The organism is Serratia sp. DFXYC6 (assembly GCF_057196085.1).
Genome location: NZ_JBXUNV010000001.1, coordinates 2,303,753 through 2,358,493, shown reverse-complemented (window position 1 = coordinate 2,358,493; position 54,741 = coordinate 2,303,753). Strand labels below are relative to the sequence as shown.

At 59.6% G+C, this 54,741-nt stretch carries 58 protein-coding genes (2 of these 58 only partly in view); 29 read left to right on the top strand and 29 right to left on the bottom strand.

Annotated features, from left to right (window positions below):
* A protein-coding gene (locus tag AC2CGQ_RS11585; RefSeq protein ID WP_004938759.1) for an HAD family hydrolase crosses the window boundary here: on the bottom strand, positions 1-217 show its start. It extends 440 nt beyond the left edge of the window; 217 of the gene's 657 nt are visible here — the first part of the coding sequence; it begins with the start codon at positions 215-217; the stop codon falls past the left edge of the window.
* 107 nt (positions 218-324) lie between these two features.
* On the opposite strand from AC2CGQ_RS11585, the gene AC2CGQ_RS11580 reads away from it, so the two are divergent.
* Positions 325-561 (top strand): hypothetical protein, encoded by a 237-nt coding sequence (locus AC2CGQ_RS11580; RefSeq protein WP_099982696.1) that lies wholly within the window; start codon positions 325-327, stop codon positions 559-561.
* Complete coding sequence (locus AC2CGQ_RS11575; RefSeq protein ID WP_166445521.1) at positions 506-1,528, top strand: isopenicillin N synthase family dioxygenase; 1,023 nt, start codon at positions 506-508, stop codon at positions 1,526-1,528. Before AC2CGQ_RS11580 ends, AC2CGQ_RS11575 begins: the two co-directional genes overlap by 56 nt.
* Before the next feature lie 59 nt (positions 1,529-1,587).
* Here the strand turns inward: AC2CGQ_RS11575 and AC2CGQ_RS11570 are convergent, their stop codons facing one another.
* Both AC2CGQ_RS11570 and AC2CGQ_RS11565 read right to left on the bottom strand, forming a co-directional pair.
* Positions 1,588-2,733: a trans-sulfuration enzyme family protein gene (locus AC2CGQ_RS11570; protein ID WP_015377268.1), complete on the bottom strand. Its 1,146-nt coding sequence runs from the start codon at positions 2,731-2,733 to the stop codon at positions 1,588-1,590.
* Positions 2,734-2,745: 12 nt separating this feature from the next.
* The gene (locus tag AC2CGQ_RS11565) at positions 2,746-4,113 is read right to left on the bottom strand and encodes a pyridoxal-phosphate dependent enzyme (protein WP_075684362.1); all 1,368 of its coding nucleotides are present in this window, start codon (positions 4,111-4,113) and stop codon (positions 2,746-2,748) included.
* Positions 4,114-4,580: 467 nt separating this feature from the next.
* Between AC2CGQ_RS11565 and AC2CGQ_RS11560 the strand changes: the two genes are divergently transcribed.
* Positions 4,581-5,786, top strand: a complete 1,206-nt coding sequence (locus AC2CGQ_RS11560) for a serine hydrolase (protein ID WP_015377270.1) — start codon at positions 4,581-4,583, stop codon at positions 5,784-5,786.
* 94 nt (positions 5,787-5,880) lie between these two features.
* Here AC2CGQ_RS11560 and AC2CGQ_RS11555 read toward each other — a convergent pair whose 3' ends face one another.
* The 3 genes from AC2CGQ_RS11555 to AC2CGQ_RS11545 all read right to left on the bottom strand — a co-directional run bounded on the left by AC2CGQ_RS11555 (position 5,881) and on the right by AC2CGQ_RS11545 (position 7,771).
* Positions 5,881-6,372 carry a fimbrial protein gene (locus AC2CGQ_RS11555; RefSeq protein ID WP_226882947.1) on the bottom strand — a complete coding sequence of 164 codons (492 nt, stop codon included), beginning with the start codon at positions 6,370-6,372 and terminating at the stop codon, positions 5,881-5,883.
* 19 nt (positions 6,373-6,391) lie between these two features.
* On the bottom strand, positions 6,392-7,198 hold the full coding sequence (locus tag AC2CGQ_RS11550; protein WP_021504374.1) for a fimbrial protein: 807 nt from the start codon (positions 7,196-7,198) through the stop codon (positions 6,392-6,394).
* Positions 7,199-7,441: 243 nt separating this feature from the next.
* Positions 7,442-7,771, bottom strand: a complete 330-nt coding sequence (locus AC2CGQ_RS11545) for a hypothetical protein (protein WP_075684364.1) — start codon at positions 7,769-7,771, stop codon at positions 7,442-7,444.
* A gap of 663 nt (positions 7,772-8,434) precedes the next feature.
* On the opposite strand from AC2CGQ_RS11545, the gene AC2CGQ_RS11540 reads away from it, so the two are divergent.
* From AC2CGQ_RS11540 to AC2CGQ_RS11500, 9 genes are all read left to right on the top strand, one after another.
* Complete coding sequence (locus tag AC2CGQ_RS11540) at positions 8,435-8,956, top strand: fimbrial protein (RefSeq protein ID WP_004938731.1); 522 nt, start codon at positions 8,435-8,437, stop codon at positions 8,954-8,956.
* A gap of 78 nt (positions 8,957-9,034) precedes the next feature.
* A complete protein-coding gene (locus AC2CGQ_RS11535) occupies positions 9,035-9,571 on the top strand; it encodes a fimbrial protein (RefSeq protein ID WP_015377273.1) in 537 nt (178 codons plus the stop codon).
* 46 nt (positions 9,572-9,617) lie between these two features.
* On the top strand, positions 9,618-12,152 hold the full coding sequence (locus AC2CGQ_RS11530) for an outer membrane usher protein (RefSeq protein WP_484593675.1): 2,535 nt from the start codon (positions 9,618-9,620) through the stop codon (positions 12,150-12,152).
* A gap of 81 nt (positions 12,153-12,233) precedes the next feature.
* Positions 12,234-12,998 carry a fimbria/pilus periplasmic chaperone gene (locus AC2CGQ_RS11525; protein ID WP_015377275.1) on the top strand — a complete coding sequence of 255 codons (765 nt, stop codon included), beginning with the start codon at positions 12,234-12,236 and terminating at the stop codon, positions 12,996-12,998.
* 74 nt (positions 12,999-13,072) lie between these two features.
* The gene (locus AC2CGQ_RS11520) at positions 13,073-13,711 is read left to right on the top strand and encodes a fimbrial protein (RefSeq protein ID WP_076740409.1); all 639 of its coding nucleotides are present in this window, start codon (positions 13,073-13,075) and stop codon (positions 13,709-13,711) included.
* 50 nt (positions 13,712-13,761) lie between these two features.
* Positions 13,762-14,316 carry a fimbrial protein gene (locus tag AC2CGQ_RS11515; protein ID WP_004938719.1) on the top strand — a complete coding sequence of 185 codons (555 nt, stop codon included), beginning with the start codon at positions 13,762-13,764 and terminating at the stop codon, positions 14,314-14,316.
* A gap of 24 nt (positions 14,317-14,340) precedes the next feature.
* Positions 14,341-14,763, top strand: a complete 423-nt coding sequence (locus AC2CGQ_RS11510; protein WP_033645816.1) for a hypothetical protein — start codon at positions 14,341-14,343, stop codon at positions 14,761-14,763.
* Positions 14,760-16,148: an FKBP-type peptidyl-prolyl cis-trans isomerase N-terminal domain-containing protein gene (locus tag AC2CGQ_RS11505; RefSeq protein WP_099982698.1), complete on the top strand. Its 1,389-nt coding sequence runs from the start codon at positions 14,760-14,762 to the stop codon at positions 16,146-16,148. Before AC2CGQ_RS11510 ends, AC2CGQ_RS11505 begins: the two co-directional genes overlap by 4 nt.
* Entirely contained in the window at positions 16,145-16,810 is a 666-nt protein-coding gene (locus tag AC2CGQ_RS11500; RefSeq protein WP_103085744.1) for a helix-turn-helix domain-containing protein, read from the top strand. The genes AC2CGQ_RS11505 and AC2CGQ_RS11500 overlap by 4 nt, the downstream gene beginning before the upstream one ends.
* Before the next feature lie 54 nt (positions 16,811-16,864).
* Here the strand turns inward: AC2CGQ_RS11500 and AC2CGQ_RS11495 are convergent, their stop codons facing one another.
* From AC2CGQ_RS11495 to deoC, 4 genes are all read right to left on the bottom strand, one after another.
* Positions 16,865-18,232, bottom strand: a complete 1,368-nt coding sequence (locus tag AC2CGQ_RS11495; protein WP_004938700.1) for an L-serine ammonia-lyase — start codon at positions 18,230-18,232, stop codon at positions 16,865-16,867.
* 93 nt (positions 18,233-18,325) lie between these two features.
* Positions 18,326-19,624 (bottom strand): HAAAP family serine/threonine permease, encoded by a 1,299-nt coding sequence (locus tag AC2CGQ_RS11490; protein ID WP_004938697.1) that lies wholly within the window; start codon positions 19,622-19,624, stop codon positions 18,326-18,328.
* Positions 19,625-20,603: 979 nt separating this feature from the next.
* Complete coding sequence (deoR, locus tag AC2CGQ_RS11485; protein WP_015377282.1) at positions 20,604-21,368, bottom strand: DNA-binding transcriptional repressor DeoR; 765 nt, start codon at positions 21,366-21,368, stop codon at positions 20,604-20,606.
* 152 nt (positions 21,369-21,520) lie between these two features.
* Positions 21,521-22,201 (bottom strand): deoxyribose-phosphate aldolase, encoded by a 681-nt coding sequence (gene deoC, locus AC2CGQ_RS11480; protein ID WP_004938693.1) that lies wholly within the window; start codon positions 22,199-22,201, stop codon positions 21,521-21,523.
* Between the two features lie 218 nt (positions 22,202-22,419).
* Here deoC and AC2CGQ_RS11475 point away from each other — a divergent pair, with 218 nt between their 5' ends.
* Positions 22,420-23,256: an aldose epimerase family protein gene (locus tag AC2CGQ_RS11475; protein ID WP_033633477.1), complete on the top strand. Its 837-nt coding sequence runs from the start codon at positions 22,420-22,422 to the stop codon at positions 23,254-23,256.
* A gap of 36 nt (positions 23,257-23,292) precedes the next feature.
* On the opposite strand, the gene ybjG is transcribed toward AC2CGQ_RS11475, so the two are convergent.
* Both ybjG and AC2CGQ_RS11465 read right to left on the bottom strand, forming a co-directional pair.
* Positions 23,293-23,898 carry an undecaprenyl-diphosphate phosphatase gene (gene ybjG / locus AC2CGQ_RS11470; RefSeq protein WP_015377285.1) on the bottom strand — a complete coding sequence of 202 codons (606 nt, stop codon included), beginning with the start codon at positions 23,896-23,898 and terminating at the stop codon, positions 23,293-23,295.
* Positions 23,899-23,903: 5 nt separating this feature from the next.
* Complete coding sequence (locus AC2CGQ_RS11465) at positions 23,904-24,638, bottom strand: phosphatase PAP2 family protein (protein WP_033633475.1); 735 nt, start codon at positions 24,636-24,638, stop codon at positions 23,904-23,906.
* Between the two features lie 293 nt (positions 24,639-24,931).
* Between AC2CGQ_RS11465 and eco the strand changes: the two genes are divergently transcribed.
* Together eco and AC2CGQ_RS11455 are read left to right on the top strand one after the other, a co-directional pair.
* Positions 24,932-25,444, top strand: coding sequence for a serine protease inhibitor ecotin (gene eco, locus AC2CGQ_RS11460; protein ID WP_015377287.1), 513 nt, complete (start codon positions 24,932-24,934; stop codon positions 25,442-25,444).
* A gap of 472 nt (positions 25,445-25,916) precedes the next feature.
* The gene (locus AC2CGQ_RS11455; RefSeq protein WP_071824279.1) at positions 25,917-26,285 is read left to right on the top strand and encodes a hypothetical protein; all 369 of its coding nucleotides are present in this window, start codon (positions 25,917-25,919) and stop codon (positions 26,283-26,285) included.
* A gap of 458 nt (positions 26,286-26,743) precedes the next feature.
* Here AC2CGQ_RS11455 and AC2CGQ_RS11450 read toward each other — a convergent pair whose 3' ends face one another.
* Positions 26,744-28,432 (bottom strand): aspartate:alanine antiporter, encoded by a 1,689-nt coding sequence (locus tag AC2CGQ_RS11450; RefSeq protein ID WP_004938680.1) that lies wholly within the window; start codon positions 28,430-28,432, stop codon positions 26,744-26,746.
* Positions 28,433-28,726: 294 nt separating this feature from the next.
* Between AC2CGQ_RS11450 and AC2CGQ_RS11445 the strand changes: the two genes are divergently transcribed.
* Positions 28,727-29,116, top strand: a complete 390-nt coding sequence (locus AC2CGQ_RS11445; protein ID WP_015377289.1) for an inner membrane protein YbjM — start codon at positions 28,727-28,729, stop codon at positions 29,114-29,116.
* 38 nt (positions 29,117-29,154) lie between these two features.
* Here the strand turns inward: AC2CGQ_RS11445 and AC2CGQ_RS11440 are convergent, their stop codons facing one another.
* Positions 29,155-29,418 (bottom strand): GrxA family glutaredoxin, encoded by a 264-nt coding sequence (locus tag AC2CGQ_RS11440; RefSeq protein WP_004938676.1) that lies wholly within the window; start codon positions 29,416-29,418, stop codon positions 29,155-29,157.
* A 230-nt stretch (positions 29,419-29,648) separates the two neighbouring features.
* Between AC2CGQ_RS11440 and AC2CGQ_RS11435 the strand changes: the two genes are divergently transcribed.
* The 9 genes from AC2CGQ_RS11435 to rlmC all read left to right on the top strand — a co-directional run bounded on the left by AC2CGQ_RS11435 (position 29,649) and on the right by rlmC (position 37,918).
* Complete coding sequence (locus AC2CGQ_RS11435; protein WP_015377290.1) at positions 29,649-29,963, top strand: YbjC family protein; 315 nt, start codon at positions 29,649-29,651, stop codon at positions 29,961-29,963.
* A gap of 54 nt (positions 29,964-30,017) precedes the next feature.
* Positions 30,018-30,920, top strand: a complete 903-nt coding sequence (rimK, locus tag AC2CGQ_RS11430; RefSeq protein ID WP_041922205.1) for a 30S ribosomal protein S6--L-glutamate ligase — start codon at positions 30,018-30,020, stop codon at positions 30,918-30,920.
* 136 nt (positions 30,921-31,056) lie between these two features.
* Positions 31,057-31,536: a type III secretion system chaperone family protein gene (locus tag AC2CGQ_RS11425; RefSeq protein ID WP_004938666.1), complete on the top strand. Its 480-nt coding sequence runs from the start codon at positions 31,057-31,059 to the stop codon at positions 31,534-31,536.
* 405 nt (positions 31,537-31,941) lie between these two features.
* A complete protein-coding gene (gene potF, locus AC2CGQ_RS11420; RefSeq protein ID WP_044031559.1) occupies positions 31,942-33,051 on the top strand; it encodes a spermidine/putrescine ABC transporter substrate-binding protein PotF in 1,110 nt (369 codons plus the stop codon).
* 123 nt (positions 33,052-33,174) lie between these two features.
* On the top strand, positions 33,175-34,308 hold the full coding sequence (potG, locus tag AC2CGQ_RS11415) for a putrescine ABC transporter ATP-binding subunit PotG (RefSeq protein ID WP_049187444.1): 1,134 nt from the start codon (positions 33,175-33,177) through the stop codon (positions 34,306-34,308).
* Between the two features lie 24 nt (positions 34,309-34,332).
* Positions 34,333-35,295: a putrescine ABC transporter permease PotH gene (gene potH / locus AC2CGQ_RS11410; protein WP_021504359.1), complete on the top strand. Its 963-nt coding sequence runs from the start codon at positions 34,333-34,335 to the stop codon at positions 35,293-35,295.
* Positions 35,292-36,137 carry a putrescine ABC transporter permease PotI gene (gene potI / locus AC2CGQ_RS11405; protein ID WP_004938644.1) on the top strand — a complete coding sequence of 282 codons (846 nt, stop codon included), beginning with the start codon at positions 35,292-35,294 and terminating at the stop codon, positions 36,135-36,137. The genes potH and potI overlap by 4 nt, the downstream gene beginning before the upstream one ends.
* A 104-nt stretch (positions 36,138-36,241) precedes the next feature.
* Complete coding sequence (locus AC2CGQ_RS11400) at positions 36,242-36,721, top strand: YbjO family protein (RefSeq protein ID WP_015377294.1); 480 nt, start codon at positions 36,242-36,244, stop codon at positions 36,719-36,721.
* A 69-nt stretch (positions 36,722-36,790) separates the two neighbouring features.
* Positions 36,791-37,918 carry a 23S rRNA (uracil(747)-C(5))-methyltransferase RlmC gene (rlmC, locus tag AC2CGQ_RS11395; protein WP_484593674.1) on the top strand — a complete coding sequence of 376 codons (1,128 nt, stop codon included), beginning with the start codon at positions 36,791-36,793 and terminating at the stop codon, positions 37,916-37,918.
* Here rlmC and AC2CGQ_RS11390 read toward each other — a convergent pair.
* The 8 genes from AC2CGQ_RS11390 to AC2CGQ_RS11355 all read right to left on the bottom strand — a co-directional run bounded on the left by AC2CGQ_RS11390 (position 37,915) and on the right by AC2CGQ_RS11355 (position 43,167).
* Complete coding sequence (locus tag AC2CGQ_RS11390; protein ID WP_015377296.1) at positions 37,915-38,199, bottom strand: type II toxin-antitoxin system RelE family toxin; 285 nt, start codon at positions 38,197-38,199, stop codon at positions 37,915-37,917. The two genes, rlmC and AC2CGQ_RS11390, sit on opposite strands and share 4 nt — an antisense overlap.
* Positions 38,189-38,440 carry a type II toxin-antitoxin system Phd/YefM family antitoxin gene (locus AC2CGQ_RS11385; protein ID WP_004928423.1) on the bottom strand — a complete coding sequence of 84 codons (252 nt, stop codon included), beginning with the start codon at positions 38,438-38,440 and terminating at the stop codon, positions 38,189-38,191. Before AC2CGQ_RS11385 ends, AC2CGQ_RS11390 begins: the two co-directional genes overlap by 11 nt.
* A gap of 101 nt (positions 38,441-38,541) precedes the next feature.
* Positions 38,542-39,276, bottom strand: coding sequence for an arginine ABC transporter substrate-binding protein (artJ, locus tag AC2CGQ_RS11380; RefSeq protein WP_015377297.1), 735 nt, complete (start codon positions 39,274-39,276; stop codon positions 38,542-38,544).
* Between the two features lie 199 nt (positions 39,277-39,475).
* Positions 39,476-40,144 (bottom strand): arginine ABC transporter permease ArtM, encoded by a 669-nt coding sequence (gene artM / locus AC2CGQ_RS11375; protein WP_004928418.1) that lies wholly within the window; start codon positions 40,142-40,144, stop codon positions 39,476-39,478.
* The gene (gene artQ / locus AC2CGQ_RS11370; RefSeq protein WP_325962063.1) at positions 40,144-40,860 is read right to left on the bottom strand and encodes an arginine ABC transporter permease ArtQ; all 717 of its coding nucleotides are present in this window, start codon (positions 40,858-40,860) and stop codon (positions 40,144-40,146) included. Before artQ ends, artM begins: the two co-directional genes overlap by 1 nt.
* A gap of 9 nt (positions 40,861-40,869) precedes the next feature.
* The gene (gene artJ, locus AC2CGQ_RS11365) at positions 40,870-41,601 is read right to left on the bottom strand and encodes an arginine ABC transporter substrate-binding protein (protein ID WP_004928409.1); all 732 of its coding nucleotides are present in this window, start codon (positions 41,599-41,601) and stop codon (positions 40,870-40,872) included.
* A gap of 32 nt (positions 41,602-41,633) precedes the next feature.
* The gene (gene artP / locus AC2CGQ_RS11360) at positions 41,634-42,362 is read right to left on the bottom strand and encodes an arginine ABC transporter ATP-binding protein ArtP (protein ID WP_004928406.1); all 729 of its coding nucleotides are present in this window, start codon (positions 42,360-42,362) and stop codon (positions 41,634-41,636) included.
* Between the two features lie 262 nt (positions 42,363-42,624).
* A complete protein-coding gene (locus AC2CGQ_RS11355) occupies positions 42,625-43,167 on the bottom strand; it encodes a lipoprotein (protein ID WP_015377301.1) in 543 nt (180 codons plus the stop codon).
* Positions 43,168-43,326: 159 nt separating this feature from the next.
* On the opposite strand from AC2CGQ_RS11355, the gene AC2CGQ_RS11350 reads away from it, so the two are divergent.
* Together AC2CGQ_RS11350 and AC2CGQ_RS11345 are read left to right on the top strand one after the other, a co-directional pair.
* On the top strand, positions 43,327-43,650 hold the full coding sequence (locus tag AC2CGQ_RS11350) for a heavy metal-binding domain-containing protein (protein ID WP_004928400.1): 324 nt from the start codon (positions 43,327-43,329) through the stop codon (positions 43,648-43,650).
* 121 nt (positions 43,651-43,771) lie between these two features.
* Positions 43,772-44,608, top strand: a complete 837-nt coding sequence (locus AC2CGQ_RS11345; RefSeq protein ID WP_484593673.1) for an N-acetylmuramoyl-L-alanine amidase — start codon at positions 43,772-43,774, stop codon at positions 44,606-44,608.
* On the opposite strand, the gene AC2CGQ_RS11340 is transcribed toward AC2CGQ_RS11345, so the two are convergent.
* Positions 44,609-45,619, bottom strand: a complete 1,011-nt coding sequence (locus AC2CGQ_RS11340; RefSeq protein ID WP_004928393.1) for an NAD-dependent epimerase/dehydratase family protein — start codon at positions 45,617-45,619, stop codon at positions 44,609-44,611.
* 158 nt (positions 45,620-45,777) lie between these two features.
* On the bottom strand, positions 45,778-47,217 hold the full coding sequence (locus AC2CGQ_RS11335) for a DUF2867 domain-containing protein (protein WP_099982703.1): 1,440 nt from the start codon (positions 47,215-47,217) through the stop codon (positions 45,778-45,780).
* Between the two features lie 149 nt (positions 47,218-47,366).
* On the opposite strand from AC2CGQ_RS11335, the gene AC2CGQ_RS11330 reads away from it, so the two are divergent.
* Positions 47,367-47,714, top strand: a complete 348-nt coding sequence (locus tag AC2CGQ_RS11330; RefSeq protein WP_484593672.1) for a DUF1294 domain-containing protein — start codon at positions 47,367-47,369, stop codon at positions 47,712-47,714.
* Positions 47,715-47,743: 29 nt separating this feature from the next.
* On the opposite strand, the gene ltaE is transcribed toward AC2CGQ_RS11330, so the two are convergent.
* The 5 genes from ltaE to AC2CGQ_RS11305 form a co-directional block, all read right to left on the bottom strand.
* Complete coding sequence (gene ltaE / locus AC2CGQ_RS11325) at positions 47,744-48,760, bottom strand: low-specificity L-threonine aldolase (protein ID WP_414945860.1); 1,017 nt, start codon at positions 48,758-48,760, stop codon at positions 47,744-47,746.
* A gap of 75 nt (positions 48,761-48,835) precedes the next feature.
* Positions 48,836-50,557: a ubiquinone-dependent pyruvate dehydrogenase gene (gene poxB / locus AC2CGQ_RS11320; RefSeq protein ID WP_484593671.1), complete on the bottom strand. Its 1,722-nt coding sequence runs from the start codon at positions 50,555-50,557 to the stop codon at positions 48,836-48,838.
* A gap of 198 nt (positions 50,558-50,755) precedes the next feature.
* On the bottom strand, positions 50,756-51,757 hold the full coding sequence (gene hcr, locus AC2CGQ_RS11315) for an NADH oxidoreductase (protein WP_166444995.1): 1,002 nt from the start codon (positions 51,755-51,757) through the stop codon (positions 50,756-50,758).
* 56 nt (positions 51,758-51,813) lie between these two features.
* The gene (hcp, locus tag AC2CGQ_RS11310) at positions 51,814-53,463 is read right to left on the bottom strand and encodes a hydroxylamine reductase (RefSeq protein WP_484593670.1); all 1,650 of its coding nucleotides are present in this window, start codon (positions 53,461-53,463) and stop codon (positions 51,814-51,816) included.
* Positions 53,464-53,644: 181 nt separating this feature from the next.
* A complete protein-coding gene (locus tag AC2CGQ_RS11305) occupies positions 53,645-54,541 on the bottom strand; it encodes a LysO family transporter (RefSeq protein WP_031299866.1) in 897 nt (298 codons plus the stop codon).
* Between the two features lie 187 nt (positions 54,542-54,728).
* Here AC2CGQ_RS11305 and AC2CGQ_RS11300 point away from each other — a divergent pair, with 187 nt between their 5' ends.
* Positions 54,729-54,741: the 5' portion of an ATP-dependent endonuclease gene (locus tag AC2CGQ_RS11300; protein ID WP_004928362.1), read on the top strand. The gene runs 1,646 nt beyond the window's last position; only the first 13 of its 1,659 coding nucleotides appear in the window; its start codon is at positions 54,729-54,731; its stop codon lies beyond the right edge, outside the window.

Below are 54,741 nucleotides of genomic sequence, written 5' to 3'. Positions count from 1 at the left end.
CCACGGTTTGCACGCTCAGGCCGGTCAGCGGCGCCAGCGTGGCCTGCATGTAGTCCTCCATCGACAGCTTGCCCTGATAATAGAGCTGCATCAGTTGCTGCTCCTGCAGTTCCAGCTCCGCCGGCGCGAACCCCTGGCCGACCAGCCAGCGGATCCACAGGCTGGCGCTGTCATCGTCAATCAGGGTTTCATCCAGGTCGAATAAGGCTAAATCCATCAGTATTTCTCCGGCAGGCAGGGTATGAGGTCGTTTACAGGATAGCGGATAGCGCACGTCGCCAGCCAGCGGCGTCGGCGAAATTGCGCAGAGCATAAGAAACATTGATGACGGTTTTGCGACAGTTTGTTGAACGTTTGCATATCTTAGAACGCAACAATATTGGCCGCCCCGGCGAGCGCGGTGGTAACTATGGGGCAAATGCAGCCACCCGCTGGGGAGGGTTAATGTTGATTATTCGCCTGTACGGCAGCCCGATCGTAATCGGGGAAGAAGAGGAACCGCATGATGACGCACCTGACGACGCTGAAGACGTTGCCGCTGCTGGATCTTTCGCAGCTTGACGGTGATGCGCACCGGCGGCGCGCTTTTCTTGACGATTTGCGCGCGGCGGCGCGCGACGTCGGTTTCTTCTATCTGCGCGGTCACGGCGTGGACGGCGCGTTGAATGCGCGGTTGCAGCACGCCGCGCGACAATTTTTCGCCCTGCCGGAAGCCGACAAGCTGGCGGTGCAGATGGTGCATTCGCCGCACTTTCGCGGTTACAACCGGGCGGCGGCGGAACTCACGCGCGGGCAGCCTGACTGGCGCGAGCAGTTCGATATCGGCGCTGAACGCCCGGCGCTGACGCTGGCTGACGACACGCCGCGCTGGGCGCGTCTGCAGGGGCCAAACCAGTGGCCGGCGGCGCTGCCGGCGCTGAAACCGCTGCTGCTGGAGTGGCAACAGGCGATGACCGCCATGTCGCTGCGGCTGCTGCGCGCTTTCGCGTTGGCACTTTCGCTGCCGGAGCAGGCTTTCGATCGCTTATACGGCGAGAAGCCCAACGAGCACATCAAACTGATCCGCTACCCGGGGCGGGACGCCACCGCCAGCGCACAGGGCGTCGGCGCGCACAAGGACTCCGGTTTTCTCAGCTTCCTGCTGCAGGACGCGCAAAAAGGGCTGCAGGTGGAGGTCAGCGAGGGGCAATGGATAGACGCGCAGCCGCGTGAAGATACCTTCGTAGTGAACATCGGCGAGCTGCTGGAGCTGGCGACCAACGGCTATCTGCGCGCCACGGTGCACCGGGTGGAAACGCCGCCGGCGGGGAGTGACAGATTATCGATTGCGTTCTTCCTCGGCGCGCGTCTGGACGCGGTGGTGCCGCTGTACCAACTGCCGCCGCAGCTGGCGGCGCAGGCGCGCGGCCCGGCCAGCGATCCGCTCAATCCGCTGCTGCGCGATGTGGGGTATAACTACCTGAAAGGCCGCATCCGCTCTCACCCCGATGTGGCACACCGTTTTTATCAGGACGTCATCGGCCTCTGAACGCCGGGCGTAAAAAAGCCCGGCGCGTCGGCCGGGCTGATCGAGCGCTGATGCGGCGATTATTCCGCCAGCGCCTGCTGCAGATCGGCGATCAGATCTTCCACATCCTCAATCCCCACCGACAGGCGCACCAGCTGCGGCGTGATGCCGGTTGCCAGGCGCTGTTCCAGCGGAATGGAGGCGTGCGTCATGCTGAACGGCTGGCTGATCAGGCTTTCCACGCCGCCCAGGCTTTCCGCCAGGGTGAACAGGCGCGAACGCTGGATGACCCGGCGCGCATAGGCGTCGTCGCCTTTCAGCCGTACCGAGATCATGCCGCCGAAGCGCGTCATCTGGCGCGCCGCCAGCTCGTGCTGCGGGTGGCTCGGCAGGCCGGGATAGTAGACGTTTTCCACCTGCGGCTGGCTCTCCAGCCACTGGGCGATGCGCAGCGCGCTGTCGCTGTGGCGCTGCATGCGCAGCGCCAGGGTGCGGACGCCGCGCAGCGTCAGGAAGCTGCTGAACGGATCGAGAATGCCGCCGACCGCGTTTTGCAGGAAACCGAGCTGTTCCGCCAGCGCCGGGTTATCGCCCACCGCCGCGACGCCGGCCACCACGTCGGAGTGGCCGTTGAGGTATTTGGTGGCGGAGTGCACCACCACGTCAAAGCCCAGATCCAGCGGGCGTTGCAGATACGGCGAGGCGAAGGTGTTGTCCGCCACGCTGATGAGCTGGTGCTTTTTGGCGATCGCGGCGATGGCGCTCAGATCCGCCAGCTTGAGCAGCGGGTTGGTCGGCGTTTCGACCCAGATCATTTTAGTGTCCGGCTCGATCGCCTGTTCCAGCCCGGCGAGATCCGCCGGCGCCACGTAGGTGACGCGCAGGCCGGCGGTGCGGCTGCGCACTTTTTCCAGCAGGCGATAGGTGCCGCCGTACAGGTCGTCCACCGCGATCAGGTGGCTGTCTTTATCGAGCAGCTCCAGCACCGTGGAGCAGGCCGCCAGGCCGGAGGCGAAGGCGTAACCGCGGCTGCCGCCTTCCAGTTCGGCGATGGCGCTTTCCAGCGCGGTGCGCGTCGGGTTGGCGCTGCGGGAATACTCATAGCCGGTATGCTCGCCCGGCGCCGGTTGGGCGTAGGTAGAGGTGGCGTAAATCGCCGGCATCACTGCGCCGGTCGCATCCGGGGTGTAACCGGCGTGAACGGTCAACGTATCAAACTTGGCCATAATGGGTCCTTATTAACGTAATTTTTGGCGCCAGGCGTTAAGCACGTCTGTGCGGGTAATCAGGCCGAGGAAGCGCTCGCCGTCGAGCACCACCGCGACGTGGCCATGGTTGAAGGTGGCCTGTAATTCCTCGTAGCCGGCTTCCTTTTGCAGCGTATGAACCTGTTTGGTCATCGCGCTGCCGGCCGGCAGGCTGAAGTGGGCGGCGTCGGCCTGGACGGCGTTCAGCAGATCCCACTCATCGATCAAACCGACCACCCGATCGCCTTCCAGCACCGGCAGCTGCGAGATGTCGTACAGCCGCATGCGGGCGTGCACGATCGCCAACGTGTCGTCCGGCGCGGCGGAAACGGCGGCGCCCTCGTCGTGGCGGTAGGCGATCAGATCGCGCAGATCGCCGTGCTGTGGCTTGCTCAGCAGGCCCTGTTCCAGCATCCAGTGATCGTTATACATTTTAGACAGGTATTTGTTGCCGCTGTCGCAGACGAAGGTCACTACCCGCTTGGGTTCGGTCTGTGCGCGGCAGTAACGCAATGCGGCGGCCAGCAGGGTGCCGGTGGACGATCCCGCCAGCACGCCTTCCTTGCGCAGCAGCTCGCGCGCGGTGGTGAAGGCTTCGGCGTCGCCGATGCGGTAAGCGTTGCGCACCTGGTCAAAGTCGCTGAGCGGCGGGACGAAGTCTTCGCCGATGCCTTCCACCAGCCAACTGCCGGCTTCGCCGATTTGGCCGTGGTCGAGATAGTCCGCCAGAATAGAGCCGGCAGGGTCAGCCAGCACGAATTCCGTCTGCGGCGAAACCTCGGCGAAATAGCGGCTCAGCCCGCCCAGCGTGCCGCCGGAACCGACGCCGACCACGATGGCGTCCACGTCATGCTCCATCTGCCGCCACAGTTCGGGCGCCGTGGTGGTGGTATGGGCCGCCGGGTTGGCGGGGTTGTTGAACTGATCGATATAAAAGGCGCCGGGGATCTCTTCCGCCAGGCGTTTGGCGTAATCCTGGTAGTAAGCCGGGTGCCCCTTGCCGACGTCCGAACGGGTCAGCAGCACCTCTACCCCCAGCGCGCGCAGGTGGAAGATCTTCTCGCGGCTCATTTTGTCCGGCACCACCAGCAGCAGCTTATAGCCTTTCAGCGCCGCCACCAGCGCCAACCCCAGGCCGGTATTGCCGGCGGTGGCTTCGATGATGGTGCCTCCTGGCTGCAGTTTGCCGTCGCGCTCGGCCTGCTCGATCATCGACAGTGCCACGCGGTCTTTGATCGAACCGCCGGGGTTTTGGTTCTCCAGCTTGACGAACAGCCGGCACGGGCCGATATCAAACTGGGTCAGTTCCAACATCGGGGTATTGCCAATCATCTCGATGACGGAATGGGGGATCGCCATGACTCATCTCCAGGATTATTCGGTATAAAAGTCGTTGTGCGGATGATAGCGCTGAGGATAAGCGCTTTAAAAAGAACAAATAGCGGTTCTATATGCCATTATGGAATATATTAATCTTTTTTAGACGTATGGAAGCGCAGATGTTTAGCGGTGCAGATGCTTGGCCGTGTAGCCGTGGGTAGATGCGAAAATGCGCGTCGCGATGCTTTTTTGAACGATAAGTGCGTGCCTGCGTACAGTTATGTAAAAATGCTGAAAATTCACGCTAAACCCTGCAAAAATAAGATAAATCACATAAACTCACAGCAAGGGCATTTTCGGTGCGTTGCGTTACCCATTACGGGCGCCGCAGGGGGTTGCAGCCGGCACGCGCGCACCGGGCCACTCTCGCTGGTTGGCTTAAAACGTGAACATGTTTGAAAGTTAACGCTATTTCAATGGTTTTGAATGGACACTCTGGCGACGTCATGATGAAAAAAAACTTATCCACTTCCCTGAAAAAACTGACCTTCAGCGTAGGCATCCTGTTGCTGGCCGCCCCGGCCGTGCACGCGGCCGAGCCGCCGGCGCCGCCGCAGGTAGACGCCAAGGCCTTCATTCTGATGGATTACAACAGCGGTAAAGTGCTGACCGAAGGCAATGCCGATACGCGTCTCGATCCCGCCAGCCTGACCAAGATCATGTCCAGCTACGTGATCGGCCAGGCGATCAAGGCCGGCAAGATCAAGCCGGAAGACATGGTCACCGTCGGCAAAGACGCCTGGGCGCCCGGTAACCCGGCGCTGCGCGGCTCTTCGCTGATGTTCATCAAGCCGGGCGATCAGGTGCCGGTGCTGGAACTGAATAAGGGCATCGTGATCCAGTCCGGCAACGACGCCAGCATCGCGCTGGCGGACTACGTGGCGGGCAGCCAGGATTCGTTCGTCGGCCTGATGAACAACTACGCCAAGTCTCTGGGGCTGCAGAATACCCACTTCCTGACGGTGCACGGTCTGGATGCGGAAGGGCAGTACAGCACCGCGCGCGACATGGCGCTGCTGAGCCAGGCGCTGATCCGCGACGTGCCGGACGAATACGCGCTGCATAAAGAGAAAGAGTTCACCTTTAACAAGATCCGCCAGATTAACCGCAACCGTCTGCTGTGGAGCAGCAACCTGAACGTCGACGGCATCAAGACCGGTTACACCAGCGGCGCCGGCCACAACCTGGTGGCGTCCGCCACCGACGGCCCGATGCGTCTGATCTCGGTGGTTTTAGGCGCGCCGAGCGATCGCGTGCGCTTTAGCGAAAGCGAAAAGCTGCTGACCTGGGGCTTCCGTTTCTATGAAACCGCGACGCCGATCAAGGCCGATAAGCCGTTCGTCACCCAGAAAGTGTGGTTCGGCGACGTCAGCGAAGTGCCGCTCGGCGTGGCGAAAGACGCCTCGGTCACCATTCCGAAAGGGCAGATGAAAAACCTGAAGGCCAGCTACAAGCTGACCCAACCGACGCTGGAAGCGCCGCTGGCGAAAAACCAGGTGGTCGGCACCATCGATTTCCAGCTGGACGGCAAAACCATCGAGCAGCACCCGCTGGTGGCGATGCAAGAGGTGAAAGAGGGCAACTTCTTCAGCCGCATCTGGGATATGGTGATGATGAAGCTGAGCCAGTGGTTCGGCGGGATCTTCGGCTGAATGCCCTGACACCGCTGCCGCATCGTCGCGTGCGGTTCCTGAAAAAGCCGCAACCTTCCGTTGCGGCTTTTTCATTTTCAGCATCCGTGGCGTTTCAGAAATAGTCCACCAGCATGGTGGCTCCGCTGGAGAAGTCACCTTCCGCCAGGGTGACGGCGCTGTTTTTCACCGGCACCGCATCAAGCGTCGGCGGATTGGCGTAATCGATGTTCAGCGGCGTATTGATGGCGAAAGCCTTGCCGTTGGCCAGCAGTTTGATGCCCAGCCCATTGACGCTGCTGTTCAACACGCTGCTGTCAAAGGCCGCCGCGCTGCCCATGATCTTCATTTTCAGCTGGCGGCTGTTATCCAGAAACTCACACTTGATGCTGTAATCGATGCGTTGCATATAGCGATTACCGTCGATACGTTTGATGCCGACCTTGCCAAAGTCGATATCGATGGTGCGCCCGTCGTTGATCACGCAAGGCGGAGGCGCCACCACGGTGGCGGTGATACTGACCTTGGTGCCCTGGTCGGCGGCCTGGGGGGCGGCGCTGATCACACCCAGCGTAAACAGCAGAGCGCAACGCGTTTTCCTCGTCATGTTCATTCTGGCTCCCGTCTCAAGGTGCGCTGAAGATCAGCGTGGCCGAGCCTGACATCGGACCGGTGGCGATGCTGGTGTAAGGCACATTGTTCTTCACTGGCACAAAGGTGACGGTGTCGTTGCCCAGCCCGTTGACGATGCGCGTTCTGAACGTATTGTTGGGTTTCACCACCGCGCCATTGTGCACCATGGCTACGCCGACATTAGGATTGGAGGTCTTGATGAAATCGCTGGAGAAGCCGCTGGCATCGCTGACCATGCGAACCAAAATGTCTTGTGTCGCGCTCTGATCGTCACACCGGTAGCTGAGCGCCTTGTCCTGTTTGATTTGGGCGTCGATGGCGCTCTGCGTGAGAAAGTCCTGGCGGATCTGACCGAAGTCGACGTTAATCTGCTGGCCGTTGTTGATAGTGCAACTGGTGGTGACGAAGTAGGCGTCGTTGTCGGCGATCAGGCGCCACCGATAAGGCCCACATTTTGGGCAACCTGACTGGTCATTTTTTTGTTCAAAGTTGATTTGGCCGATGACGTCGCCCTTGTTCACCTTGATATCCTGCGTCGGCGAACGGTTGAGCACGATGTAAACCCTGATGGAAATGCTGGCACTGTTTAGGCCGGTAATCGTCATCACCTGGATACCTGATTGGATCGGGGATAAGTAGTCGGTGCCGTTGATTGTCATACCGTTGGCAAGCGTACCGAAAATGGCGGTGTTCATCGTCAACGCCGGGCTGCCGGTGAGTAAAATATCTTTCCAGTTGGCGACGTCGTTTTTACAGGTCACCTGGCTGACGTTGACGATTTCATTTTTCCCGATGGACAATTCAGGGCCTATCTTTACCCTGACGTCGACCGGCGTCATTGAACCACCCTGACCAATGTTCCCGCCGTCGGAGGTTTTACAGGTAAATGCATTGGCGTTACCAATGAGGACGAAAAAAGATAATGCCAGGCAGTGTTGTAAAAATAGGATGGTTGTTTTTCTCACAATAATATCCCGATTATATAGTGTCATTTGGCTAGGTGCCGCCACGAAATAAGGCTAATTAGGCTGACTGTGCCGGCGTTATTCCGTTAAATGAGAATAAGGCGCATCTATTCCTGATATTTCCTTGTTGTCAGCTGGCAGTAGGGCGGTGGGGTACCACCTCAACGAGTTGTTGATGGAGCCGTCCGTTACGAGCACTTCTTGTTTGGCGACGAGTTCCAACAGCAGTAGCCGGGCGCGGTAAACGCCGACGTTGACGGCGTTGGCCAGTTGCCGGGTAGACAACCACAGATGCTGAGGTGGCAGTCCGGTGTCGGGACATTGACGGGGCGACTGCGCGAATAATGTTTGCAGCAGATCGTGCTGCAATTGCCGTATTTCCTTTTGTTTTGGAGATAACGCTTCCATAGCACTTCCTCTGTATTTCGATTGCTGTATTCCTAAGAAAAAACAAAGTTTCACTGCCTACCAATAACGAGGTAAATCGCGAATCAAGAAAAATCCTATCTATTTATCAGGATTGAAAAAAAGGGGTTTCCCACTCCGTTTCTACCTGTTTGCAGGCTGGGGGAGTGTCACGCAGAAACCTAAAGTTTTGGTTTATTATATTCACAAATGGCGGCTTTGCGATCTGATTAATTGTGAAACAGAGAAAAACAGGATATTGCACTATAAAAGTATTTTTTACGATCTATGAGCCTAAAAATAACACTAAATTAACTTTAATTAGGAAATAAATTGCGAATGTTCGTCTTGATCAAAAAAAGACTTTTTTTGCTGGTGGGCATTTGCCAGAATATTCACCGCCAGACAAGAAGGGCGGATTAGAAAGTATTGGTCTCTGCTTGTTGTGATTTCGTTTATTTTTATATGACGGATTCATTAATGGGTAGACCGCTGCAGACTTGCCGTTATCGACGTATCTATTGTCGGTTTCTTTGGTTTTGGCAGTTAACCAACCAGCAAGATGCTAAAGAATCAGGGCTGCGCATATATAAGCGCGAGCAGATTTCCTGTTGCTCTTTTTCTTGATTGGAATATGCATTTTTTCTTATAAGGAATATAGGTTCTATGAAACTTAACAAAATCATGATGGCTGCAGTGATTGCATTTGGCGCAAGTTCTTTTGCACAGGCAGCCGATCAGGGACACGGTAAAGTGACCTTCACGGGTTCTATTATTGATGCGCCATGCTCTATTGCACCCGAGTCGATCGATCAGACCGTAGATCTGGGCCAGGTTTCTAACGTGGCGTTGAAAAACGGCGGCAAATCCAACCCGCGTCCGTTTGAAATCAAGCTGGAGCAGTGTGATACCACTACGCTGAAAACCGTTAAAACCACCTTCAGCGGCATTGCGTCGTCAACCAACAAAGATCTGTTGGGTATCGCGGGGACCGCCAGCGGCGCCGGCGTAGCAATCACTTATGGCGGCCAGCCGATCAAACTGGGTCAGGCGACTGCAGCACAGACGCTGAATACTGGCAACAACAGCCTGAACTTCGCCGCTTACCTGCAGGGTGAAGGCGCTTCCGCAGCCATCGTTCCGGGCGATTTCACCGCCGTAGCCGACTTCACTCTGGCTTATCAGTAAGTGAGACCGCAGGCCTAATCAACCAGGCATGGGGCACGCCGCATGCCTGGTGACTCTCTGTGTCAAAGGAATGTCGCGATGTTTTTTTCAAGGAATCGGGCGAGTGCCGTTCTTTTGGCGTCGTTGGCGTTTGCGCCCGGCAGTGCAATTTCCGCCGCACAGGGGTGGGGCAAAGTCAGTATGCACGGCGCCATTATCGACACTGCCTGCGCCATTGCCGCCGGCAGCCGCGATCAGACAATCGATATGGACACGCTTCCTATCGGACAGATCATTCGTGACGGCCAGGGAATGACTAAACCTTTCAGTATTGAATTGGTTAATTGCATTTTGGAACGTCCGGAAAACAAGCCTGATTGGAAATTCTTTCAGGTCACGTTTGATGGTTTGGCGGAAGGCGCTTTGTTTGGCGTACAGGGCGATGCGCGCGGCATCGCATTGAAGATAAAAGACAGCCGCGGCAGGCCGGTTATTCCAGGGGAGCCGTTGCCGATGGAGGGAATAATACCGGGCAACCGAGTGCTGAATTATTCCATGACGTTAATGCCGAATCACCAGCCGTTGAAGGTGGGAGCGTATTTTTCCACAGTGCGTTTTAAGCTGGATTATTTTTGATTTTTTTTCGTACTGACGGTTAATTCGTTATTGAAAGGACTTTATTATGCTTTCACCGGCAGGGAAGTTATTTCGTCTTCAGGCCTTGGGGCTTTGTGTCGCCCTTTCTCTGGGAAATCCGATCGCGTTGGTTTATGCCGCCGACGTTATTCAATTCAATACTGACGTCTTGGACATCAACGATCGTAAAAATATCGATCTGAGCCAATTTACGCGCAGCGGCTACATCATGCCGGGCGTTTATACCATGGTGGTGCACGTCAATAAGAACGATCTGGCGGAACAGCCGGTGACGTTTATGGCGCCCGAGAACGATCCTAAAGGCAGCGAAGCCTGTCTTTCGCCGGAGTTGGTCAACCAACTGGGGCTGAAAGAAAAACTGTTAAGTACGCTGAACTGGACGCACGGCGGCCGTTGCCTTGACGCCTCCAGCCTGGCAGGGATGGAAGCCCGCGGCGATCTTGCCAGCTCCTCGCTGTACCTCAACATTCCTCAGGCCTATCTGGAATACAGCTCGGAAAACTGGGACCCGCCTTCGCGCTGGGATGACGGTATTCCCGGGCTGCTGTTTGACTATAACGTCAATGCTCAAACACAAAAACATCAGAAAGGCGGCAGCAGTTACAGCCTGAGCGGCAACGGCACCGGCGGCGCCAATCTGGGCGCCTGGCGTCTACGCGCCGACTGGCAGGCTAATCTCAGCCATCAGACCGGTTCTTCTCAGTCGACCGACAAACAGTTCGACTGGAGCCGCTATTACGCCTACCGGGCTATTCCGGCGCTGCGCTCGCGGCTGACGATGGGGGAGGATTATCTGAACTCCGACATTTTCGACAGCCTGCGCTTTACCGGCGTCAGTCTGCGATCCGACGACAGCATGTTGCCGCCCAACCTGCGCGGCTATGCGCCGGAAGTGACGGGCGTGGCGAAAACCAACGCCAAGGTGGTGGTCAGCCAACAGGGGCGCGTGCTGTATGAGACGCAGGTGGCGGCGGGGCCATTCCGCATTCAGGACATCAACGACGCGGTTTCCGGCGATCTGGACGTACGCGTCGAAGAGCAAGACGGCAGCGTGCAGGCGTTCAAGATGAATACCGCCAACATCCCTTATCTGACGCGACCGGGTACGGTGCGTTACAAGCTGGCGACGGGCAAGCCGTCGGAGTGGGGGCATCACCTGCGCGGGCCGATGTTCGGCACCGGTGAGTTCTCCTGGGGCATCAGCAACGGCTGGTCGCTGTACGGCGGGGGCATCGCCGGTGGCGATTACAACGCGCTGTCGCTGGGGATCGGGCGCGATCTGATGGCGCTGGGGGCGTTGTCGTTCGATGCCACGCAGTCGCGTGCGCGCTTGCCGCAGGAGGGCGCTCTGACCGGTGGTTCGTACCGGTTGAGCTATTCGAAGAACTTCGACCAGTACGACAGCCAGATCACCTTCGCCGGCTACCGCTTCTCCCAGGAGGACTTCATGAGCATGGGGGACTACCTCGATGCGCGTTACGAAGGGGGACGCAGCGGCAAGAGCAAGGAGATGTACACCATCACCTTCAACAAACAGTTCCGCGATCTGGGGCTCAGCACCTATCTCAACTACAGCCACCAAACCTACTGGGATCGGGCGCCGAACGATCGTTACAACCTGATGGTATCGCGCTACTTCGATATCGGCGATTTCAAGAACGTCAGCGTATCGCTGTCGGCCTATCGCAACCGTTACAACGAGCGCAATGACGACGGGATGTACCTGTCGCTGTCGCTGCCCTGGGGCAGCGCCGGGACGCTCAGTTACAACATGACGCTCGATCGCGAAGAGAACGCCCATCGGGTCGGTTACTACAACCGGGTCGATGAACACAACAACTATCAGATCAGCGCCGGCGCAGCGCGCAGCGGGGCGACGGCCAGCGGCTATTACAGCCATCAGGGCGATATGGCGCAGATCAACGCCAACGCCAGCTACCAGGCCGGCCGTTACAGCGCTGTCGGCATCGGCGCGCAGGGCGGCCTGACGATGGCGGCGGAAGGGGCGGTGCTGCACCGGGTCAATACGCCGGGCGGCACGCGCTTGCTGCTGGATACCGAAGGCGTCGCCGGCGTGCCGGTGCGCGGCTACGGCAGTACGGTGCTGACCAACCGTTACGGCAAAGCGGTGGTGGCGGATGTAAACAGCTACTACCGCAACAAGGCCAGCATCGATCTCAACAGCCTGAGCGACAACGTCGAGGCGACGCGTTCCGTGGTGCAGGCCACGTTGACCGAGGGGGCCATCGGCTACCGCAAGTTTGAGGTGATAGCCGGCGAGAAGGCGATGGCGATCGTCAAACTGGCGGACGGCAGCGAGCCGCCGTTCGGCGCCACGGTGCTGAATGCCCGCAAACAGGAGACCGGCATCATCAATGACGGCGGCAGCGTTTACCTGTCCGGCCTCAACCCCGGCGAGCGCATGCGCGTGCATTGGAACGGCGCGGCGCAGTGTGAAATCCAGTTGCCGGCGCCGCTGCCGGCCGAATTGCTGATGAACACGCTGCTGCTGCCTTGCCGTCCTCTTGCCGGCAACAAGCCGGCGGCTGACGCCAACTGACTTACACCCGGCGGAGTGCGCTCCGCCGCTAAACCGCCGGGGCGGGATTGCCCGCCTTCGGCCGACTGGAACCGTGAAGACATGATGAATCTGACTATGACCAGAAAGACCGTTTCCCTTGTGGGCCCGCTCGCCGCCGCATTGACGCTCGGCGCGGTCGGCCTGCCCGCTCATGCGGCTATCGCGCTGGATCGCACGCGCGTGATTTTCGACGGCGACCTGAAAACGGTCAGTCTCAACATCAGTAACCAGAACAAACAGTTGCCGTATCTGGCGCAGGGATGGATAGAAGACGATCGCGGCAACAAGATCCAAAGCCCCTTCACCGTGCTGCCGCCGGTGCAGCGGGTGGAGCCGGGCAAACCGAGCCAGGTGAAGATCCAGTCGCTGCCGGCGGCGCGTCAGCTGCCGCAGGACCGGGAGACGCTGTATTACTTCAACCTGCGGGAAATCCCGCCGCGCAGCAATAAGCCGAACACGCTGCAGATAGCGTTGCAGACCCGCATCAAAATGTTTTATCGCCCGGCGGCGCTCGCCCCGAAGAAGAACGCGGCGCCGTGGCAGGAGCAGCTGACGCTGACCCGGCAGGGTGACAAGTATGTGGTGAACAACCCGACCCCGTATTACGTGACGATCGTTGAGGCGAGCGCCGGCAAGGGCGGCAAAGGGGCGGCCGGCTTTGAACCGTTGATGGTGGCGCCGAAGGCCAGCGCCCCGCTGAACGTGCCCGCCGCGAGCCTCGGCAACGGTCCGTCGCTGGCGTACATCAACGATTACGGCGGGCGGCCGCAGTTGAACTTCCGCTGCGCCGGCAGTGCCTGCCAGGTCGTGCCGGTCGCCAAATGACGAGCCGCGCGCAAGCAGGGAAGACCGAGTCATGAACACAGCGGAGTGAACGAATCATGCAACGAAAGATCCCCATGCTGTTGGGAAAGGCCTATGAACGTCATCAGCGACGCACTATCGGCCTGACGGTGTTGGCCGCGCTGATGGTGCCGCTGACGGCGGGCACGATGCTGATGCTGATGCCGCCGGCCCGCGCGGTGGACAACTGGGACGTGGAGGGGGCGAACGGCACGCTCCACGTCTACGGCGCGTTGACGGAAAGCGCCTGCAGCCTGGAAATGACCACCGCTCGTCAGGAAGTGTGGTTGGGTGAGACGGGAACGGCGCACTTCCAGCGCCCGGGCGATCGCGGCACGCCGGTGGCGTTCGAGCTGACGCTGAAAGACTGTCTGCGGGCGCCGGCGAGCAGCCGCGACGCCTGGACCGGGGTGCTGGCCTGGAGCGGCAGCCAGCCTGCGGTGTCCGTGGCGTTTGCCGCGCCGACGGATGACGACGCGCCGGGGTTGGTCAGGGTTGCCGGCGTCACCGGGTTGGGGTTGCAGCTGACGGATGCCAGCGGCCTGTCTGTGCGCCTCGGCGCGCGTAACAAACCGGTATTGCTGACGCCGGGACAAAACACCCTGACGTATACGGTGACGCCGGTGCGCACCCCGGCGACGCTGAGCGCCGGCGCTTACCGTGCGGCGATCGATTTCCGGCTTTACTACGACTAATACGCCGCTTGCGCCCGGTCGGCGCAAGCACAACCAAAGGGAGTGGCGTCATGCGCGCGACAGAGACGAACCGGCGCCGGAGCGCGCTGTTGGGGGCTGGCATGGTCATGGCGGCCGGCATAATGGCGCAGTCGGCGACTGCGGCGGAAAACATGCGCTTTCACGGCACGCTGGTGGCCGAGCCGTGCGTCATTCAGCCAGGGGATGAGGACATTCCGCTGGATTTCGGCACCATCGTCGACAAATACCTGTATCTGAACACCCGCTCCCACAGTCAAACCTTCGCATTGCACCTGACCGAGTGCGATCTCAGCCTGGGCAATACGGTGGCTATCACGTTTACCGGCACCGAGAACGCCAAACTGCCCGGCCTGTTGGCATTGGATGCCGGCAGCCTGGCGTCGGGGATCGGCATCGGGCTGGAAGACAGCAGCGGCAAGGCGCTGCCGCTCAATCGCGCCAGCGATAAATTCCGCCTGAGTGCCGGCAACACCACGCTTACGCTGCAGGCCTATGTGCAAGGGGAACCGGAGGCTATCCAGACGAAGTCCATCGGCCGCGGCACCTTCAGCGCGGTGGCCACTTTTACGTTGGAATACGAATAAGCGTCTACAAGGACAAGAAACGCAATGATGAGAAAGCACGTCAATCACGCCCTGCGCATGGGGCTGCTGTGCCTGTTGGCGTTGAGCGCCGCCGCTTGCCAAAGCCAAAAGTCGGGCAAGCCCGCCGTGAACACTAAAAATCAGGTTGTGCAACCACCGTCAGAAGAGGCTTTGCGCAAGCAGCGTGAGGCCGAACAGCTGCAGCAGTGCCAGCAGCAACTGGGCGCATTGCGCGCGATCGACGAGAAACAGTATCAGCGCTATAAGCAGGCCTTCGACAGCCTGATGAGCGGCGCCTCGCAGTACGCCAGCTTGCGCGCCAGGGTAAACGGCGACACGCAGGAGACGGTGGATGCGCTGTATCGCTACAAGGTCAACTATCTGTGCGCCGGGGTGAATCAGGCGGTGTTGACCGGCTTGGCGGATCGTGGGGAGCAGATTAAATGAGGCTGCGCCTGCTGGGCTGCGTCGCTCTGCTGTTCTCCGGCGTCGCGCTGGCGGACGACGGCGTGCCGGCGCTGCTGCAGTTTGCCGAGCAGTATCAACGGCAAAACATCGTGCCGACGAACGAAAAAGCGGCGCCAGTCGACCGCGAGTCGGGGCAAAAAAAGCGTGAGCCCGCGAAGCGCTCGTCGGACAACAATAAGCCAGCCTCACCGGCCAAAGCTTTTACGCTGACCCAGGAATTATTGGCGCGTGACCAACAGCTGGCGCGCCAGCGAATGGAACTGACGATGTTGCGCCAGGAACTCGCCGCGTTGCGGGCGGAGAAAGCGACGCCATCCGTCGCGACGTTGCCCGATTCGTCAACGCTGCAAAAGTGGATCGCCGGGCTGGGCGCCGCCTGGCGCGGCTCGCCCGACGCGCAGCGCGCCGAGGCGCTGCTGCGTCAGGCGACGCAGGAAACCGCCCAAAGCAGAGCGACGGCGGCGCAGGCCGAACGGCGCGTCACCGAACTTGAGTCTGCCGCGCAGGCATCGGCACAGACGCTTGCACAACGCCAACGCGAGCACCAGGAGGCGTTGAACGCTCTGCGCGCCGCGTTGGAAGAAAGCGAGCAGAAGCGGGCCGGTGAGCAGAAGGCGACTCAGCAGGCGCGCGAAGACCTGCTGGCGTTGCGTAAGCGGCTGCAATGGGAGATGACGCCGGAGCAGTTGAAGGATGATCGCAAGCGTCTGTCCTATGCGGCGGGCAGTGCGCTGGGGCGGGACATTCAGGGGGTAGTGGCGGAGCGTCAAAGTTGGGGCGTGCCGGTGGATCGCGACAGCCTGTTGGCGGGCGTCATCGATAGCGTCTCGGGGCGTTTGCGGTTGCCGCCGGATGAACTGAATGCGCTGACGGCGCAAGCGGATGCCAACGCCGTGGCCGCGCGTGAGAAACGCGTTAACGAACAGCGGCGGCGTGATGAAGATTACCTGACGCAGTTCAGTCAACAAAAGGACGTAAAGCAATCGGCGATGGGCTTCTGGTATCGGGTGGATTACGCCGGGGAGGGCGCGCTGGCGCCAACGACGGTGGTTGATGTGGTCGTGAAGGAGACGTTGACCGACGGTACGGTGATCCAGGATATGGAACTGAGCGGCAAGGTGCTGTCGCAACCGTTGTCCGAGTATCCGCCGCTGTTTCGGGAGGCGATAAGCCACCTGCACAACCACGGATCGCTGACGATGGTCGTGCCGCCAGCGCTGGCCTACGGCGAAACCGGCTATCCGCCGAAAGTGCCACCTAACGCCACCATGATTTATGAATTACGCATCGACAACAGTCAGGCGCCGGCAAAGGGTGCCCAGGCGGTTAAACGGGAAGCCGGAACGGCGGGGAGGCAGGGATGAACACGATGATAAAAATCGCGCTATTTGATGAAAACCGTTACTTCAGCGCCGGTTGGCAGGAGGCCCTGGCGCTGCATTTCAGCACTTACGGCAAGCGTACGCTGTTACTGGATGCGCAGCAGGTTCACGAAGCCGATCTGGTGTTCTGCTATTTTCCTCCCGGCGTGCAAAGCTGCTTTTGTCACTTCTTTGAGGCGCAGACCGCGGGGCGCAAAACGCTGTATTTCTCGTTGCGAACGCCGGAGGGACGGCATAAACGCACCGTCGGTAACCGCTGCGCGCTGGAGGCCGGCGTCATCTACCACGATATGCCGTTGGTTTCGGCGCTGTATCAGGTGAGCGCCGAGCTGGAGCGGCGCAGCAAATGGCCAAACCGGCCGGGTTGTGGCAGGAACTGCATATGCCAGCACCGCGGCCTGACGCTGCGCGAACAGGAGATCATGCGCTGTATGACGCGCGAGATGGGGGTGACGCAAATCGCCCGGATGCTGGACATCAGCGTGAAAACCGTCAGCAACCACAAGATGAGCGTGATGCGCAAAATGGGATTCCGGCGTAATGCCGAACTTTACGGTTGGCTGCGGCACAGCGCTCGTCCCGGGGCTGTGGGGGGGCGAGCCGGCATTCAGGTGGGCGTTGCGGCAGGAAAGAATCGCTATTGAAACGGCGCCGGCCAAGTCAGACCGGCCGGCGCCTTTAGTGCCTCGCCGTGGCGATCAGTTACAGGCCACGACCTTGATCGCCAGCCCGCCCTGGGAGGTTTCGCGGTATTTGGCGTTCATGTCTTTGCCGGTTTCGTACATGGTTTCGATCACCTTATCCAGACAAACCCGCGGCTCGCTGGTGCGGCGCATCGCCATGCGCGCGGCATTGACTGCCTTGACGGCGGAAATGGCGTTGCGTTCGATGCAGGGCACCTGAACCTGGCCGGCGAGCGGATCGCAGGTCAGCCCCAAATGGTGCTCCATGGCGATCTCCGCCGCGATACACACCTGCGCCGGGCTGCCGCCCAGCAGCTCGGTCAACCCGGCCGCCGCCATTGAACAGGCCACGCCCACTTCCCCCTGGCAGCCCACTTCGGCGCCGGAGATCGAGGCGTTCATCTTGTACAGCGCACCAATCACCCCGGACGCCAGGAAATAGCGGGTGTAGGAGTTGGCATTCACCGGGCGGATGAACTTGTCGTAGTAGGCCAGTACCGCAGGGATGATGCCGCAGGCGCCGTTGGTCGGCGCGGTGACCACGCGGCCACCGGCGGCGTTCTCTTCGTTGACCGCCAGCGCGAACATGTTGATCCAATCGACCACGTTCATCGGGTCGATATTGTTCTTGTCTCCGGTCACCAGAATGCGGCGCAGCGCGGCGGCGCGGCGCGGCACCTTCATCGGGCCGGGCAGCAAGCCTTCGGTGTTGATGCCGCGCTCGATACCGGCGCTCATCACCTGCCAGACGTCGGCGAAGTGCGCGTCGATATCCGCTTTGCTGCGCAGCGCCAGTTCGTTCTGCATCACCAGGCCGGACAACGACAGCCCGGTCTCTTTGCAATGCTGCTGCAGATCGTGCGCCGATTTGAACGGGTAGGGCACCGGCGTGGCGCCCTCGGCGGACTGGCCGAAGTGCTCTTCGTCGACGATGAAACCGCCGCCGATCGAGTAATAGGTTTTGCTGTGCAGCAGGCGCTCACCGGCGAAGGCGCGGATGCGCATGCCGTTCTCGTGCAGCGGCAGGTTGTCGCTGTGGAAGTTCATGCCGCCGTGCAGCGGGAAATCCACCTCGTGATGGCCGTTGGCCAGCGGCAGGCGGCCGCGCTGTTCGACGTCGCGGATAAAGCCCGGAATGCTGTCGATGTCCACGTCGTGCGGCAGGTTGCCGGCCAAGCCCATGATGATGGCGATGTCGGTGTGGTGGCCTTTACCGGTCAACGACAGCGAACCGTACACGTCGACCACCACGCGGGTAGTGTCCTGCAGCTGCTGGTGGGCGATCAGATCGTCGACGAACTGTTTGCCGGCCTTCATCGGGCCAACGGTGTGGGAGCTGGATGGGCCGATGCCAATTTTGAAAATATCGAAAACGCTGACCATGGTCTCGCCTCCTTCTTCAGGTTTCAGGCGGTGAATACGGGAAATGGGGGCAGTGCGGGAGGGCCGGCGCGCAGCGGCGCCGGCCGGACGTGATTAGCCGAGCAGGCTGAACACGATAGCAGAGATGGCGATCAGACCCATCACAACCACAAACACGTTGCTGATGTGGCCGCTGTACTTGCGCATGGCAGGCACTTTACGGATGGCGTACATCGGCATCAGGAACAGCAGCATGGCGATGATTGGGCCACCCAGGGTTTCGATCATGCCCAGGATGCTCGGGTTCAGGGTGGCGACGATCCAGGTGGTCACCAGCATGAAGATAGCGGTCATGCGGTTCAGCTTGGCGGTGCTGACGGTTTTGCCGCGGCTCTTCATCGACTTGGCGACCAGGCCGTTGAAGCCTTCACGGGCGCCCAGGTAGTGGCCCAGGAACGATTTGGTGATGGCGACGAAGGCGATAACCGGCGCGATGTACTCGATCATCGGGTTGTTAAAGTGGTTAGCCAGGTAAGACAGAATCGAGATGTTCTGCGCCTTGGCTTCCGCCAGGTTTTCGGGCGTCAGGCTCAGCACGCAGCTGAACACGAAGAACATCACGGTCAGCACCATCATGATGTGTGCGTAAGCCAGAATGCGGGAGCATTTCTTCTCGGCGTCTGCGCCGTACTCTTCGCGTTTGGCGACGGCGAAGGCGGAGATGATCGGCGAGTGGTTGAAGGAGAACACCATCACCGGGATCGCCAGCCACAGGGTCATGATCAGGCCGTGACCCATGCCGGTACCGCTGCCGGACAGCGACACGTTTTCGAAGATGGCGCCGGTCCAGTTAGGGATCAGATACACCGCCAGCAGCATCAGCACTGCGACGAACGGGAAGACCAGGATGCTCATGGTTTTCACGATGGCCTGCTCACCGAAGCGCACGATGGTCATCAGGCCGACGATCAGGATCAGCGACAGAATGGCGCGCGGCGGCGATGTCATGCCCAACTGGTGGGTGATGAAGCTGTCGACGGTGTTGGTGATCGCCACGCTGTAAACCAACAGAATCGGGTAGATGGCGAAGAAGTACAGCAGAGTAATCAGTTTACCGGCGGTGATACCGAAGTGCTCTTCCACCACGGCGGTGATGTCTTCACCGGGATTTTTGCCGGACAGAACGAAACGGCACAGACCGCGGTGGGCAAAGAAGGTCATCGGGAAAGCGATGATGGCCATGATGATCAGAGGAATCAAACCGCCGATGCCGGCGTTGATGGGCAAGAACAGGACGCCTGCGCCGATGGCGGTGCCGTACAGGCCCAACATCCACATGGTATCCGTTTTACGCCAGGTACTGCTGGAGCCCGAGGCCGCAGAGGCAATTGTGCCGGTCTGTGTAGTGTCCATAAATATCTCCGAAGTGAACACGAATTTAAAATTAAAAGGCAAAACTTAAGGTTAAACCGTCAAACGTCCTATTCAGGCAACGCTTGCGGTAAGAATCAGGTGTTGCTTGCGGGGATGTTTTGGCGTCCCCCTGGTTGTTTATTGCGTTCATTACCAAGGCACAGCGCCGGGTAATTCACTAAAGACTTTTCACCGTCGCGGGCGATAAAAGTCGTTACCGCTGCCGACAGGTCTTTGCCTGTCGATTTTTGTTGGCGGCAAGATAACGATTTACAGTAGAAACAACCGTGATCCTGCTCTCAAATGCGCAATATGTGCAGTTATCAGCTTTTTTATCGATTTTTCGCGCATTTGTTGCACATTTGTGTAAGATTTTGTGCTGAGAACGCTCTCATGAAAGTTTCTGCGATTATGCGGTATGTACAATAATTAACCAGATAAAGCGCTGTGCTCAGCAGCAAGCCGAGCAATATATTTTATGCGTGGTTTTGGATCTAGCGAAAAACCCGGATTAAGCAGTTTTAGTGATGTAGATCACATTATGTTTTTAAGGTAAATGACGTTTATCTTTTTGTTTTTATTTTGTTTTTGTTGAAAATCACCGCTAGTAACGAAGGGAAATTACTTACGTGGTTAGCGGATAAAAATGCGTAACCATTCATCATATAAATAACAGATACCTAACAGGTATTGGCGAGATTTGCTGCAATTGCGTAAACCGCCGTTTATTTAAACTTCCTGGCCTTTGGCTCGATTTATCATATAAAAGCCATAAATAGCCGTTAATTCACCCAACCGACCGCGTGGTTAGCCTGCGAAAAAATAATCACGCGGGTGAGCTGTTGCATTTTATTAACCTGATGTTGCGTGCGGATAAGCGAAAAACGTGAATTGATTGCGCATTATTTGTTCATTTTTCGGCGGGGAAAGAGGGATATCGAAGCGGTGCGCCGTCGGTTATGACGGCGCTGAAGGCGGACTAATAGCGGATAGCGATGGCGTTATCGTTGAAGAACGCCATGAAGTCGGCGTCCGGCTGGCGATCGGTGATCACCCGATCGAACTGCGTCAGCGGGCCGATGCAGGCCGGTTTGGTTTTGCCGAACTTGCTGTGGTCTGCCACCAAGATCTTTTGCTGCGCCATCGCCATGGCGCGATGCTTCATCTCCAGCTCGTCGAAGTTGAAGCAGGTGGCGCCGTGCTGCAGGCTGAGGCCGGCGGCGGAGATAAAGGCGATGTTCGGGCAGATGTGATCGAGCTCGTTGCGGCCGCCGACGCTGGAAAAGATGTAGTTGTTCGGCTTGAACTCGCCGCCGCACAGCACCACCTTGCAGTTCGGTTTGTCCTGCAGCGCCAGGAAGGTGTTCAGCGAATGACACACGGCGGTGAAAGCCAGCTCGTCGGTGATGGCGTCGATGATCGCCGGCGTGGTGGTGCCGCAGTCGAAAAACACCGTGTCGTTTTCATTGATCAGCGGCGCCGCCAGCAGGCCGATGCGCCGTTTCTCCGTGACCTGTTTGGCTTTTTGATCGGAAACGAAGTAGTTGGTCACGCCGTTGCTGCGCGGATCGGTCACCACGTAGCCGCCGAGCAACACCACGGCCGCCGGTTCGGCGCTCAGATCGCGGCGAATGGTCATCTCCGAGACCCCCAGCAGCACGGCGGCTTCTTTCAGGTGGATCTTGTCAGCGCGTTTTAACGCCTGAACTAACCGGTTGATACGTTCTTCGCGCCGCGTTTCCATAGATCCGTCTTCCCACAGGTAGTAGAGATAAAAGGCGAGCCGGCATTTCCGGCGCTAAACAGAACGATGCGGGGCAATATCGGGCCGCATCAACCGCCCGTATTGTCCCGCATCGGAGTGTATTGGCTATGCCCCTCAGGGCATACCGACGATCAGTAGCTGCCCGCTGCCGCCTGAGCGCCGGAGACGATGGCGACGCCGGAGCTGGTGCCGATACGCGTGGCGCCGGCGTTGATCATCTTCTCGGCGGTGGCGCGATCGCGCACGGCGCCGGAAGCTTTCACGCCCATTTCGCTGCCCACGGTCTCGCGCATCAGTTTGACGTGCTCTTCCCGAGCGCCGCCGGTGCTGAAGCCGGTGGAGGTTTTCACGAAGGCGACATCGAGTTCGCGACACATTTCACAAACCTGGACGATCTGCGCATCGCTGAGCAGGCAGGTTTCCAATATTACCTTCAACGGGATCGCCGCGCAAACCTCGCGCACGGCGGCGATGTCGGCTTTCACTTCGTCCAGCAGGCCGCTCTTCAGCCAGCCGACGTTGATCACCATGTCGATCTCTTGCGCGCCGGCGGCGATCGCCGCTTTGGCTTCAAAGGCTTTGGCGACGGTCAGGCCGGCGCCCAGCGGGAAACCGATCACCGAGCAGACTTTCACCGTGCTTTCCTGCAGCAGCTGGGCCGCCAGCGGCACGTAGCCGGAGTTGACGCATACCGCATAGAAGTTGTGCTGCTGCGCTTCTTCGCACAGTTTGGCGATCTGCATTTCGGTGGCGTCCATGGCCAGCAGGGTGTGGTCAACATAGCTGGCGTAATCGATGTTTTCGGTGGTCATCGCGGTTCCTTAGTGAAGTTGAGAAAAGAGCATGGATAGGTAATGTGAAAATAATAACATTGCAATGTCGATAAACCTAGCGGGATTTGAAAAATGTCGACGAGATCATAGTTACTTCACTGTTATATGTATAACTTAGAGGAGGGTGGTTTGTTATTTAAATAACATTTTCAGCGACCGCTCGCGGCCTGCGCGGGCGAAACGTCGAGGGGAAAAAGATGAAGATCAACATCGACCTGGCTCCTGAAGCTTTCGGGACGTATCGGCAGGAACTGTTCCGTAACGCGGATTTCGCGGTGAGCGCGCATCGCTGCGCAGAACGCGGGCCGATGCTGACGCTGGCGAACTGCCGTGGCGCGCTGACGGTTTTGCCGTATCAGGGCCTCGCGATCTGGGACGCCGAATTTGACGGTCATTCGCTGAAATCGGGCCGCCGCAGCGTGCGGGGCGCCGGAAGAAAGCGCGCTGACGACGCCGCGTTCTGTCCCGCCTGGCCGAGTCACGACGGCGCGCCGCTCCAGATGCAACGCGTGTGGCTGCAGCTGGCGGGCGATGAGCTGACGTTGCACGGTGAAGGCGAGCGGTTGGGCGGGCGTTGGCGCATCGGCCCGGCGCTGCGTCTGGCGGCCCAGAGCGCGCAGTTCGCCATAGAGATGAAGGTTACCAACCTGGCCGATCGGCCGCAGCCGCTGCGCTATGTGTGCCGCCTCAACTACGATTGCATTCCCGACGCGGTGTTCCGCCAAAACTTGCCGACGCCGGCGCTGTTGGGAGAGATGCTCGGGCAGGAACTGCTGTGCTCCGACGATCTGACGCGCTACGTGGATCAGGCCGAGTTCTTTATGCTGGCGCCGCAAGGCCGCCGCTATGTGACGCGTTTTGCCACCGGGCAATTCAACTATGGCCTGCGGCGCATCGCTGTCCAGGGCAACAGGCGGCTGCTTGCTTTTATCCAGCCGGCAAACTGCCGGCCTAACGCGCCGGAAGGGGAGGCGGGAGTGATGCTGGGAGCGGGAAAAACGCGGGCATTTTGCGTGACCACCGGCGTGGTGTGAAAGCAGGGGCGGTAACGCCCCTGTCATGTTATGCGGTTATTCTTTCACCCAGCCGCGGCGAATGGCGAAGGCAAACAGAAAGCGATACAGGCGCGACAGCCTGTCGGCGAGGACATCGCCGAACAGATTCCATACCAGCTGAGCGAACAGGCAGCCGACCAGGCCGAGCAGGAAACCGCCGACCATATCCAGCGGCCAGTGCACGCCGAGGTAAACGCGTGACCAGGCGATGCCGACGGCGACAATCATCAGCAGCGCGCCGGACCAGACCCGGTGCCAGAACAGGAACGCCAGCGCAAAGGTAAAGATGGCGGTGCCGTGATCGCTGGGGAACGAACTGTCCGGCACGTGCGCCAGGAAGGTATAACCCACGCCGGCGACGAACGGGCGCTCATGCGGCAGCAGCGCGCCGATAGCGGAGGCGGCAAGCATGGCGAACAGCAGCGCGATCGTGGTTTTCGCCACCACTTCTCGCTGCGAAACCAGCTGGCTGCGCGGCCCCCACAGCCACAGGCCGACGATCAGCAGCGGCACGATAATGATAAGATCGCGCGCCAGAAAGGTGGCGAAATCGATCATCCATTCGGGAGATGCCGGGGTCGCATTGATCCAGGCGAAAAGAACATGGTTTAACTGCTCCATAACCGTTACCTCATCTTGCGGCGCCAATAGCCGCTAACTATCCAATAAATCGCCAACTGGCTTAACCAAACCCACCAACCTGCCCACAGGTTATGGGTAAGAAAATGTGCGCCGCGCATGATCTGACCAAAGCCCATCAACATGCCGAGCGCAATACCGCCGCACCAGCAGCACCAGGCCAGGCGCGGGCGCTGCGGATAAAACAGGAAAAACAACGCCATGACCGCGAAACCGCTCGAGGCGTGCCCGCCGGGGAAACAGCGACCGGGGCCCGGCAGCGCCGGTACCGCGCCGAACAACGGGAAGGACATCGCCTTGCCGCCGTACTCGATCAGATCCCACGGACAGGAGTGCGCGCTGGTGGCCTTGAGAATGCCCACCACCAGCGGGCCGATGCCGAGAAGCAGCATGCTGACAATCAGGCGCGCGCTGCGGCGATAGATGCCCCAAAACAGCGTCAGCACCGCGCCCACGATCACTATCTGCTTCAACAGACGGTGATTGATCAGATCCAGCCAGTAATTGTTTTGCCACGGGAAATGACCGCTGGCGGCATCGTACCAATAGTTGCTGATCGCCCAGTCCAGCTGTTCGTTGCGGGAGAGCCACAGGAACACCAAACCGCTGATCAGCAGGCCAAAAACTTGCCAACGGTAAAAGGATGTCGGCAGGGAGTAAAGGGCGGTTGTCTTAATTTGCTGTGCCGTTGAGGATTGATTTAATGACGATTCTGGATTCACGCGCAGGCTCGGTGACAGTATTGAATAGCGCCACTGTAATAATTCTGTCTTAAGAAAACCTTAGTCCGCCGGTAAGAAAACCCTATCTGATACACCCGGTTGTGCGCAGATCATCACCTGTTTATCTCGTCTTAATCGGCGGTTTTTTCTGGGGTATTGCTCCGGCTAACGGGGAATGACAGGCGATTGTCACTATTTATCGCCTATTGTAAAGAAGATTAAACCTGTGGCGAGCTTGGCGGTAGTGTATTAGTTTATAGACGGATTATTTGACAAAAAGTGTAGGGATAAACATGAACAAGGCATCCGTTGTATTTTCCGGCCTGCTGATGGCCGTTTCCGCCAGCGCCATGGCGGCCACCTCTGGCGACGATGCGGATATCAGCAAACAGCCGCTGGAAAAGGTCGCGCCTTACCCGAAAGCCGAGAAGGGCATGAACCGCCAGGTGATCTACCTGCCGAAGCAAGAGCACGAAGAGAACTACAAGGTAGAGCTGCTGATCGGCAAGACGCTGGAAGTGGACTGCAACCGTCATATGATTGGCGGCACGCTGGAGACCAAAACCCTGTCCGGCTGGGGCTACGACTACCTGGTGCTGGAGAAGCTGTCCGAACCGGCCTCGACCATGATGGCCTGCCCGGATAACACCAAGACCAAGAAATTCATCGCCGCCAACCTGGGCGACGCCGCGATGCAGCGTTACAACAGCCGCCTGCCGATCGTGGTGTATGCGCCGAAAGACGCGGAAGTGAAATACCGCATCTGGAAAGCCGAAGATACCGTAAGCCAGGCTGAATCAAAGTAATCCGCGATTAGCGCTGTGAATACATGATCTTGTACAAAACCGTTTGAAGAGCATTTTGCGATGATATGCGGCTCTTCAGGCGGTTTTTTATTTTCAGGTAGGAAAGCCGGGTGCTTAGCCAAATTTTTTCAACCTACAGAGGGAAAATGGAAATTGACTCAAGCTAACAAGGTTAACATCCTTGGTTTAAGGGCATTTTTTTAATTCTCACTCGCAATATCCTCATTTTTTATCTCCCTTCATCCCTGATTATATTATTTTGAATTGCAATTATTTCTGTAATAACAAACAGTTTCGGTTACATAAATAAAAATATTCTTATTAATCATTTTATTGTTGTTTTATTGATTTTATTTAATGGCGAAGGAATGGAAATTAATTATTGTGCTGCTAGATTCATCAATGTAATTAGCTCCACGGCAATTACATTGTTCGCTAATTAATATTTAAAAAAACTTACGAGGATATTCCAATGGCTGATTGTAAATGCAATGAACAAGATCCGCACGCTCAAAATGAACATGTTGCTGATTTTACTGCGGTTGGATTTTCGCAAAAAACACCGGCGCCGGTACCTGTAGACCTTAAGCAGCAGGGCGTATTGGCGCTTAAACTTTCGGTTTGCGTTGGGGCCAGTTATAACCCTGCAAACAACCAAATCTGTTTTACCATTCCTGTCTACGGTGACTTTTGCGTTTCTTCGCCGATTCCAATTCCCATTGGTGGGCAGCTTAAAGTGTGCGCAGAGACCTGTGGTTCCTTTATTCCTACGGGATTGAAGGCCACTATTTATCTGAACGGTTCCGTTCTGTTCTCTGTCGTTCTTTTTGGCGCTTGCTAATGTAAAAAGAAAAGCAAGGCACCGTAGGTGTCTTGCTTTTTTTGATATTAAGATATTGATAAGGCCGTTGTTGAGTTCAGCCCCACTTGCTAATTAATACAGTTACTCCGCTCTCCTCCTTCTGAAATCAAACCTTGGGAAATGCATTGTTTGATAGCCGACCGCCCGACACTAAACGTTAAGAGAAACGATGTTTCAGGAAGGAGCGGACGCGGCGCTGTACGTCGTCAGTTGAGGTGTTGCTGCCATCTGATGGTGGTCCCGCGGGCGGTGGAGTGCGGGCAACAAAAAACCCGATAATCTTGAACCTAAAAGGCGGGATTATCGGGCTCCACAAAATGGGGACATCAAAGAAAAGCAGTGGCACTAATTCAGACTGCGGCCCCCAACGAAAGTTCTGGCCGGCGACAAAAAAATCAAAATATTTTTATCGCCGATCCATCTCTTCCGCTAATCGATCAACCGAGTATGCCCGGCCATAGCACCACGATGAGCGAACCCGCCAGCGTTAACAGCACGTTAGCGATGGCGTAGGTGCCGGCGTAGCCCAGCGCCGGGATGTTGCTGCGCGCGGTGTCGCTGATGATCTCCATCGCCGGCGCGCAGGTGCGGGCGCCCATGATGGCGCCAAACAGCAGGGCGCGGTTCATGCGCAGCACGTAGGCGCCGAACAGGAAGCAGATAATCACCGGCACCAGGCTGACGATCAGCCCGGCGATCAACATCTGGCCGCCGACTGCGCCCAGGCTGTGGCCGATGCCGGCGCCGGCGCTCAGGCCCACGCCCGCCATAAACACCATCAGGCCGAACTCTTTCACCATGTTCAGCGCGCCCTGCGGAATGTAGCCGAAGGTCGGGTGGTTGGCGCGCAGGAAGCCGAGCATGATGCCGGACATCAGCAGACCGGCGGCGTTACCGATGCCGAACGAGAAGTTGCTGAACTGAATGGTGATCTGGCCGATCAGCAGGCCGATGATGAAGAAGGCGCAGAACGCCAGCAGATCGGTCACCTGGCTGTGGATCGAGATAAAGCCAATCTTCTCCGCCACGCTCTTCACCCGGCGCGCGTCGCCGCTCACCTGCAGCACGTCGCCCTTGTTGAGCACGATGCTGTCGTCGATTGGCATTTCGATCTGGCTGCGGATCACGCGGTTGAGGAAGCAACCGTGGTCGGTCAGCTTCAGCTGGCTCAGGCGTTTGTTCACTGCGTTGCTGTTCTTCACCACGATCTCTTCGGTCACGATGCGCATGTCGAGCAGATCGCGGTCGAACACTTCCTTACCGTTGCGGAAGCTCGGATCCAGCCGCGCGTGGGCGTCCGGATAACCGACCAGCGAGATCTCGTCGCCCACCTGCAGCACCGCGTCACCGTCCGGGTTGGCCAGAATGCCGTTGCGGCGGATGCGTTCGATGTAGCAGCCGGTCTGGCGATAGATGCCCAGCTCGCGCAGGTTCTTGCCGTCGGCCCAGGCAACCAGCTCGGGGCCGACGCGGTAGGCGCGGATCACCGGCAGGTAGACCTTGCGTTGGCTGTCGGTGTCCAGGCCGCGCTCGCGGGCGATTTGCTGGGCGGAGGTGGACAGATCCTGGTGCTGCAGCTTCGGAAGGTAACGCGCGCCGAAGATCAGGCTGACCAGACCGATCAGGTAGGTGAGGGCATAGCCGAGGCTCAGATGATCCTGCGCCGCCAGCAGCGCCGGGCCGTTGACGATGGTGTTGCGCAGCGTATCGCCGGCCCCAACCAGCACCGGCGTCGAGGTCATCGAACCGGCCAGCATGCCGGCGGTCAGGCCGATGTCCCAGTGGAACAGCTTGCCGAGGCCGATGGCGATCACCATGGCCGAACCGACCATCACCAGCGCCAGCATCAGGTAATTCTTGCCGTCGCGGAAGAAAATCGAGAAAAAGTTAGGCCCGGCTTCCACCCCGACGCAGAAAATAAACAGCATGAAGCCGAGATTCAGCGCCTCGGTGTTAATGGCGAAGTGTTGCTGGCCGAGCAGCAGCGAAACCACCAAAACGCCAATGGAATTACCGAGTTGGACGGAGCCCAGACGGAGTTTACCGAGGCACAGCCCCAGTGCGAGTACCACGAACAGTAACAGAATGTAGTTACCGTTTAACAAACTAGCGACGTTTATGTTCACGGAGGATAACTTATTGTTTACCAGTAAGTGCTTGATATAGATAACTATAAGAGATAAATTCAGCCTTAAAACGACATCATAAATCACCACCAGCGTAAGGCGAAGTGAACCATCGTTCGGCGGCGTTCATTCTAGACGCTATGACCGATGACAGCCAGCACAGAAAGCTGATTTCCTGCGCCGCCGTGCGCATTTAACTCTCTTTTGACCAAGGAAAAAATTCGGTTCAGCGTCACCGCACGGGTGACCGGGCCGATTTCTATTGATGCGGTAATTGGGCGGGGGAGAATTCGCATGACGAGTTATAGATATTGGCTGGGCATTCTCAGCTGTTTTCTGTTGTTCAGCCTGGTGTTTCTCGGCCAGCAAACCGGCCTGTTCGGCAGCACGGATCATGAGCACCACGGTGAAACCGGCCTGCTGCTGTTTGTGATCCCCGGCGCGATCGCCAGCTATTTGTCGAGCCGCAAGCGGCTGCTTTGCCCGTTGCTTGGCGCGCTGTATGCATTGCCGCTGTGCCTGCTGATCCGCCACTTCTGGCTGACGCCGTCCTCGTCGTTTTGGCAGGAACTGGCTTACGCCACCAGCGCGGTGTTCTGGTGCGTGTTCGGCGCGATGCTGATGCTGTTCGCCCTCGGTTTGTTGCACACGCTTCAGCAGTTGCACCGGCGGCAGCGGCAATAAAAAAAGGCGCATTAAGCGCCTTTTTGCCGTTCAAAAACTTACTGGAACAGGTTCAGGTGTTCTTTGGCGTAAGCTTCGAAATCGGTGCAGCCACCGATGTGCTTCTCATCCAGGAAGATCTGCGGCACGGTTTCAACCGGTTTGCCGACGGTTTTTTCCAGATCGGCCTTGGTGATGCCTTCCGCGTGGATGTCAACGTAACGGAAGTTGAAATCGTCGCGTTCTTCAGTCAGTTTTTCCGCCAGTTCTTTAGCGCGGACACAATAAGGACAGCCAGGACGCCCGAAGATTACTGCAAACATGCAACGCTCCTTAATTGGATTTTCGATAAATTATTCGCGATTGCAACGACATCCCGTCACCGAAAAAGTCATTACCTGCGTCAGATGGCGCCTACTATGCCCGTTGAGGCGGTGAAAAAAAAGCAGGAATTACCTGTTAATCTGATTCATGTAACCAATTAGTCTGCCGGGGCTGTCGCCGTCGGCGGGAATTCACTACACTGGGGGCAGACCTTCTGGAGAAGAAAAATATGCGTTCATTCGGTGACTTACCGCGCCCGGTGCTGGTGTTGGAAGGGCTGGGTATCGTGATGCTGGTATTGGCCTACCTCAGTATTCACGGCCACCTGCAGCTGCCGGGCTGGCTGGCGTCGCAGCAGGCGGCGGTCGGCATGATTTTCCTCGGCGTGGCGCTGATGGTGCCGGCGGCGGCGTTTCTGGTATGGCGCGTGGTGCAGGGCTTCGGGCCGCTGATGCGCGGCGGCTTGCCGCCGGAAAACGATCGCCGCAAACCGCAAGATGCAGACGCATCGAAAGATAATCAGGATCGCGATCCGCGCGCCTGAGCGCCGCGGCCGCTAACCCGCCTGCCGGGCAGGCGTTGGCTTTTGGGGTGACGAGTGAAAATTGCCATTCTTTCTCGCGACGGATCGCTCTATTCATGTAAGCGGCTGCGTGAAGCGGCGGAAGATCGCGGGCACAGTATCGATATCATCGATCCGCTCTCCTGCTATATGAACATCAATCCGGCGGCGCCGACCATTCACTATCGCGGCCGTCAGCTGGAACGTTACGATGCGGTGATCCCGCGCATCGGCTCTGCCATTACCTTTTACGGCACGGCGGTGCTGCGCCAGTTCGAGCTGCTCGGCAGCTACCCGCTAAACGAATCCGTGGCCATTACCCGCGCCCGCGACAAGCTGCGTTCGCTGCAGCTGCTGGCGCGGCAGGGCATCGATCTGCCGATCACCGGTTTTGCCCATTCGCCGGACGACACTGGCGATCTGATCGAGCTGGTCGGCGGCGCGCCGCTGGTGGTCAAACTGGTGGAAGGCACGCAGGGCATCGGCGTGGTGCTGGCGGAAACCCGTCAGGCGGCGGAAAGCGTGATCGACGCCTTTCGCGGGCTGAATGCCCACATCCTGGTGCAGGAGTACGTGCGCGAGGCGCAGGGGTGTGACGTGCGCTGTCTGGTGGTGGGTGGCCGGGTGGTGGCCGCCATCGAACGGCAGGCCAAGCCCGGCGAGTTTCGCTCCAACCTGCACCGCGGCGGCACCGCCCGCAAGGTGACCATCACCGCCAGGGAGCGGGCGATCGCGGTGAAAGCGGCGAGCACGCTGGGGCTGGACGTCGCCGGGGTGGATATCCTGCGCGCCCAGCGCGGCCCGCTGGTGATGGAGGTCAACGCGTCGCCGGGGCTGGAAGGGGTGGAAACCACCACCGGGCTGGACATCGCCGGCATGATGATCGAATACATTGAGCAGCGCGGCCGGCCGGGCTTCCGCCTGAAATCCGGCGGTTGACGGGGCGGGCGGTGCGCCTTTCCCGCCGTGCAATATCTGAATTAGTGAATTAAGCCGCATTGATCGTGGCGTATCGGGTGAATATTCCGTAAGCTATGCGCCTTTTCGCGTATTGAATATTGTGAGGCTGGTTATTATGGATTCACTCATTGTCCCCGATTTGGCGCTGTTGCGGCGCTGGCTGGATCAGTCGGGCATTTCTTTCTTTGAGTGCGATTCCTGCCAGGCGCTGCACCTGCCGCACATGCAGAACTTCGACGGCGTGTTCGACGCCAAGATAGATCTGGTGGATAACGTCATCCTGTTCTCCGCGCTGGCCGAAGTGAAGCCGACCGCGCTGATCCCGCTGGTGGCGGACCTGAGCCAGATCAACGCCAGCTCGCTGACCATCAAGGCGTTTGTTGACATTCAGGACGACAACCTGCCGAAGCTGATCGTCTGCCAGTCGCTGAGCGTGGCGGTCGGCATCACCTACGAGCAGTTCACCCACTTCATGCAGCAGGGTGAAGAGCAGGTCTCGATGGTGATCCTCGAGGCGCGGGCGAACGATCTGCTGTTTATGGGTGACGAAGAAGAGATCCCCGCTGGCGCCGTGCGTCAGCCGATGCTGCACTGATCCTCGCCATACCTTAAGCATGCCGTCGCTCCGGCGGCATGCTGCCGTGACTCCCCTCCGCAATTAAATATTCTGCACTTTGGCCTCTGCCGCCCGATCTTTCTCGGCTTTTACGCCGTTAATGGCGTATCACATAGAGAAAAATTGCATAAAAAATCGATAAAAGGCGTTTTTTACCCTGGGGGCTGGCGGGTTGCGATGGCAGCGGCTATGCTGCTGATTCTGCAAAGGGCTTGCGATTTCCCTTGTGACCACGCGAGCAGGGCAGTGAAAAAGGCGCATGCAATCATATGCATAGCCATTCAGTTCGCGGTTGCAACGATTGCGCTCAATCAGGAAAGGTTTTGTATCGCTGCAGATACAAGTTCAATTCTATGATTCACCCTGTTTTGGAGGAAGTTACGGATGGTCACCCAACGTAAAAAGTGGTTATCGGGTGTGGTTGCCGGCCTGTTGATGGCCGCCTCCGTCAATGCGTCAGCCGAAGAGAAAACGCTGCACGTGTATAACTGGTCCGACTATATCGCGCCGGATACCCTGGCCAAATTCCAGAAAGAAACCGGTATCAAAGTGGTGTACGACGTCTTTGACTCCAACGAAGTGTTGGAAGGCAAACTGATGGCGGGCAGCACCGGTTATGATCTGGTGGTTCCTTCATCCAACTTCCTCGAACGCCAGTCGCAGGCCGGCATCTTCGAACCGCTCGACAAGAGCAAAATGCCCAACTACAAGAATCTCGATCCCGAGATGCTGAAGCTGGTTGCACACAACGATAAAGACAACAAATACGGCATCCCATACCTGATGGTGACCACCGGCATCGGCTATAACGTCGACAAGGTGAAGGCGGCATTGGGCAAAGACGCGCCTGTCGACAGTTGGGATCTGATCCTCAAGCCGGAAAACCTCGAGAAGCTGAAAAGCTGCGGCGTCTCCTTCCTCGATGCGCCGAGCGAGGTTTACGCCACCGTGCTGCACTACCTGGGCAAGGATCCCAACAGCACCAATGCGGCGGACTACACCGGCGCGGCCAACGATCTGCTGCTGAAACTGCGGCCGAACATTCGTTACTTCCACTCTTCTCAGTACATCAACGATCTGGCTAACGGTGATATCTGTGTGGCGATCGGCTGGTCCGGCGACGTGATGCAGGCGGCCAACCGCGCCAAAGAGGCGAAGAACGGCGTGAACGTGGCCTACGCGATCCCGAAAGAGGGAGCGCTGACCTACTTTGACATGTTCGCCATGCCGGCGGACGCCAAGAACAAAGACGCCGCGTACCAGTTCCTGAACTTCCTGATGAAACCTGACGTGATGGCGGGCATCAGCAACTATGTCTATTACGCCAATGCGGTGAAAGACTCCACGCCGCTGGTGAACGCCGAAGTGCGCGAGAACCCGAACGTCTATCCGCCGGCCGATCTGCGCGCCAAGCTGTTCACGCTCAACGTGCAGTCGCCGAAGCTGGACCGTGTCATTACCCGCGCATGGACTAAAGTTAAAAGCGGGAAGTGATGATGGGGGGGATCCCCCCCATCGTCGGTAAACCGGCAGGCGGGCGCTCCCCGCCTGCATTGCCGTTTTGGGCCACGGCGCTCGCCGTGGTTTTGTGCCGCTTTACGCCGGAGAGCACCCCGATTGAACGACGCTATTCCTCGTCCTCAAGCCAAGTCGCAGAAGGTTTTCACCCCTCTGCTGGAAATCCGTAACCTCACCAAAACCTTCGACGGGCAGAATGCGGTCGAAGACGTCAGCCTCACCATCTACAAGGGCGAGATCTTTGCGCTGCTTGGCCCGTCCGGCTGCGGCAAGTCCACCTTGCTGCGCATGCTGGCCGGCTTTGAACAGCCGACGGAAGGGCAGATCGTGCTCGACGGGCAGGATATGTCGCACGTGCCGCCGTACCAGCGGCCGATCAATATGATGTTTCAGTCGTACGCGCTGTTCCCGCACATGACCGTGGAGCAGAACATCGCGTTCGGCCTGAAGCAGGACAAAATGCCGCGGGCGGAGATCGCCGAACGGGTGGCGGAAATGCTGGCGCTGGTGCACATGCAGGAGTACGCCAAACGCAAACCGCACCAGCTTTCCGGCGGCCAGCGGCAGCGGGTGGCGCTGGCGCGCAGCCTGGCCAAGCGGCCGAAGTTGCTGCTGCTGGATGAACCGATGGGCGCGCTGGACAAGAAGCTGCGCGATCGCATGCAGCTGGAAGTGACCGACATTCTCGAGCGCGTCGGCGTGACCTGCGTGATGGTGACGCACGATCAGGAGGAGGCGATGACCATGGCGGGGCGTATCGCCATCATGAACCGCGGCAAGTTCGTGCAGATCGGCGAGCCGGAAGAGATCTACGAGCATCCGAACAGCCGCTTCAGCGCCGAGTTTATCGGTTCGGTCAACGTCTTCGACTGCGTGCTGCAAGAGCGCCACGACGATGCGCTGATCCTGCAAAGCCCCGGGTTGCGCCATGCGATCAAGGTGGATCCGGACGCCTCGGTGGTGGACGGTGTGCCGATCCAGGTGGCGCTGCGGCCGGAAAAGATCCTGCTGTGCGAACGGGTGCCGGAAGACGGCTGCAACTTTGCGGTGGGGGAAGTGGCGCACATTTCCTACCTGGGCGATCTGTCTATCTACCACGTGAAGCTGCACAGCGGGCAGATTATCAGCGCCCAGCTGCAAAACGGCCATCGTTTCCGCAAGGGGATGCCCACCTGGGGCGATGAAGTGCGTCTGTGTTGGGAAACCGACAGCTGCGTCGTGTTGACGGTGTAGTAGAGCCGGTGAGGAGTAACCCGTATGACCCTGCTTTCTGAACGCACGCCGGAACCGCCGGCCAAAACGCCCTCCACCCTCAAGGCCCTGTTCCATCGCCTGCTGATGGCTCACGGCCGCAAGCTGGTGATCGCATTGCCGTATTTATGGCTGACGCTGCTGTTTATGCTGCCGTTCCTGATCGTGTTCAAGATCAGCCTGGCGGAGCTGGCGTTGGCGGTGCCGCCCTACACCGAGCTGATGAGCTGGGTGGACGGCAAGCTAAACATTGCGCTCAACTTCGCCAACTACCTGCAGCTGACCGACGATCCGTTGTATATCGATGCCTACCTGCAGTCGCTGCGCGTGGCGGCGGTCTCGACGCTGTGTTGCCTGATCATCGGCTATCCGTTGGCCTGGGCGGTGGCGCACAGCAAGGCGTCGACCCGCAACATTCTGCTGTTGCTGGTGATCCTGCCTTCCTGGACTTCGTTCCTGATCCGCGTCTACGCCTGGATGGGGATCCTGAAAAACAACGGCACGCTGAATAACTTTCTGATGTGGCTAGGGGTGATCGATCAACCGCTGGTGATCTTGCACACCAACCTGGCGGTGTATATCGGCATCGTTTATTCCTATCTGCCGTTTATGGTGCTGCCGATTTACACGGCGCTGATCCGGCTGGATTACTCGCTGGTGGAGGCGTCGCTGGATCTGGGCGCCCGGCCGCTGAAAACCTTCTTCAGCGTGATCGTGCCGCTGACGCGCGGCGGCATCATCGCCGGTTCGATGCTGGTGTTCATTCCGGCAGTGGGGGAGTTCGTGATCCCGGAACTGCTCGGTGGGCCGGACAGCATCATGATCGGCCGCGTGCTGTGGCAGGAGTTCTTCAATAACCGCGACTGGCCGGTGGCCTCGGCGGTCGCCACCATCATGCTGCTGTTGCTGATCGTGCCAATTTTGTGGTTCCACAAACACCAGAACAAGGAAATAGGGGGGCAGGAATGAACAACTTGCCGGTAGTGCGTTCACCGTGGCGCATCGCCATCCTGACTGTCGGCTTTACCTTCCTGTATGCGCCGATGCTGATGCTGGTGATCTACTCCTTCAACAGCTCCAAGCTGGTGACGGTGTGGGCCGGCTGGTCCACGCGCTGGTATAGCGAACTGTTCCACGATTCGGCGATGATCAGCGCGGTGGGGCTCAGCCTGACCATCGCCGCCGCCTCCGCCACCGCCGCGGTGGTACTGGGGGCCATCGCCGCCGTGGTGATGGTGCGATTCGGCCGCTTTCGCGGTTCAACCGGCTTCGCGTTTATGCTGACCGCGCCGCTGGTGATGCCGGACGTGATCACCGGCCTGTCGCTGCTGCTGCTGTTCGTGGCGATGGGGCATGCCTTCGGCTGGCCGTCGGAACGTGGCATGTTCACTATCTGGCTGGCGCATGTCACCTTCTGTACCGCTTATGTGGCGGTGGTCATCAGTTCGCGTCTGCGCGAGGTGGATCGCTCGATTGAAGAGGCGGCAATGGATCTGGGGGCGCCGCCGCTGAAGGTGTTCTTCGTCATCACCTTGCCGATGATTGCGCCGGCGCTGATCTCCGGCTGGATGCTGGCGTTCACCCTGTCGCTGGATGACCTGGTGATCGCCAGCTTCGTCTCCGGCCCGGGTGCCACCACGCTGCCGATGCTGGTGTTCTCCAGCGTGCGCATGGGGGTGAACCCGGAAATTAACGCGTTGGCCAGCCTGATCCTGCTGGTGGTGGGCATCCTCGGCCTGATCGCCTGGTGGTTTATGGCGCGCTCGGAAAAACAACGATCGCGTGAATTGCAGCGGGCGGCCCGTAGCTGAATCGTAACAAACCTGCTATTTTTGCAATCAATAAGTATTGCAACTAACTACCTGACTTTACATGTGCCACCTGTATAGGTGGCGCGTCGTAGCGGAACACGGATATGTCAGACATGCTGAAAAGCGGGCAGGGAATGGGATCGACTTCGGATGCGCCGGTGCCGGTGATGGTGGCGGGCACCGCCATGGTGGCGATCAAGTGTATCAGCGTGGTGCTGCTGCTGGGTGAGCTGGGCGTCGACGGCGCGCAGGAGTTCGTCAACACCAGCGCGCAGGCGTGGGATTCCACCTTTATCTTTCTGGCCGGCCTGATGCTGCTGTGCCTGCAAATCAGCTGCGGCTTTGCGGTGATGCGCGGCCGCAATTGGGGGCGCTGGGGCTATGTGGTCTGCCAGTGCATCGTGGTGCTTTACCTGCTGCTGGCCACCATCGGCAGCGTCTTCCCCGAGGTGTTCACCGTGGAGGGGGAAACCAGCGGCCAAATCCTGCACGTTCTGATCCTGCAAAAGATCCCCGACGTGGTGATCCTGGCGTTGCTGTTCGTTCCTGCCGCCAGCCGCCGCTTCTTCACCGCGCGCAAGTGAGATTTTAGGCGCGCGGAGTGGTAAACTCTGCGCCCTTAATTCGTCATCCTGAACTTCACGGTAATCTTCATGCATTGCGCTTTGTATACGGCGGGCACCTGCCGTTCCTGTCAGTGGCTGGAAAAGCCCTATCCGCAGCAACTGGCCGACAAACAGCATCACCTGCAATCGCTGCTGGCCGGGCGCGACGTCGCGCAGTGGCTGCAGCCGGTGGTGGGGGAACTGAGCGCATTTCGCAATAAAGCTAAGATGGTGGTCAGCGGCAGCGTGGAGCGACCGCTGCTCGGCATGCTGCACCGCGACGGCACGCCGGTCGATCTGAGCGACTGCCCGCTGTACCCCGCCGGCTTTGCGCCGATGTTTGCGGTGCTGAAAAGCTTTATCGCCCGCGCCGGCCTGACGCCGTATAACGTGGCGCGCAAACGTGGCGAGCTGAAATACCTGCTGCTGACCGAAAGCACGCTCGACGGCGGCGTGATGCTGCGTTTCGTGCTGCGCTCGGAAACCAAACTGGCACAGCTGCGCGCCGCGCTGCCGTGGCTGCAGCAGCAGCTGCCGCAGCTCAGGGTGATCTCCGCCAATATTCAACCGGTGCATATGGCGATCATGGAAGGGGAGCGCGAGATCGCGCTGACCGAACAGCAGGCGTTGGAGGAACAGTTCAATCAGGTGCCGCTGTTCATCCGCCCGCAAAGCTTCTTTCAGACCAACCCGCAGGTGGCCGCCGATCTGTATGCCACCGCCCGCGACTGGGTGCGCGCGCTGGGTATCGACAGCATGTGGGATCTGTTCTGCGGCGTCGGCGGTTTCGGCCTGCACTGCGCGCAGCCGCAGACGCGCCTGACCGGCATCGAAATCAGCGCGGAGGCGATCGCCTGTGCGCGCCAGTCGGCGCAGCGGTTAGGGTTGTTGCAGGTAGATTTTCAGGCGCTCGATTCCACCCGCTTCGCCACCGCCGAAGGCCAGGTGCCGCAGCTGGTGCTGGTCAATCCGCCGCGGCGCGGCATCGGCCAGGCGCTGTGCGACTATTTGAGCCGGATGGCGCCGGACTATATTCTGTATTCGAGCTGCAACGCCGAGAGCATGGCGAAAGATATCGAGATGTTGCCGGGGTATCGCATCGAACGGGTGCAGCTGTTCGACATGTTCCCGCATACCTCGCACTACGAAGTGCTGACGCTGCTGGTGCGGCGTTAAAGGCGCTTTTTGGCAGCCGTGTAAGCCGCTGAACGTTCGCGTTTGCCCACAGACAGGACCAGAACCACGATCTCCGTTTCCATGACGCGATATACCAAACGAAAGCCTGAGGCTCTGAGTTTGATTTTGTAGCAATCAGGCAAACCGGCGAGTTTGTTGGCGGGGATGTGGGGATTAACCAGCACCGATGCCAGCTTTTTTTTGAACTGTTCCCGGATCACCGGGGACAGTTTTTTAAATTCCTTCAGCGCATGTTCTTCGAATTCAAGCTTATAAGTCATCCAAATTGACCTTAATGCGTTTGCCGTTCATCCGTGAACGAACGATTTCAGCGAGTTCGATATCTTCCAGGTACTCCGCGATCGCCTCCCAGGTTTCCGGAGAGACGTAATATCCCGAAATCTTACCGTTGGTCAGGACGGCGACCGGTTGCCCTTGTGCCTCTTTAAGGGCGGCGTTGGGCGATTTCTTAAAATCGCTGATGCTGACTGCCGAGTCGGCAAGAATGGGTTGAACCGTCATGATGTTATCCTTGATGCTAAATTCAGTATCAAATTTAGCACTAACCGGATGGGGTGGCAATTAGATGGAGCCGCCGAAGGAGGGCGACTCCACACGCGGACTTACTGTGGGAACCACTTGTCGTTGATGGCTTTGTAGGTGCCGTCGGCCTTGATGGCGTCCAGCGCGGCGTTCAGCTTGGCCAGCAGCGCCTGGTTGTCTGGGCGCACCGCGATGCCGAGACCGGTGCCGAAGTATTGCGCATCGGTGATGTGCTCGCCCACCGGCGCCAGCTGCGGGTTGGTTTTCAGCCATTCGTTCACCACGGCGGTGTCGCCGAACACGCCGTCGATGCGGCCGTTTTTCAGCTCCAGAATGGCGTTCTGGTAGCTGTCGTAAGAAACGGTGTTAATCTCCGGATGCTTGTCCTGCATGTATTTCTGGTGGGTGGTGCCGTTTTCCATGCCGAGCTTTTTGCCTTTCAGATCCGCCAGCGAGCTGAACTTGCCTTTTTGCGCGATCACGATCGCCGAGTTGGCGTAGTAAGGCTGGGTGAAAGCGACCTGTTTGCTGCGCTCCGGCGTGATATCCATGCCGGAAATCACCGCATCGTATTTCTTGAATTTCAGCGCGGCGATCAGGCTGTCGAACGCCTGGTTGGTGAAGGTGCACTGCGCCTGCATCTGCTTGCACAGCGCGTTGGCCAGATCGATATCGAAGCCGACGATCTGGTTGTTGGCGTCGAGCGATTCGAACGGTGGGTAGGTGGCGGAGGCGGCGAAGCGGATGGTTTCGGCCGCGGTGGCGTTAAAGGTCATCCCGGCCAACATCGTCGCGGCAAGCAGCAGTTTTTTCATGCGTAGAGCTCCTGTCTGGATCCTGAAAGTGATTATTCGCTATCGTTTGTTTTTACTGGTAATCGCCAGAGGTTTTTGCGCGAATGCCTGTTGTTAACCCTGCCATTGAGTGAATTAAAATGCAATATAAATGATTAAGTATTGCCTTGAGGGGTAAAAAAAGCCCCGCACAATGGCGGGGCTCATGGGGGCGGCGGCCTCAGTTGCGGCGTTCAAACGCCAGCGCGCGGCGCTCCACCAGACGCATCAGCAGCGTCAGCAGGCCGTTGACGCACAGGTACACCAGGCCGGCGGCGCCGAACACCATCACGTCGTAGGTGCGGCCGTACATCAGCTGGCTGTAGCCCATCACTTCCATCAGCGTGATGGTATAGGCCAGCGAGGTGCTTTTGAACACCAGCACCACTTCGTTGGAGTAAGACGACAGCGCGCGCTTGAAGGCGAACGGCAGCAGAATGCGCAGCGTCTGCCGGCGCGACATGCCAAGCGCTTCGCACGATTGCCACTGCCCGGCGGGAATGGCGCGCACCGCGCCGTAGAACAACTGCGTGGTGTAGGCCGCGCTGTTCAGCGCCAGCGCTATCATCGCACACAGCCAGGGCTGCGACAGCAGGTTCCACAGCCAAGGGTAGTCGCGGATCGCCGGGAACTGGCCGGGGCCGTAGTAGATCAGGAAGATCTGCACCAGCAGCGGCGTGCCGGTGAACAGCGTCACATAAACCTTGACCAACGGCGTCAGGATCGGCGTTTTCAACGTCAGGATCACCGTCAGCAGCAGCGACAGCACCAGCGCGACGATCAGCGCGGCGACGGTCAGCGTCAGGCTGGTGTGCAACCCTTTGAGGATCTCCGGCAAATATTCAATCATCAGGCCGGCCCCCGCTCAAAGCGCGTGGCGCGCAGCTCAATGCGTTTGATGACGTATTGGCTGAACAGCGTCACCAGCAGGTAGATGGCCGCGGCGATCACATACCAGGTAAAAGGCTCCTGGGTGCGGGTGGCGATGCTCTTGGTTTGCAGCATCAGATCGTTCACGCTGATCAGCGACACCAGCGCGGTGTCTTTCAACAGCACCAGCCACTGATTGCCGAGGCCGGGCAGGGCGTGGCGCCACATCTGCGGCATGATCAGGCGAAAGAAGATCGCCGCCTTACTCAGTCCAAGCGCCTGGCCGGATTCCCACTGCCCCTGCGGCACCGCTTTGAGCGCGCCGCGCAGCGTCTGCGAGGCGTAGGCGGAATAGAGCAGGGCCAGAGCGATCACCCCGCACAGGAACGGGCTGACTTCGAAATTGTCGATCGCCAACTGAATCGGCAGCTGGAACAGACCGAGGTTGAGGGTAAAGCCGTCGGAGAGCATCAGCAGCAGCTGCGACGAGCCGAAATAGATAAACAGCACCACCAGGATTTCCGGCAGGCCGCGCAACACGGTCACCCATGCGGTGCCGAGCCAGCTGACCACTTTCCAGCGGGACGATTCCCATACGGCGAACAGCATCGCCAGAATCAGCCCGAGGATCAGGGCGCAAACGGCAAGGCCGACGGTCATGCCGGCGGCGCTTGCTAAAGGTTGTAATTCATTCATTTGGGCGTATTACTGCTGGAACCATTTTTTGTAGATGGTTTCATAGGTCCCATCCTGCTTGATCTTGTCCAGAGCGGCGTTGAACTTGCCCTGCAGATCGGTGTTCTTCTGGCGCACCGCGATGCCAAGGCCGGTACCGAAGTAGTCTTTGTCGGTCACTTTGGCGCCCACTGCCGCCAGCGCGTCATTCTGCTTCAGCCACTCGTTGACCACCGCGGTATCGCCGAACACCGCATCAACGCGGCCGTTCTTCAGATCCAAAATGGCGTTCTGGTAGCTGTCGTAAGGCACGGTGGTGATTTCCGGGTGCTTGTCGGTCAGGTATTTCTGGTGGGTGGTGCCGTTTTGCACGCCGACTTTCTTGCCTTTCAGCGCCGCCACGTCGGCGATTTTGCCTTTCTGCGCGATGAACAGCGCCGAGTTATCGTAGTAAGGCTTGGTGAACAGCACCTGCTTCTCACGCTCCGGCGTAATGTCCATACCCGCCATCACCGCATCGAAACGCTTGAACTTCAGGCTCGGGATCAGGCTGTCGAACGCCTGGTTGGTGAAGGTACATTCGGCCTGCATTTCTTTGCACAGCGCGTTGGCCAGATCGACATCAAAACCCTGAATCTTGTTGCCGGCGTCAATAAATTCAAACGGAGGATAGGAGGCTTCGGTAGCGAAACGGATGGTTTCGGCTGCGGAGGCGGAAACGCTGATGCCGGCCAGAACGGCGGCGATTATTAGTTTTTTCATCGCAAACTCCCCAAATTACAGCAAGTTAATTGTTAGTGTGATAAGTAGTTGGCAAACTCGGTGGTCCGCGGCTGCGTGAAGTGGCTGCTGTCGCCTTGCTCCACTACGTGGCCGTTTTCCATGTACACCACGCGGCTGGCGGTTTTGCGCGCCACTTCCACTTCGTGGGTGACGATCACCTGCGTGATGCCGGTGCCGGCCAGTTCGCGAATGATGCTGACGATCTGGGCGGTGATTTCCGGATCCAGCGCTGCGGTCGGTTCATCGAACAGCAACACCTGCGGCTCCATCATCAGGGCGCGGGCGATCGCCACGCGCTGCTGCTGGCCACCGGAAAGGTGCAGCGGGAAGCGATCGGCGAAGTCGGTCAGGCGCAGACGCTTGAGCAGCTTGTCGGCGCGCTCCATCGCCTGAGCCTTGGTCAGACCCAGCACGCGGCAAGGTGCCTCGATCAGGTTCTGAACCACGGTGAGGTGAGGCCACAGGTTGTATTGCTGGAACACCATGCCGACGTTTTGGCGCAGTTCGCGAATGGCTTTCTCGCCCGGCGCCTGCCTGAAGTCGAATTGGTTGCCGGCGATCTGCAGTTGGCCCGAACGCGGCATTTCCAGCAGGTTCAGCACCCGCAGCAATGAACTTTTCCCGGCGCCGCTTGGGCCAAGCAGCACCAGGGTTTCCCCGGCTGGACATTCCAGCGTGATGTCAAACAGCGCCTGGTGAGCGCCGTAATAGCAATTGATACCGTTAAGTTGAATACTCATGCGCCAGAATTGAATAGACATTGATGCCGCAAATGTTAACTTCCACAGAATACTTATGCAATCTTTGTGCGTTAAAATTTATGAGTGTGCGGCGGGACAGTAAAAGATTAGCACAAGATACCGCGACTCAAGCCGAGGGAGGGGATTTGTGGCGCAGGCTGTGAGATCGGTAGCGAAATTTTTTCTATTGGACGAAATTCGAGCGGTAGACGGGCGGCGGGATGACCGACGCGGCCAGCCCGCGTCGGCCGGGGGAAGCGGGTTACTGGTTTTCCAGCACCTGGCGTACGCTGCCGTTGGTGGCGTGCGCTGGAACATTCAGGTAGCGAATATCATCAACCACCCAGCAGGTGCCTTCGCGCACCATTAGCACTTCGTCCTGCCAGTTCACGGTGCTGTTGGCGTCTTTCTGGTAGCTCAGGTCAACGCGCAGCGGGATGTTCTTCGCATCGGTGTTGGGAATGGTCGAGGCGCTGGCGACGGATGCGCTGCTTGGCCCCTGCGCATTGCCGGAGAACAGATCGCCGGTAATCTGATGCTTGCCCGGGTTTTGAGCGGTGCTGACCAGATCCTGATACAGCACTTTGCTCAGATAAGGCTGCAGCTGCGCCAGGCGGTTGCTGTCCGGCAGGCCGGCGCCCTGCTGGATGCGCAGGTCATAGAACTTTTGCGCGACCGTATCCGGGCCGCCTTCCACACAGCTGCCGCTGCGGGTGCCGATATCCTTGTATGCCGGTTCCACCGTGGTACAGGCACTCAGCAACAGCGCTAAGGGTAAAACAGCCGCAATCGTTTTTGTTTTCATCTTATTACCTTATGTGAAAGTCTCTACCATGAAGACCGATAGCTTACAGTATAAATGCGTTTTTTGGCCTTGCATTCGTACTGCGTGCCATTGATTAAGCGAACATAATGTCAATCTTCTGGTCATAGATACGTTGAATTAATCAAACAAGGAGTTCTGATGCAGCTTTCAACTACCCCGACCCTGGAAGGGTTTACCATCACCGAATACTGCGGCGTCGTCACCGGCGAAGCGATTCTCGGCGCCAACATTTTTCGTGATTTCTTCGCCGGCGTGCGCGATATCGTCGGCGGCCGTTCGGGCGCTTACGAGAAAGAGCTGCGCAAGGCGCGCCTGATCGCGTTCGAAGAACTGGAAGATCAGGCGAAAGAGCTGGGCGCCAACGCGGTGGTCGGCATTGATATCGATTATGAAACCGTTGGCAAAGACGGCAGCATGCTGATGGTGACCGTCAGCGGCACCGCGGTGAAAGTCAGCCGCTAATCCCATGCCTTAACGCCCTGGCTCACGCCGGGGCGTTTTTACTTTGTCGGCGGGTGGCTTCCGTGGCGACTATTGCTTAACGTTAACGTTAGATCAAATCACCAAACCACAGGGAGGATAAGTGAAAATTTGGCCAGGGATCATCGCCGCCGCGCTGTTGGCGGGATGCCAAAATTCGCAGCAGGACACGCTCGTCGATCGCGGCGCTTACCAGCTCGAAACCTTGCATCAGGCGCAGGGCGCCGATCGGCGCATTCGCTTTCTGGTGATGCACTACACGGCGGAAGATTTCCATTCATCGCTGAAAACGCTGACCGATGAACACGTCAGCGCGCACTATCTGTTGCCGGCGCATCCGCAGCGTGAACACGGCAAACCGACGGTGTACCGGCTGGTGCCGGAAGCGATGCGCGCCTGGCATGCCGGCGCCAGCGTCTGGCGCGGCCGCAGCAACCTCAACGACACCTCGATCGGCATCGAAATCGTCAACAAGGGGTTCACCCGCAGCATGCTGTTCACCCACTGGCAGCCCTACACGGCGGAGCAGATCGCCGTGCTGATCCCGCTGAGCCGCGACATCATCCAACGCTATGGCATCCAGCCGCAGGACGTGGTGGGGCACAGCGACATCGCGCCGCAGCGCAAACAGGATCCCGGCCCGCTGTTCCCCTGGCGGCAACTGGCGCAGGCCGGCATCGGCGCCTGGCCGGACGAGGCAGACGTGCAGCGACTGCTGGCGGGGCGCGACAGACAGGCGCCGGTGCCGCTGGCGCCGCTGCTCGAAAAGCTGGCGCGTTATGGCTACGCGGTTGATTCGTCATGGGATGCGCGGCAGCAGCGCAATGTGCTGGCGGCGTTTCAGATGCATTTCCGGCCCGACGATGTTCGCGGTGAGCCGGATGCAGAGAGTGAGGCGATTATCGATGCGCTGCTGGTGAAGTACGGCGCGTGGCGTTGATTACAGGCCGTGCAGTTTGCCGTGATCTTTCAGCCAGCGGGCGGTGCGCGCGATGCCTTCTTCCAGCGAGACGATCGGCTGATAGCCCAGCTCTTGCTGCGCGCGGGTGGTATCGAGCGTGAGGTCGAAGTTGAGTTTGGCGACGCCGTAGTGGGTCAACACCGGCTCCTTTTCACTTTTGCTGCCCAGGCGCTCCATGCCGCGCGCCATCATGTCGAGCATCGGGTAGGGGACGGAGCGGATGCGGCACTTCATGCCCAGATCGTCGATCAGCTGCTGCACCACGGTGCGAAGCGGGCGCGGCTGCTGGTTGGTGATGTTGTAGGCGCGGCCGGACGGCGTGTCTTCTTTTAGCGTCGCCAGCCACATGGCGTGCACCGCATTCTCCAGGTAAGTCATGTCCACCATCGCCGCGCCGCCGCGCGGCAGCAGCAGGTTGCCGTAGCGTTTGATCATCTGCAGCAGCCGCGGCAGCATCACCTTGTCGTGCGGCCCGAACAATCCCTGCGGGCGCAGAATGGTGAAATGGGTCTGCGGATTGGACAGCGCCAACTGCTGGATCACCTGTTCGCCGGCGGCCTTGCTGCGCGCGAACTCATTGGCGTAGCGCTGCGGGCGGAAGTCTTCGGTTACGTTGCGGTGATGGTGGTAATCGAAATAGATCGCCGGGGAAGAGATGTGAATGAACTGCGCCACGCCATAGGCCGCCGCCCATTCACCAAGGCGGCGAGTGGCGCGCACGTTGGCCAGCTCGAAGGCTTCTTCGGTGCCCCAGGGCGAGGTAAAGCTGGAGCAGTGCCACAGCACGTCGACATCCGCCAGCATCGCCTTGGCCTGCGAAGAGATCAGATTGGTGAGATCGGCATGAATGAACTCCGCGCCCATTTTTTCCAGCAGGCCGCCCATCGCCTGGTTGCGGCCGGTGGCGCGCACTTTGATGCCCTGACGGCGCAGATATTCAACGGCGTTACGGCCTAACCCACTGGTGGCACCGGTGACCAATACCTTCATAACGGACTCTATTCTCACCCAAAATCGGAATACCGGCGGGCGCTTGCGGCGCTCCCAGCAAATAAGATGCCATTCTTCCGTGATTTCGTGCGCTATGCAATCGGAAAGCCCCGAAGCACAGCGGCAAACTGTGCGGTTGATCGACAAATGAGCGCCGTTCAGCGCTGTTGGCGGTCCAGGTTCTCGGCAAGCTCGGCGATGCGCTTCGCCATGCCGCGAAAAATAAACAGATGCGCGGGCATCATGGCGAACCAATACAGCAGCCCGCTGAAGCCGGCCGGGTGCCACCAGGCGCGCACGTCCAGCGTGCGGCGATCGCCGCGATCGGTGATGGTGAAGCTCAGCCGCCCCAGGCCGGGCGCCTTCATGCCGAACAGCAGCGCCAGCTGCCGCAGCGGCTTCAGGGTAATCACTTTCCAGCCGTCGATCTCGTCACCCAGTGCCAGGGCCGCGCGCGCCGGGCGGCCATAGACCACGCCGTTGCCGATCATGTCGTCCATGCGGGCGCGGATCCGCCACAGGATATTGGCGTAGAAATAGCCTTCCTCGCCCCCCAACTGCTGCACCGTTTGCCACAGCGCCTGGCTGGAGGCGGCGGTGTCGAGCGAACACCCCGCCTGTTTCGGGTAATAGCCGTAGCCGGGGCGCCAGCGGGCCCGCGCCGCCGGATCGTAGCCCCAGTCGGCGGAATCGACCACCTCCAGCTCGCGCTGCAGCGTGGCGGTGACCGCCTGATCGAAGGTGTGCAGACGTTGCGGGATCAGGGCCTGCAGCGGCCGGCCGTCGGCGGGCAGATCGTGCTTCAGGCCCTGGATCAGCGCGCGCGCGATCGGCGTCGGCACCGAGGTGATCAGGCTGATGAACCACACTGAAATCAGCCGCGTCGGCAAGGGGATCGGGATTAGCCAGCGCCGTTTGCCGCTGATGGCGATAAAGCGTTGGAACATGTCCTGATAGCTGAGGTATTCCGGTCCGGCGACATCGAAGATGCGGTGTTCCTGTACCGGGTGCGCCAGCAGATCGGCCAGGTAAACCAGCAGGTTCTCCAGCGCCACCGGCGACGACTTCGAGCGCACCCAGCGCGGCGGCGTCAGCACCGGCAGGTTATAGACCATGTCGCGCATCACTTCGAACGCCGCCGAGCCGGGGCCGACGATGATGCCGGCGCGCAGCTCGGTCACCGGCACGCCGCTCTGGCGCAAGATCTCGCCGGTCAGGCGGCGGGCCGCCAGGTGTGGCGAACTGTCGTCGTTCGGCTGCAGCGCGCCGAGAAAGATCACCTGCTTGACGCAGGCATTGCGCAGCGCGTCGCGCAGGTTTTCCGCCGCCCGGCGTTCCTTCTCGATAAAGTCGTCGCCGTCGCCCATCGCGTGCACCAGATAGTACAGCGTATCTATTTCCCACAGCGCCGCGCTCAGGGTGTCCGGGCGGTACAGATCGACATACAGGCAGTTGACCTGCGGCCAGTTCTGCTCCTGCAGCCACTCGATGCGCCGCGCGGCGGCGGTAATCTGGTGCCCCTGTTCGATCAGGTGCGGGATCAGGTTCTGGCCTATATAGCCGCTGGCTCCAAGAACCAGTACGCGTTGGGGTATCATCGGGCCGCCTTGTGCGGTGAAAGAGTCGCAGAACGACAGGATGCCAAATTCAGGGTTTAAATGCACTTTTTGTATGGGTATAAGCCGGTTGCATCCGCCGCGGCGCAGGTTCACACTACGCGCCCCTTATCGAACGAAGACCGGATGTCATGAAGCTCAATGTGATTTGTTACGCCTTGCTGGGCCTGGCGCTGATCGCCAGCCTGTTCTCGCCGCTTCCGGTGTGGATGTGGCTGCTGTCGGCCAATCTGCTGACGTTTCTGATCTACGGCGGCGATAAGCTGGCTGCGCGCAAAGGGTGGCGACGGGTGCCGGAGGCGACGCTGTTGCTGTTCGGCGCGCTGGGCGGGTGGTTGGGTGCATTGCTGGCGCAGCAGCTGTTTCGCCACAAAACCCAGAAACAGCCGTTTAAAATCTGGTTCATCCTCAGCGTCGCGCTCAACCTGGCGGCGGTGCTGGGGCTGTGGTACTGGGTTTACGGCCGCTGGATTTTCTGATTGCGGGGCGCGGCCTGCGCCCCAAGCGATCAGGCGTGCTGCTGAAGAAACTCCCGCCACAGTTCGACCACCCGCTGCAGATCCTGACGGCTGACGTCGAGGTGGGTCAGAATGCGTGTCAGCGGGCCGCTGCTGATCAGCACGCCGCGTTCGCGCATCCACGGACCGAATTTGGCCGCCAGCGCCGGCGGTTGGCGCAGGTACAACACGTTGGTCTGCGCGCCGGGAGCGGCGATCTCCACGCCGATCTGCCGCAGCTGTTGCTCCAGCCAGGCCGCGTTGTCATGGTCTTCGCGCAGCCGCGCAACGTTATGCTCCAGCGCGTAGAGGCCGGCCGCCGCCAGGATGCCGGCCTGACGCAGCCCGCCGCCGGTCATCTTGCGCCAGCGCAGCGCACGCTGAATGAAGGCCTCGCTGCCGCACAGCAGCGATCCGACCGGCGCGCCCAACCCTTTCGACAGGCAAATGGTGAAGGTGTCGCAGTATTGCACGATCTCTTTCAGCGGCAGGTTCAGCGCCACGGCGGCGTTGAAGATGCGTGCGCCGTCGATATGCAGCGCCAGCTGGCGCTCGCGGGTAAACTGCCACGCCTGCTGCAGGTAGGCCTGCGGCAGGACTCGGCCGCTGATGGTGTTTTCCAGGCTCAACAGCCGGGTGCGGGCGAAGTGGATATCGTCGGGTTTGATGGCGGCGGCGAGCTTGTCCAGCGGCAGCGTGCCGTCGGCGTCGGCCTCGATCGGCTGCGGCTGGATGCTGCCCAGCACCGCTGCGCCGCCGGCTTCGTATTTGTAGTTGTGCGCCTGCTGGCCGACCAGATATTCATCGCCGCGCTGGCAGTGGCTCAGCAGCGCCACCAGGTTGGCTTGGGTGCCGCTGGGCAGAAACAGCGCCGCTTCTTTGCCCGACAGATGCACCGCCTCGGCCTCCAGCGCGTTGACCGTCGGGTCATCGCCGTAGACGTCGTCGCCGACTTCTGCCTGAGCCATCGCCTGGCGCATGGCGGCGCTGGGGCGGGTAACGGTGTCGCTGCGTAGATCGATAAGCATAGGGTTCCTGGAATGTAAGGGAGAGGAAAAGGGTACATGGCATCATATACCCTTTATTTTACCGGGGCAGCTTGCTTAACGCAGCCAGTTGGTTTTCGCCAGTTCAACCACTTCGTCGCCGCGGCCGTTGATGATGGCGCGCAGCATGTACAGGCTGAAGCCTTTCGCCTGTTCGAACTTGATCTGCGGCGGCATCGCCAGCTCTTGCTTGGCGGTGACCACGTCCAGCAGCGCCGGGCCGGGATGCGCCAACATCTCCTGCAGCGCGCCGTCCAGATCGGAGGCTTTTTCCACGCGGATGCCCTTGATGCCGGCGGCGTTGGCGATCGCCGCGAAGTCCGGATTATGCAGGTCGGTGCCGTCGGTCAGGTAGCCGCCGGCCTTCATCTCCATCGCCACGAATCCCAGCACGCTGTTGTTGAACACCACGATTTTCACCGGCAGCTTGAGCTGCGCCAGCGACAGGAAATCCCCCATCAGCATGGTGAAGCCGCCGTCGCCGCACATGGCGATCACCTGTTTATCCGGCGCGGTGGCCTGAGCGCCGATCGCCTGCGGCATGGCGTTGGCCATCGAACCGTGGTTGAACGAACCGAGCAGGCGACGCTTGCCGTTCATTTTCACGTAGCGGGCGGCCCACACTGTCGGCGTGCCGACGTCGCAGGTGAAGATGGCGTCGTCGCTGGCATAGTGGCTGAGCTGCTGCGCCAGATACTGCGGGTGGAGCGGTTGGTCGTCGCCGGCGGTCGCCAGCCCGTCGAGATCCTTGCGCGCGTTGCGGTAATGCTCCAGCGCCTTGTCGAGGAACGCCCGGTCGCGCTTCGGCTCCAGCTGCGGCAGCAGGGCGGTGAGGGTGGTGTGGATATCGCCCACCAGCGCCATGTTGACCGGGCAGTGCGCGCCGATGCTGCCGGGGTTGATGTCGATCTGAATGATGTTGGCGTTGGTGGGGTAGAACGCGCGATAGGGGAACTGGGTGCCGAGCAGCACCAGCGTGTCGGCGTTCATCATCGCGTGGTAGCCGGAGGAGAAGCCGATTAGCCCGGTCATGCCGACGCTGTACGGATTATCCCATTCGATATGTTCTTTGCCGCGCAGCGCGTGCACCACCGGCGCCTGCAGCAGCTCGGCCAGCTTAACCACTTCATCGTGCGCGCCGGCGCAGCCGCTACCGCACATCAGGGTGATGTTCTTCGCTTTGTTCAGCGTTTCCGCCAGCTTGTTCAGCTCGCTCATCGGCGGCTGCACCAGCGGCAGCGCCGGGGTATGCCAGGTCACGGCCGCGTCTTCCGGCGCCATGCGCAGTGCCACGTCGCCCGGCAAGACGACCACCGACACGCCGCGATTGAGGATCGCCTTGCGCATGGCGATCTCCAGCACGCGCGGCAGCTGTTCCGGGTTGGAGACCAGCTCGCAATAGTGGCTGCATTCGCGGAACAGCTCCTGCGGATGGGTTTCCTGGAAGTAGCCGCTGCCGATTTCGCTGGAAGGGATATGCGCGGCGATCGCCAGCACCGGCACATGGTTGCGGTGGCAGTCGAACAGGCCGTTGATCAGGTGCAGGTTGCCGGGGCCGCAGGAACCGGCGCACACCGCCAACTGGCCGGTAAGCTGGGCTTCGGCGCCGGCGGCGAAGGCGGCCACCTCTTCATGGCGGGTGCCCAGCCATTCGATGGTGCCCATGCGGTGCAGGCTGTCGCTAAGGCCGTTGAGCGAATCGCCGGTCACGCCCCAAATGCGTTTTACGCCGGCTTGATCCAGCGTTTTGGCGATCAGTGTGGCTACGGTTTGCTTCATGGTTCCCCCAAACAAGGTTTGAAAAACGATGTGGACTCGATCCGGTGAGTGGCAGCAGAACAACTGCAAGCATAGCTTACCGGCTGTGGACGAGATGCGGTCAGGAAGGGTAAAGAGCGTAGGACGGGGAAAAGTGTAACCGGGCTGGCCGCGGGGAGCTTGCCGATAAATGCCCCATCGCGGCGATGGGGCCAGGGATTACGCCAGCGTGACATCGCCCTGCAGTTGGCAACTGCAGGCCAGCACGTAGCCCTGCGCGATTTCTTCCGCGCTCAGCGTCATGGCGCTGGTGGTGGTGTAGTCGCCCTCGAGGATGCGGGTTTTGCACGAACCGCACACCCCGGCGCGGCAGGCGGCGTTGACCGGCAGGGCATGGGCCTCCATCGCCGCCAGTAGGGTGCTGCCGACCGGCACGCGGAATTCGCGCAGCGGGCGGGCGGCGCGCAGCGTCAGCCCTTCGGTGGCGTCGGCCTGCGCCGTCGGCGTGTGGAACTGCTCCTTATGGAAACGCTCGGCCGGCACGCCGAGCCGGCGACAAAGCTGCTCCACCTGATCCATGTAGGGCGCGGGGCCGCAGGTCATCACCGTGCGTTCGGCGATATCCGGCGCCGCCTGCCGCAGCGTCTGTTCATCGATGCGGCCGCTGAGGTAGCCGGGCTGCAGATCCCGCTCGGCCATCAGCGTCAGGCGCAGCTGCGGATGGGCGGCACACAGCGCGCGCCATTGATCGGCGAAAATCGTGTCTGCGGGGGTGCGCACGTTAACGATCGCGGCGATATCGCAGGCCGGACGGTTGGCGGTCAGCCAGCGGCACATCGAGACGATCGGCGTCACGCCGCAGCCGGCGGCCAGCATCAGATAACGATCGGCCGGGTGGCGCTCGCAGCTGAATTCGCCCTGCGCGTCGGACAGCCACAGCGTGTTGCCGGGCTTGACCTCTTGCGTCAGCCAGCGCGATCCGACGCCGTCCGGCAGGCAGCGCACGCTGATGCTGAGAAAGCGGCTCTGGCCGGGCGAAGAGGAGAGCGTATAGGCGCGCAGCGTCTCCTCGCTGTTGCGAATGCTGACCAGCGCGAACTGGCCGGCCTGGTAAGGGTAGAAAACGTCGCAGATCAGGTTCAGCGTCCAGACGTCGGCGGTTTCACGCTGGATGGAATGCACCTGCATGCGGTTCGGGCAAAGCGGAGTGGGTTGAGTCATCGGGGCACCTCAAAAAGCAAAGGGGCCGGCGCAGGCGGCCCCATAACGTAACGGCATCAGGCGAGCAGCGCTGCGATATCCTGCTCGACGGTAGTGATCGGGCGCAGGCCGAATTTCTCGTTGAGGATCGCCATCAGGTTGTCGGTCAGGAAGCCCGGCGCGGTCGGGCCGGTGACGATGTTTTTCACCCCCAGCGACAGCAGCGTCAGCAGAATGACGATCGCCTTCTGTTCAAACCACGACAGCACCAGACTGAGCGGCAGCTCGTTAACGCTGCAGCCGAGCGTATCCGCCAGCTTGACCGCCAGCATGATGGCGGAGTAGGCGTCGTTGCACTGGCCGACGTCCAGCAGGCGCGGCAGCCCCTCCAGCGTGCCGAAGTCCAGCTTGTTGAAACGGTACTTGCCGCAGGCCAGCGTCATGATCAGGCAGTCTTGCGGCACGCTGCGGGCGAAGTCGGTGAAGTAGCTGCGCTCGTCGCGGCTGCCGTCGCAGCCGCCGACCAGGAAGACGTGGCGCAGTTTTTTCTGCGACACCAGGTCGATGACCGTGTCGGCGGCGTTAAGCAATGTCTGGCGGCCGAAGCCAACGGTGATCAGGTGTTCGATCTCGGTGTAAGGGAAGCCGTTCATTCCCTGTGCCTGGCGGATCACGGCGCCGAAGTCGTCGCCTTCCAGATGGTTGACGCCCGGCCAGCCGACGATGCTGCGGGTCCAGATACGATCGCCGTAGTTGCCGACGTTAGGATCGATGATGCAGTTGGAGGTCATCACGATCGGGCCGGGGAATTTTGCGAATTCCGTCTGCTGGTTTTGCCAGCCGCTGCCGTAGTTGCCCACCAGGTGCTTGAATTTTTTCAGTTCCGGATAGCCGTGCGCCGGCAGCATTTCACCGTGGGTGTAGACATTGACGTTTTGCCCTTCGGTTTGCTCGAGCAGCATGCGCAGATCTTTGAGATCGTGGCCGGAAATCAGAATGGCTTTCCCGGCCACCGGGCGCACGTTGACCGCGCTGGGCTGCGGATCGCCGTAGGCCTGGGTTTCACCGCGATCGAGGATCGCCATCACGTTGAAGTTCATCTTGCCGATGCCCATGGCGTTGTTCAGCAGGGTATCGACGTCGCGCGGCCGGGTGCCGAGCCAGGCCATGAAAGCGTGGTAGTCGGCATAGAGCTGTTCGTCGAACTGGCCGAGCACGTGCGCGTGTTCCATATAGGCCGCCGCGCCTTTCAGGCCATACAGACACAGCAGGCGCAAACCGTGTACGTCGTCGCCGATCTCGGCCTTGTCGCTGTCGAGGGCAAACTGCGCCGCCTGTTGCAGCAGCGCAGGCATATCGTCGCCGGCCAGCTGCAGCGCCGCCATCGGGTGATTGACGCGCACGCCGGCGTCCAGCAGCCGGCAACGGGCGGCCAGCGAGTCGCGCAGCAGCAGGGTTTCCCGCGCGTAGCCGATGATGCGCTGGGAATCGAAGTTGACGTTGGTCAGGGTGGAGAAGAAGGCGCGCGGGGCGAAGCTGTCGATTTCGTGGTCGACGATGCCCAGCGAACGCGCCTGCAGCGCCCAGGCGGAGAGGCCCTGCAGCGCCGCCACCAGCAGATCCTGCAGATCGGAGGTTTCCGCCGTTTTGCCGCACATGCCCTGAGCATACGCGCAGCCGTTGCCTGCCGGGGTACGAATGGTTTGTTCACATTGCACACAGAACATAGTCGCTTCCTTTTATTTTTAAAGTTGCATTTATAATGCTTGTTTAAAAGCATAGATCGGCGATCGGGGTTGCAAAAGGCTTTTGTGCGACTACTGCGGGCAAGTTTGATTTAGCGCAATTTTGCGGTGCGGATGGGAATGATTACGCTTTGGGGGCCAGGCGGCCCCCAGGGGGAAAGGATCAGGAGAACAGGGCGATCAGCACCGGCGCCAGCAGGCTCAGCAGGAAGCCGTGCACGATGGCGGGCGGCACCATGTCCAGCCCGCCGCTGCGCTGCAGCACCGGCAGGGTGAAGTCCATCGAGGTGGCGCCGCACAGGCCGAGGGCGGTGGAGCGGCTGCGGCGCACCAGCGTCGGGATCAGCATGATCGCCACCAGCTCGCGCGCCAGATCGTTGAAGAACGCGGCGCTGCCCATCACCGGGCCGTAGGCGTCGGTGATCAGAATGCCGGACAGCGAGTACCAGCCGAAGCCGGAGGCCATCGCCAGCCCGGCCTTGACCGGCAACCCCAGCAGCTGCGCCGCCAGCGCGCCGCCGGCCAGCGACGCGACGGTCACCACCAATGCCACCAGCGTGCCGCGGCGGTTGAGCACGATCTGGCGCAGCGTCATGCCGCTGTTGCGCAGCTGAATGCCGACCAGCAACAGCAGGAAGATCAGCGCATATTCGCTGCCTTTATGGGCGAACTGCAGCCATTGCCACTGCGTCAGGCCGAGCAGGAAGCCGCCGAGCACCACGCCGCACAGCTTGAGCGACTCCAGCGCCATGTGCACGCGCGAAGGCAGCTTTTCCTGTTTATGGCTGCTGCGCCACGGCATGCGCCGCTCCAGCAGCGCCAGCAACAGCAGGTTGGCGCAGAGAATGCAGAAGAAAAACACTGCGCTGTACTGGAAGATCAGCATCAGATTGCTGCTGAGATTCTCCATAAACGCCAGGCTGATGCCCATGAAAAACAGGATCACATACACCATCCAGCTCAGCAGCCGGTTGATCAGCACCAGCAGCGGGCGATGGCGTAAGGGAATGAGGTAACCGACAATCAGCGGTAACAGAATAATCAACAGTCCTGAGTACATGGTGCAACGAGTGTCCTTGAGTTTTGAAGCGCGCCGAACGGCGGCGAGGAGCACACGCTAACCAAAAGCCCGGCCGGAGTAAAGCGGCAGATTTGACGTTGGCCGCTTGACCTGCAAGGGGTTTTTTGACCATGCTCTGTGAAGGTCACCTCATTGAAGAGGCGACGGCGCGCACGGGAGGCGGCGGATGTTCTTGGAGC

What these genes read in the sequence shown, in the direction of transcription:
- AC2CGQ_RS11580 (WP_099982696.1), top strand. Translation starts at nt 325, where the DNA reads ATGACGGTTTTGCGACAGTTTGTTGAACGTTTGCATATCTTAGAACGC.
- AC2CGQ_RS11575 (WP_166445521.1), top strand. Translation starts at nt 506, where the DNA reads ATGACGCACCTGACGACGCTGAAGACGTTGCCGCTGCTGGATCTTTCG.
- AC2CGQ_RS11570 (WP_015377268.1), bottom strand. Translation starts at nt 2,733, where the DNA reads ATGGCCAAGTTTGATACGTTGACCGTTCACGCCGGTTACACCCCGGAT.
- AC2CGQ_RS11565 (WP_075684362.1), bottom strand. Translation starts at nt 4,113, where the DNA reads ATGGCGATCCCCCATTCCGTCATCGAGATGATTGGCAATACCCCGATG.
- AC2CGQ_RS11560 (WP_015377270.1), top strand. Translation starts at nt 4,581, where the DNA reads ATGATGAAAAAAAACTTATCCACTTCCCTGAAAAAACTGACCTTCAGC.
- AC2CGQ_RS11555 (WP_226882947.1), bottom strand. Translation starts at nt 6,372, where the DNA reads ATGACGAGGAAAACGCGTTGCGCTCTGCTGTTTACGCTGGGTGTGATC.
- AC2CGQ_RS11545 (WP_075684364.1), bottom strand. Translation starts at nt 7,771, where the DNA reads ATGGAAGCGTTATCTCCAAAACAAAAGGAAATACGGCAATTGCAGCAC.
- AC2CGQ_RS11540 (WP_004938731.1), top strand. Translation starts at nt 8,435, where the DNA reads ATGAAACTTAACAAAATCATGATGGCTGCAGTGATTGCATTTGGCGCA.
- AC2CGQ_RS11535 (WP_015377273.1), top strand. Translation starts at nt 9,035, where the DNA reads ATGTTTTTTTCAAGGAATCGGGCGAGTGCCGTTCTTTTGGCGTCGTTG.
- AC2CGQ_RS11530 (WP_484593675.1), top strand. Translation starts at nt 9,618, where the DNA reads ATGCTTTCACCGGCAGGGAAGTTATTTCGTCTTCAGGCCTTGGGGCTT.
- AC2CGQ_RS11525 (WP_015377275.1), top strand. Translation starts at nt 12,234, where the DNA reads ATGATGAATCTGACTATGACCAGAAAGACCGTTTCCCTTGTGGGCCCG.
- AC2CGQ_RS11520 (WP_076740409.1), top strand. Translation starts at nt 13,073, where the DNA reads ATGCTGTTGGGAAAGGCCTATGAACGTCATCAGCGACGCACTATCGGC.
- AC2CGQ_RS11515 (WP_004938719.1), top strand. Translation starts at nt 13,762, where the DNA reads ATGCGCGCGACAGAGACGAACCGGCGCCGGAGCGCGCTGTTGGGGGCT.
- AC2CGQ_RS11510 (WP_033645816.1), top strand. Translation starts at nt 14,341, where the DNA reads ATGATGAGAAAGCACGTCAATCACGCCCTGCGCATGGGGCTGCTGTGC.
- AC2CGQ_RS11505 (WP_099982698.1), top strand. Translation starts at nt 14,760, where the DNA reads ATGAGGCTGCGCCTGCTGGGCTGCGTCGCTCTGCTGTTCTCCGGCGTC.
- AC2CGQ_RS11500 (WP_103085744.1), top strand. Translation starts at nt 16,145, where the DNA reads ATGAACACGATGATAAAAATCGCGCTATTTGATGAAAACCGTTACTTC.
- AC2CGQ_RS11495 (WP_004938700.1), bottom strand. Translation starts at nt 18,232, where the DNA reads ATGGTCAGCGTTTTCGATATTTTCAAAATTGGCATCGGCCCATCCAGC.
- AC2CGQ_RS11490 (WP_004938697.1), bottom strand. Translation starts at nt 19,624, where the DNA reads ATGGACACTACACAGACCGGCACAATTGCCTCTGCGGCCTCGGGCTCC.
- deoR (WP_015377282.1), bottom strand. Translation starts at nt 21,368, where the DNA reads ATGGAAACGCGGCGCGAAGAACGTATCAACCGGTTAGTTCAGGCGTTA.
- deoC (WP_004938693.1), bottom strand. Translation starts at nt 22,201, where the DNA reads ATGACCACCGAAAACATCGATTACGCCAGCTATGTTGACCACACCCTG.
- AC2CGQ_RS11475 (WP_033633477.1), top strand. Translation starts at nt 22,420, where the DNA reads ATGAAGATCAACATCGACCTGGCTCCTGAAGCTTTCGGGACGTATCGG.
- ybjG (WP_015377285.1), bottom strand. Translation starts at nt 23,898, where the DNA reads ATGGAGCAGTTAAACCATGTTCTTTTCGCCTGGATCAATGCGACCCCG.
- eco (WP_015377287.1), top strand. Translation starts at nt 24,932, where the DNA reads ATGAACAAGGCATCCGTTGTATTTTCCGGCCTGCTGATGGCCGTTTCC.
- AC2CGQ_RS11455 (WP_071824279.1), top strand. Translation starts at nt 25,917, where the DNA reads ATGGCTGATTGTAAATGCAATGAACAAGATCCGCACGCTCAAAATGAA.
- AC2CGQ_RS11445 (WP_015377289.1), top strand. Translation starts at nt 28,727, where the DNA reads ATGACGAGTTATAGATATTGGCTGGGCATTCTCAGCTGTTTTCTGTTG.
- AC2CGQ_RS11440 (WP_004938676.1), bottom strand. Translation starts at nt 29,418, where the DNA reads ATGTTTGCAGTAATCTTCGGGCGTCCTGGCTGTCCTTATTGTGTCCGC.
- AC2CGQ_RS11435 (WP_015377290.1), top strand. Translation starts at nt 29,649, where the DNA reads ATGCGTTCATTCGGTGACTTACCGCGCCCGGTGCTGGTGTTGGAAGGG.
- AC2CGQ_RS11425 (WP_004938666.1), top strand. Translation starts at nt 31,057, where the DNA reads ATGGATTCACTCATTGTCCCCGATTTGGCGCTGTTGCGGCGCTGGCTG.
- potF (WP_044031559.1), top strand. Translation starts at nt 31,942, where the DNA reads ATGGTCACCCAACGTAAAAAGTGGTTATCGGGTGTGGTTGCCGGCCTG.
- potH (WP_021504359.1), top strand. Translation starts at nt 34,333, where the DNA reads ATGACCCTGCTTTCTGAACGCACGCCGGAACCGCCGGCCAAAACGCCC.
- potI (WP_004938644.1), top strand. Translation starts at nt 35,292, where the DNA reads ATGAACAACTTGCCGGTAGTGCGTTCACCGTGGCGCATCGCCATCCTG.
- AC2CGQ_RS11400 (WP_015377294.1), top strand. Translation starts at nt 36,242, where the DNA reads ATGTCAGACATGCTGAAAAGCGGGCAGGGAATGGGATCGACTTCGGAT.
- rlmC (WP_484593674.1), top strand. Translation starts at nt 36,791, where the DNA reads ATGCATTGCGCTTTGTATACGGCGGGCACCTGCCGTTCCTGTCAGTGG.
- AC2CGQ_RS11390 (WP_015377296.1), bottom strand. Translation starts at nt 38,199, where the DNA reads ATGACTTATAAGCTTGAATTCGAAGAACATGCGCTGAAGGAATTTAAA.
- AC2CGQ_RS11385 (WP_004928423.1), bottom strand. Translation starts at nt 38,440, where the DNA reads ATGACGGTTCAACCCATTCTTGCCGACTCGGCAGTCAGCATCAGCGAT.
- artJ (WP_015377297.1), bottom strand. Translation starts at nt 39,276, where the DNA reads ATGAAAAAACTGCTGCTTGCCGCGACGATGTTGGCCGGGATGACCTTT.
- artM (WP_004928418.1), bottom strand. Translation starts at nt 40,144, where the DNA reads ATGATTGAATATTTGCCGGAGATCCTCAAAGGGTTGCACACCAGCCTG.
- artQ (WP_325962063.1), bottom strand. Translation starts at nt 40,860, where the DNA reads ATGAATGAATTACAACCTTTAGCAAGCGCCGCCGGCATGACCGTCGGC.
- artJ (WP_004928409.1), bottom strand. Translation starts at nt 41,601, where the DNA reads ATGAAAAAACTAATAATCGCCGCCGTTCTGGCCGGCATCAGCGTTTCC.
- artP (WP_004928406.1), bottom strand. Translation starts at nt 42,362, where the DNA reads ATGAGTATTCAACTTAACGGTATCAATTGCTATTACGGCGCTCACCAG.
- AC2CGQ_RS11355 (WP_015377301.1), bottom strand. Translation starts at nt 43,167, where the DNA reads ATGAAAACAAAAACGATTGCGGCTGTTTTACCCTTAGCGCTGTTGCTG.
- AC2CGQ_RS11350 (WP_004928400.1), top strand. Translation starts at nt 43,327, where the DNA reads ATGCAGCTTTCAACTACCCCGACCCTGGAAGGGTTTACCATCACCGAA.
- AC2CGQ_RS11340 (WP_004928393.1), bottom strand. Translation starts at nt 45,619, where the DNA reads ATGAAGGTATTGGTCACCGGTGCCACCAGTGGGTTAGGCCGTAACGCC.
- AC2CGQ_RS11335 (WP_099982703.1), bottom strand. Translation starts at nt 47,217, where the DNA reads ATGATACCCCAACGCGTACTGGTTCTTGGAGCCAGCGGCTATATAGGC.
- AC2CGQ_RS11330 (WP_484593672.1), top strand. Translation starts at nt 47,367, where the DNA reads ATGAAGCTCAATGTGATTTGTTACGCCTTGCTGGGCCTGGCGCTGATC.
- ltaE (WP_414945860.1), bottom strand. Translation starts at nt 48,760, where the DNA reads ATGCTTATCGATCTACGCAGCGACACCGTTACCCGCCCCAGCGCCGCC.
- poxB (WP_484593671.1), bottom strand. Translation starts at nt 50,557, where the DNA reads ATGAAGCAAACCGTAGCCACACTGATCGCCAAAACGCTGGATCAAGCC.
- hcr (WP_166444995.1), bottom strand. Translation starts at nt 51,757, where the DNA reads ATGACTCAACCCACTCCGCTTTGCCCGAACCGCATGCAGGTGCATTCC.
- hcp (WP_484593670.1), bottom strand. Translation starts at nt 53,463, where the DNA reads ATGTTCTGTGTGCAATGTGAACAAACCATTCGTACCCCGGCAGGCAAC.
- AC2CGQ_RS11305 (WP_031299866.1), bottom strand. Translation starts at nt 54,541, where the DNA reads ATGTACTCAGGACTGTTGATTATTCTGTTACCGCTGATTGTCGGTTAC.